Origin of the sequence: Rossellomorea arthrocnemi (assembly GCF_904424705.1) — a bacterium.
In the GTDB taxonomy this organism is placed as follows: Bacteria; Bacillota; Bacilli; order Bacillales; family Bacillaceae_B; genus Rossellomorea; species Rossellomorea arthrocnemi.
In genome coordinates this window covers 229,614-285,718 of record NZ_CAJGBF010000005.1, presented here as the reverse complement: position 1 = coordinate 285,718, position 56,105 = coordinate 229,614, and the positions used below count along the sequence as shown (strand labels likewise).

The window sequence follows — 56,105 nt, the reverse complement described above, 5'->3', positions numbered from 1 at the left end:
AGGCATATCTGGGCTCAAATTCATAAAGGAACCCTCCGAAGATCGTAAACACCGCCGTGCTCCAGCTAAGTGCAAAGGCTGAATACATGCCTTGAGCTTTTGGTATGTGTGTAGGTGGAATGTTCATTGTTAAGTATTTCATAAACGCATAGTGCCCCATGGCAAACGAAAATGCATGTAGGGTCTGTGCAATGCAAAACACAATAACGTTTGGGAAAGTAAACACTAACACCCACCTCAGAGAAGATCCAGCTGCAGCTAATGCCAATAAGGTTCCTGGTGAAAATTGATTAAAGCGTTTATCAGCAATCGAGAAAAAGATAATTTCTGCAATGACGGCAATGTTAATGATTACACCGATGAGATAAATGGGTGCATTAATCTCTTGTAAAAAGATATAGCCATAATTGTAATAAGTAGCGTGGGCAGCTTGAAGCAGCACAACAATAATAAGTACAACCAGAAAATGTTTAGTGCGGAATAAATCTAATAGATTCACCTTCATCTTTTGATTTACTTGCGGTTTCTTCAATAAAATGTCTGGGGCATTGGTGAAGCTAAGAACAACAAAGCAGCTAATGCCAAGCAACAATGCCCAAAAAATAACATGATCTCCAAACATTCCTGTGAATATCGTTAACAAAATACCAACGGAAACAAATCCGATGGAACCCCACTGACGACTTTTTCCATAATGCTTCAATTGTTTACTTTGTACAAGAACACCGGCAACGCTATCTAAAGCTGGCATTAAGGTTGGGTAAAAGATGTGTAAAATGACGGTTACGATTAGTAAGGTGGTAAACGAATCAGCCGGGATATAGCAAAGGATCGCGATAAATGTTCCCATTCCAGCTACGTTTAAAAGTGTTTTATTACTAACTTTTTCTAATAAATATGGAAAAGCAAAAAGTGTAGAGAGGCCCCTTGCAACTAAACCGATACTCATAATTAAACTGGCTTCTGAAACCGTAATACCTTTTGTATGAATCATCCAGCCTGACCAATATGGTAGAAAGATTCCCCATGTCAGAAAAAAACTAAAAAAGTGTGTGCTCATCCAACGTTGTGTATTCATTCGTATCCTCCTTATCAATCGCATGATATCATGAGGATAGAAAAGATTAATATGAGATTTCTCATATTTTTGAGGTGGAAGATGGAAATTTATAAAGGTGAGAAAAAACGTTTATATTTAGAGAGTCACTCAATCGCTCATCAATTTTCTTTTCAAATGGAAGAATATCTAGAAGTAAGAGAATATAAGCGTGATGAGTGGATCATTCAAGAAGGAAAAAGGCCTGATTTTTTATTTTATGTGACAGAAGGAAAAGCGAAAATATATGTAACGCATCAAAATGGGAAAGTATCGCTTATTAACTTTATTAACGCGCATGATTATATTGGTGAAATGGAATTATTAAACGATGTGTACTATACAAAAGGAATTCAAGCATCCACAAAAACAGTCTGTTTTGCAATGCCTTTTTCCAAATATCGTAACAAACTACTTGAAGATGCAAGATTCCTTCGAGAATTAACAAAATTTTTGAGTGTGAAAGCAACTTTAATGGCAGCTAAGTACTCACAAAGCCTTGCTTTTCCCTTAGAAAATAGGCTGGCAGACTTTATTTTACAAACGGCTGATAAAGGAGTTTACCTAGAAAAGCACGTTATTGTTTGTGATTATTTAGGAGTCTCTTACCGCCACCTATTATATGTTCTGACACAGTTTTGTGATAAAGGGTATTTGGAAAAAGAAGGAAGGAACTATCGGATTAATCAGCAGAATGCTTTGTTTAAGCTTGCCGAAGCGATTAAGAATAAGTAAATTGGTATTTCATGAGGAAGCAAGGCAGTAAAAAAAGGTCAGACGTGGGTCTGACCCTTTTTCACAAAGGAGCTTTACTTAGTTACAGAAAAGCCTTCCTCATCTCTCACTCTATCAGCATACTCATCAAGCAACGCGCGAACTTCGTCAGTGGATTCTGATTCCATGAGTCGATTTCTCAGCTCACTTGCTCCCCTGAACCCCCGGACGTAAATCTTAAAGAAGCGGCGAAGTGGTTTGAATTGCCGCGGCTCGAGCTCTTCGGAGTACTTATCATGAAGATCGAGCTGTAGTCGCAGAAGATCGAGCAGTTCTTGGCTGGTATGCTCTTTCTTCTCGGTCTCGAAAGCGAATGGGTTGTGGAAAATCCCCCTTCCGATCATAATGCCGTCCACTCCGTATTTCTCAGCGAGTTCAAGTCCCTTTTCACGATCAGGAATATCTCCGTTGATCGTCAGCAATGTATTAGGAGCGACCTCGTCACGCAGTTTCATGATCTCAGGAATCAGTTCCCAGTGAGCATCGACGTCACTCATTTCCTTTTTCGTGCGGAGATGGATGGAAAGATTGACAATGTCCTGTTCCAACAGATGCTTCAGCCAGTCGTGCCATTCTTCCACTTTCGTATAGCCTAGACGGGTCTTCACACTGACGGGAAGTCCTCCTGCTTTCGCTGCCTGGATGATTTCCGCCGCGGTATCCGGTCTGCGGATCAGGCCGGATCCTTTCCCGTTGGCCGCCACATTGTGCACAGGGCACCCCATGTTGATATCAATTCCGCGAAAGCCCATTTTAGCCACACCGATACTCATTTCACGGAAGTATTCGGGTTTATCCCCCCAAATATGGGCGACGATCGGCTGTTCATCTTCCGTGAACGTCAGACGCCCGCGTACGCTGTCTTTTCCTTTCGGATGACAGTAACTTTCCGTATTCGTGAACTCTGTGAAAAACACGTCAGGTCTTGCCGCTTCACTCACGACATGACGAAAAACGACATCGGTCACGGCTTCCATCGGTGCCAGAACAAAGAACGGCCGAGGCAACTCATGCCAAAAATTATTCTTCATAGTATATTTAAACCCTTTCCTTAAGGAAAACATGTTCCCAAAATTAAAAAGTAAATTGATTTAGTCTTATCCATTCCCAGTTAGAATAGATTTCAACCAGTATATACTTTAATCGTAATAAACAAAAAGTGCAAGGGAACGATTCGTTTTGTTTCATCCTTAAGTAAAGGAGAAACCGTATAAGGTAAGGAAATAGGGGGAATTCCACAAGGATTCTAACCCTTTGCAAGTAGCCTTCAATAAAAAATTTCACTCATTAATTGTAAACAAAATATGTAAAAAATTGCTATAATGATTCTTAGGGTAACAGGATTATTTCTGCAAATTGAATGACAATAAAGGGGAGCGGCTGATGTCTGATTTCAATGAAAATCCGTTAGTGAAGAACGATGACAAGAAACCTAAGATTAAGGTGGAGAGAAAAGAAGGGGAACCGACAGCTGCTTTTAAAGGAGCAAGTTGGGCAGCATTGGTGATAGGTGTGTCCGCATATTTGATAGGCCTGTTCAATGCCGGTATGGAACTGAATGAGAAAGGGTATTACTTTGCTGTATTGGTCTTCGGGCTTTATGCAGCTGTATCGTTGCAAAAAGCGGTAAGGGACAAGGAAGAGGATATCCCGGTTTCGGGCATCTATTACGGGCTCAGCTGGTTTGCCGTGATTGTGGCTATATCCTTGATGACAATCGGGCTTTATAATGCCGGAAGTATCACCTTAAGCGAAAAAGGATTCTATGGTATGTCATTTGTCCTTAGTCTATTCGCGGCAATCACGATTCAGAAAAATATTCGGGATTCGCAGGTAGCAAGAGATAGGAACTGATAATCTAGGGGGGGGGTGCTTGCAGTACCTCCCTTTATCGTTCATGCGATTCGGAAAAGAATTCCGTATCCCCAGGCTTCCATCTTTAGCGTACACCAACCGTAATACCTTTCAGAAATCTTCACCTCTATGGATGTTAATTAATCGTTTTAATACTGGAGTATCCATGTGAGGAAGGACTGGATTGCTGCTGAATATAGAAAATTCGACATCCCGGCACAAATATTCGAAAAGTCGCATGATTTTATGAAATCTCGCATGAATAAACCATCACTCGCACGAAAATCCTAAATCCGGCACGATCCATATCATTTCTCGCATGATTCTTTATCTTGAAAATCCAACTAGAATCCCAAAAAGTTTTCACAGGAAACCCCGATAATAATAAAAAAGTATCCAATAACAACATTGTGTTCTGGATACTTTTTCTTTTGTCATGTCTTTATGATTGTGTCTCGTGCTTTTGATCTAAACGATAGCTTAAGAAGGTCAGTAAACTTGCACAGATCGCAACTACTCCGCCAACAAGTGTCACATTCAGCAACGGCCCTGAATGGTAAACAAGGCCTCCGAGCGCTGATCCCATGGCGATACCGACATTGCTTGCAACGGGCATCAGGGAAGCGGCAAGACCTGTCGCTTTTGGTTGATACACACCGGCAAGGTCGATTAAGTAAAGCTGGGTTGATGTAGTCAGGAGGATGGCCATCAAGGACATCAATCCGATGTTAATCAATCCAATGATAAAATGCCCGGTCGTAAAGTACAAGGCAAACAGCACAAATGCCTGGATAAAGAAAACGAATCGGAGGCGTCCGATGGCATTGTGACTGGCAATCTTTCCGGCCAGGATGTTGCTGAATATCGAGATGAATCCATAGGCAAACAGGATCAAGCTGATGGAATTGCTTGGTGCTTCCATCATGTTCAGGATGGGAACAAGATACGTAAATACCGCATAGGTGGCACCGAATCCAAGGGATGGAATGAAGAAAGCCATCAGGATTCTTGGGTGAGTCAATAAAGAAAACTGATCACGCATGGAACTGCGGTATTGGCTGAGTTTACTTGGCAAATTCATGAAAGATGCCAAAAAGGCTATCGCACCAAGTAATGTCGTTAATAGGAACGTAGCATGCCAGTCGTACCATTCGGCTATCACTGTGCCGATGGGAACTCCAATCACGTTTGCAAGGGTGAATCCACCGAAAACGAATGAGATGGCCACGCCGCGTTTTGTAACCGGAATCGCTTCGCTGGCGATCGTCATGGCAAGGGATATTAATACTCCTGTGACAATGGCTGTCAGCATTCGAAGTACCAGAAGCATGATGTAGCTTGTAGAAATGACACACAAAGCATTCAAAACGATGAAGGACCCTATCAAAAACAACATCCATCTTCGTTTAGGAAAATGACTTGTTGCAGACATCACAATGGGGGTGGCGATGGCAAATGTGATGGCAAACGCTGAAACGAGCGTACCTGCCTTTGCATTCGATATATGGAGACTGGAAGAAATCTCCGTTAAGATCCCGACGATGACAAACTCGCTTGTCCCGAGAACAAATGTAAGTAACGTAAGGGTTAAAATGAGAAACCAATGTTTTTTAGATAATACAGTCTCTTGCATAAGTACCTCTTTTCTAAGATGAATATCCATTAGGATAAAATGGGCAAACAATTTAATCATCATACCATAAAATATTTTTTTACAATAACCCTTTAAGGAAATTAGGATAAACAAACAGGACAGGACCAAATTCACGTACTGTCCTGCTTTACCTTATTAAGTTCTTCTATGAAAAAAAGAAATCCGCCTAACCAGAGACGGATTTCTTTTGGTACCACTCATAAAACATACCCGCTTCTTCACTCGATACCCCGAACAACAAACTCTCGTGGGTCGGATTTGCCCGATTTGAGAAGGTGATGGTCGCCACATTAAACTTCCGCTCGAGCCAGGAATGCTGAACTGTCACCTGCTGGATCCTGTCACGGTGGGTGACGAAAGTTTCGTTCAACCACCCTCCTTTACGAATTTGGACGATTTGGCCGTGACGGGTATAACTTGTAAAGGAATGATCAAGGATTCGCAGGAGGACGGATATCACGAAAACAATCACTGCCATCCATAGCCATTCCACCTTAAAGAACCATAGTCCAGCTACAGAAGTAATCGTCAGATAGTACGGTTGGATTAGCTTCAGCCAAAGGACTTTAAGGGGGAAACGTTCCATCTCTTCCTTGACTGGGTAGTGGGGAAGGATGGTGTGCAGCACGGCATATGCTTTACGTTTTGGCATAAATGGATAGAAAGAACTGATTTCCTCTGCTTGCCCTTCTGAGGAGCCTGCACTGATCAGCTTGATCGATACGAGACCAAGTATCCTTTTTATAATGGATTGTTCTACTCTGACGGCTTGTACTTTATTCTTTGGAATCGAGAAACTGACTTCATTCCCGATCCCCTTTTCTATATAAATCCATTCATGGTCATCGCTTATGACATAGTTTCCATATTTGATGGACGTCTTGAGGAAGCCGATCAAGAAGGACAGGACCATGGCAACAAGGAAAAGGACGGCAAGGATCCATATATGGTTGAGTAAGTAGTGCCACGCACTTTCAGCTGATTCTTCAATGGCAAAGAAATCGGCCAAATTGAAATAGATGGCACTTAATAACGGAAATATCGCCAGGAAACTGAGTGATGTGAAAGATGCTTTGAACATGTCATTCCTGGTCGTTTGAAAGTGTACCGTACGTTCCGTCGTTTTACCTTCCTCAATTTCCCCCATTCCTTGCTTTTGTTCAAGGTGAGACAGGATCCGCTCCTTCTCTTCCTTGGTAATCACGGGAAATTCAAATTGGGCGTTTTCTCCACTTGTCCCTGTCTCCATGGTTACAGAAGTTAATCCGAACCATCGATGAATGAAGGTGGTGTGGGTTCTATGGCTGTGGATTCTGTCCCAGTCGACCGTTTTTTGCTTTTTTACGAATAACCCTTCTGTGAAAATGATGGATTTTGTTTCTAGTTTATACCGGTTAAAGCTCCACTTGGCAACAATGGAAAGGACCGAACCAATTGTTGCTATCAATAATGCGTAGCGGCCCCACAGCACCCAGCCTGCTGTTGAATTCGCCTTCAGAAGGAAGAGGAGGATATAAAATCCTAAAAGGTTCTTCGCAGATGAAACCAACTCCACAATGATGATTGCCGGGTGATATCGTTTGGAAGAAAGCATCATGCTCCTTTTTCTCCTTCCTCAGAATCGTTGTCTCTTAGCTTTGCGAAGACGGCAATTTCTCCTTTTAATGTCTTCGCCACATTTCCCGGGATGGCCGGTATTTTATGATTGGAGGTCGTGGTACCGATTTCAAGGTCATAAAGGTCATACCGACGCATAATGGGTCCCTGTTCTGTTCTGACGAATTCCACTTTCTCCATGGGAATCAATACGTGGTGCTGCTGCCAGTTCCCGAATTTTAATTGAACGAATTCCTGATCGACCTGATAGCGCCATGTTCTTTGCAGATAAATCGGTTCAATGAGGATGGAGAAAATGGAGGAGACAATGAAAAGTCCTCCAAGAATGTAAAGAACGATCCCAATCCAGTCGTACCATTCGAATCGGTCACTGCATATTATCAGGACCCCGATGATGAATAGTGCTGTTGTATGTCCGATCGTGTTGGATATCCGCCAGACTATGATGGCTTTTTTGGATATGGTTTTCGTTGGTTCAGGTATGTGTATGTACATTTCATTCACCTCTGACTTAACATACGGTTTATGAAATGAAAGGTTTCGTCATTCTGCTTATTTTTGGAAAAAAGGTATGCGATAGGTACATAGATGAAGAGAATAATTTTCTTTAAAAAGGGTATACTATCCCTTGTTGCAGGGAGGTGTAAACATGCCTAATCAAAACGATAACAAATTCAAAAAAATCCAGTCTGAAAGCTTCAAACAAGGGAAATCCCAGGAAGAATACGCTGCCGAACTTGAAATGAATAAAATTAAAAGCCAGAAAAGAAAGTAATTTCGCACTACATAAAAGAACCCTCCCGATCAAGGGGAGGGTTCTTTCTGTTATAGAGATGTTTTAATCACTTTTTTATAATACAGGACCGATAATACACCGAAAATGGAATATAACACCGTATATAATCCCATCACAATGATCATTGGTGTCCAAACCTCGGCACCGAACAGGAACCATCCGGATTGGACAGCGAAGTAACTGTGCAGGAGACCGATGAGAAGTGGGATTCCGAAGCTGAAGAGTTGTTTACCTTGAATGCCTCTCAGTAAGTCCCCTTGAGTAAATCCTAATTTACGTAAAATCGTATAGTTCGGTTTCTCATCTTCACTTTCATCCATTTGTTTAAAGTACAGGATACAGCCCGATGTGATCAGGAAGGTGAGGCCGAGGAATCCGACGATGAACATGATAAGTCCGATGTTTTGTTTCTGTTCGGCTTTCATGTCGAACTGGGAGTCATTTGCCCACCCTTCATCAAGGTTTAATTCATGGAAAAGGTCGTTTGCGTTCATAAGGTCTTTTTCTTCTTCGATGGTCACGCCGATATAGAGTGAAGATTCCTTCTGAATCGAAGGATCCAGATCCCTTTTTAACTGTTGGAAGACATGGTCATCCACAACCACGACCGGTGATCCACCTGCTGTAAAATACCATGAAATTGGATATTCATCCCGCATTCCCAAATACTTAAGCTTGGTGACCTCCCTTTCTCCTTTCAGTTCTGTCATCCCTGAATCGTGTAACGGAATGACCTTTTGGAGTAAGTCGCTATAGCCTGTAAAGACTGTTTCGTCTTCTTTTACATCGACACCCCTAACGCTTTTCTCGCTGATGACTGAATTGGGCATGGCATCGAGCGAACCGTTCAGTTCACCAAATTCAGACTCTGTGATCCCTTTCAGGTTGACCATGACTTCGATGACTTCGATCTCTTCTTTCTTGTATTCAATCCCTTTTTCAAGGAGGGCATCTTTGAATTGCTGGAAGTCTTGTACATTTGTAAAAGAAAAATCAGTCGGTACATTATTTTCAGCTGTTTTTTCAGCTGAGTAATAGCCGATATAGCTTAACGACAATAATGCGATTGCCAAGGCTGATACCGTCGTGATGATTGTCAATAGTAACGCGTTCGATTTCATCCTGAACATGATGGACGAAAGAGAGAGTACCTCGTTTATATTCAAGTAGCCATCTTTCTTCTTGCGGATAACGTTGAATAGGAAACTTACAGAACCTTTATAAAACAGATAGGTACCGAGAATGACCGATCCCAGAATGAAGAGCATGGCCCCATAAAGCTGGGGCATGGTTGATAAGTCCCCGCCGAATAATTTGGAAGAAACGTAGTATCCTGAGGCAATCAGGATCATTCCGAAGACCCCTATGATGATTTCAAACCTGGTCATTTTTTTAACTTTCGTTTCCGTTGATGAACGGACCCTGAACAGAGATAGTATACTTTGCCTTTTAATGAATACAACATTCATTAACATGATCAACAGATAAATCGCACAGAAAACCAGGATGGTCTGAATGAGTGCTTGTGTGGAGAAGTGGAGTGTGGCGATCGCCTCGACTCCGGTTATGTTGAATAAAATCATGATGATCAATTTTGAGAAGGAGAATCCGATTAAGATGCCGAGTATTAATGACCCGAAATATAGGATAAAGTTCTCCACACTTAAAATGCGAAAGATTTTATTCTTTGTCATGCCGATTAACTGAAATAATCCGATTTCTTTACTTCTTCTCTTAATGAAGAGGGTGTTGGCATACAAAAGAAAAATAGAGACGATGGCGACAAGCAAGACGGAAGCGGCTCGAACGGCTGCTCCCCCCTTGATGGTTCCCTTTGCTGCATCCATGGATGGATCGTACTGCAGGGTCACAAAGGCGAAATAAAGGGCGACGCTAAAAACCAGGGCAAATACATAAAGATAATAATTCTTGAGGTTCTTCTTCAAATTCCTGAAGATAAGGGTATTAATGTTCATTTTGTACACCGCCCAGCACACCTTGGGTTTTCATGATGTCCTTGAAGAAATGCTGCCTTTCCTGCTCGCCTTTCGTTAACTGGGTATAAATCTGTCCATCCTTAATAAAGATGACACGACTGCAGTAGCTCGCCGCAACGGGATCATGTGTGACCATGACGATCGTCGCCTTCAGCTTTTGATTCAGCTCACTCAGCTTATTCAAGAGGTCAGAGGCCGATTTAGAGTCCAGGGCACCCGTCGGTTCATCCGCGAATATGATACTTGGTTCATGGATGAAGGCCCGTGCGGCGGATGTCCGCTGTTTCTGCCCGCCTGATATTTCGTTCGGATATTTATCTTTCAGTTCAAGAATCCCGAGCTCTGTAGCAAGGGCATTAAATTTATGATCGGCTTCCTTCTTAGGGGTTTTCGTGATGGATAAAGGCAGAAGGATATTTTCTTTCACCGTCAGGGTGTCGAGAAGATTGTAATCCTGAAAGATAAAGCCGAGGTGATTCTTTCGGAACTGTGCGAGTTGTTTTTCCTTCATCATCGTCATTTCATTGCTCTCAATCTTAATCGAGCCCTCACTCACTTTGTCGATAGAGGAAAGGACATTTAAGAGAGTGGTCTTTCCGGAACCAGATGCCCCCATGATACTGACGAATTCTCCTTTTTGAATCGACAGGTCGATACCCTTTAAGACTTCCTGCTTATTGAATTTATTGCCGTAGCTTTTATAAAGTTTTGTTGCTTCTAATATCGTCATCGTGAAAAACTCCTTTGATTTGATACCCTTATTATAAAAAGCAGGAAGCTTCTTTTCCTTTTATTGTTCGAACAAAACAGAAAAGCATGTGACATTTTTGTCACACGCCGGTAAGTTGGACGAAATCATTTTTCTCTGGAAAGGTGAGGGTAACCGTGGTCCCTTCTCCTCTTTTGGACTCGATCCCCACAGAAATAAGCAAGGGTTCTGAAACCCGCTTGGTTAGATATAGCCCCATTCCGGTTGAGGCGTGATCATGGTGGTCGAGGGTGGAGGTGTAGCCTTTTTCAAAGATTCTTGGCATATCCCTCGGCGCGATCCCCCTACCGAAATCTTGGATGGTTAGAGTCACTTTTCCATCCCGTATATCACTTACTATCACTATGTCCGATGTGGTGCTATATTTGACGGCATTGGTCAAAAGCTGCCTGATCATAAACGCCAGCCATTTCGCATCACTCAGCACGTTCGTTACATTCAATTGAAGGTCAAATCCGATTCCTTTTTGAATGCACCAGGATTGCAGTGTTTTTATTTCCTGAAAAATAACGCTCTCAAGATCCGTGTCTTCAATGTACAAATCATTCTCCATAAACGTCATCCGCTTCTGATGAAGCTGTTGATCCAATAAAAGGTGAATACGAAGCCATTCGTATTTTAATGGTGCCCTCAAAGGTTCGTTTTCCAGACGCTCAATCATCAAATGCATGGCTGTCAGCGGGGTTTTCACTTCATGAATCCAGGACAGAAGGTCATCCTTTTCCTGTTCGAGCATCACTCGATTCTCAGATGAAGTCTTTCTCAGCAGGGTTGCCTGCTCAGACAAACTCTCAGATACGATTTCTTCAAATGGTGAATCCGGGGCATCCACACCTGTAACTTGGAGATTATGATCCCATTCTTTCAGTCTTTTGAAGAAACGGATTTCCTTCTGGTATCGAATGAAAACAAAAACGATGAAAAAGAGCATGGATAGAAAAACCATATAAAAGATCGGTTGCAAGGGAATGGCCGAATCAATATAGGCAATAAAGATCCAAAACAGATGAAGAACAATCACAAATGATATCCAGCTTTTTCTCTCCCATATATAGGTACTGATCATAACGGATCCTCTTCAATGGCCATATACCCCTGGCCGACTTTCGTTTCAATGAAGCGGCCCAGTTCAATTTCTTCAAGGCGCTTCCTGAGGCGGTTCACATTGACGGTCAACGTATTATCACTGATGAATCGTTTGTCATCCCAGAGGCTGTTAATAAGGTCGTCCCTGCTTACAATTTTATTCTTCTGCTCAATGAGGAGCTTCAAAATGTACATTTCATTCTTCGTCAGTTCAACGGACCCCTGTTCATTAGCTACCGTGTTCCGTTCAAAATCAACGGTCGCCCCGCACCACGTCTTGATGCTGACCTGCTCCGTGTTATAGTTATACACCCTCCTGAGGGTCGCCTGGACCTTTGCTATCAGTACATCGAAATGAAAGGGCTTCTGGATGAAATCATCTGCCCCAAGCTGCATCGACATGACCATATCCGTCGGGTGATCACGGGAAGACAGAAATAAGATCGGCACATTGGAGTGCGTGCGGATCATCCGGCACCAGTGAAAGCCGTCGAATTTAGGTAGTTGGATGTCAATGATGACGAGATCGGGCTTTACTTCTGCAAAATCCTGCATCACCTGATTGAAATCAGTGATTCCGTATACCTCATAGGACCATTGGGAAAGCCTCTCTTTGATTTCATTGAATAAGGTTGCGTCATCTTCGATTAGTAATAGTTTGAACAAATAAATCACCCCCACGGTCTTACTGATTACATAAATTGTATAGTAAATTGAATGTATTTTCCATAAGACGAACAAGGGCTAATGCTAAATGGCTGCGGAACTTGAAGTCGTGATCTTTAAATCTTCGGTATAGGGTGTAATTATACGAAAGACCTACGCAAATTCGTTGACGGGAGCAGATCATTTACTCATAATACGTTTATGTGATTAAACATTTAAACTTTATGTGAAGGATGATCAGTTTGAAAGCTATGGCCATAAGAAATTACGGAAAGAATAGCCCATTAGAGCTCACGGAGCTTCCGACCCCGGCAGTAGGAGAACGGGACGTGTTAGTGGAGGTTCACGCAGCGAGCATCAATCCCATTGATTTTAAAATACGGGATGGAAAGGTGAAGATGCTATTAAACTATAAGATGCCCCTCGTGTTGGGGAACGACTTCTCCGGGAAAGTGATTGAAACAGGATCCAAAGTGAGTATGTTTCAGGTTGGCGATGAAGTATATGGAAGGCCCCGTAAAAACCGGATCGGTACGTTCGCTGAGTATCTGTCTGTCCACGAGGATGACATTTCCTTGAAACCGGACAACCTGACATATGTGGAAGCGGCCTCCCTTCCGCTGGTAGGTCTGACCACATGGCAGGCATTCCATGAGCTTCTCGAACTGAAACCAAATCAGAAAATCCTTATTCATGCAGGGGCGGGGGGAGTAGGGACATTTGCCATACAGCTTGCGAAGGAAATGGGGGCATATGTTGCCACAACGGCAAGTGAAAAGGGATATGACCTGGTTTCCTCACTAGGTGCTGATCGGGTGATTAATTACAAGGAAGACCAATTTGAGGAAATCCTAAACGGGTATGATGCGGTATTTGATACGTTAGGCGGGGATTCACTAAACCGTTCATTTCGCATTCTGAAGCCTCATGGAAAAATCGTCTCCGTTTCCGCAGTGCCAAATGGGAGATTTGCTGTAGAAAACGATTTGGGATTAGTGAAACGATTCCTATTTTCAATCGTAAGTAGAAATATATCTACCCTGGAGAAGCGGTTTAATGTAGACTATCACTTCTTATTCATGAAACCGAGCGGCGAACAGCTGACAAAGATCAAGCATCTGGTGGAACAAGGAAGCATCCGCCCTGTGGTGGATAGAGTATACCCCCTTGAGGAGACTCAGGAGGCCGTAGAGTACGTTGAAACAGGTAGAGCCAAGGGGAAGGTGGTTGTACAGGTGAAGAAGCCATAATAAAGGAATCTAACGAAAGGAGGGTTAACACGTGATCTTATTGTTCGTCTTTAGAATGTATAGATTTAGTTATGTCCCAGCCTCCTTTCATCTATTGATCAGTTAGATCGAGGCGCATATTCCCTTTTCCAACAACTTTTTCTTCAATCGGCCATTTTCTCCAACATTCGTTCCTGATTTCATTCGCATGTTTTTTCACTAGTTCTTCCTGTATAGCTGCTCTTCATCCGCCACATTACAGTTGTAATAAAAAGGTATTTTTCTAGTTTCATAGAGTAGTAGAATGAGCACCATTTGAAGTAAGAATATGTAAAAAAATGAAAGTGTACTTATTTGTATACATGTAAACAAATAAGTACACAAATGTAAACTAAAATGTATACATGTATACAAAGCGGTACACATATTGGTTTATAAGGATGTGTACAAAATATGTATACAAGAATACGAAAATGTACACAACTCCACTATCGCTAACCGTCTATATTCGATAGAAAAGTAGGATTGACCGGAGGAGAGAAATTGTATACTCTGAGAGTAAGAGTTGAAATTTTTTGATAAATTCATACTCATGAATGAAAGGATGATTTTAATGACGAACTCTCGAATTGCAGCCATTGATGTTGGTAATGATTCTTTAAAAGGTATTTTTGGAAAGATGGACGCTGAGGTAAATATTCCGAACGTCATCGCAAGAGATATTGAAGATCGTCCAATAATCGGAATTGAAGAACTGGATACACAGGACCCACTAGACGGCATACATATCCGTGTCCACTCCCCTGCTCTGAAAGACAATAATGCGATTTATCGTGTTGGTAATCTTGCAACGAAGAGCAATAACTCAACTGAACTTGATCCGGGAAGCAGTAAATCAGAAGAAGATCAAACATTGATCATGCTGTTTGCTTCTATTGCTCTTGATGCAGCACGGAACGATTCTAATTTTAAAAAGAATAATAACGTAATAGAAGCAAACTATACGCTCGGAACAGGTCTTCCCCTCCGTGAAGTGAAGGAAGGAAAAGATGTTGGATACCGTTCAAGATTATTAGGTTCTGTACACCAGATCGAGTTCCTTGTCACTCCCCGCTATCAAGGCATCAAGGTAAATGTTAAATTTGATGAAGTAAAGGTATATCCTGAAGGATTTGCTGCTTTTATCAACCTTGTGATGGATAATAATTCAAATATCATCAATAAGGATTTGGTTGATAAGCGCATTTTGATTCAGGATATTGGTGGATTATCAACGGATATCGCGGTCATCAAAGATCGAAAAGTAGACGATGATAAGGCGCAGGGATTTAACCTGGGAGTGTCTGAATCCCTTGAATTGATTCGTGAGGAAATCCGCTCAAGACACGGCATTGAGCTTGACAGTCGACGCGATGTGGTAGAAATTATCACGAAGAAAAATGATCGTAATCATATCATGGTCAAAGGAAGTCGGACAAGCGTCCATGATATTGTGGACCGAATCATGCTCGAACTGGCTAAAAAGCAATACCGTCACCTTCGCAATATGTGGCAAAAGAACTCCCAAACGGAAATCTGCTACTTCATCGGTGGTGGATCAAGCGTCCTGAAGGAGTATATCAAAACCCTTAATAACAATTTAGATGGGTACAATATTGACTTTTTCGAAGATGAAAAGGAAAGTATTTGGATGATGGCCAATGCTTACTACAAGTTGATCGCCGATTTCTCAAGAAAAACCCAAAAACAAGAACCCCAAAAAGAAGAACAAAAATTAGCGAAAACCAAATAGGGTGATGGTATGAAAGAAAAAGGGATGTCGAGGGGACAGCCGATCACGTTTCGGCTCCCTTCAGATACACCTGATCATGTTTTAAAACATTTACAAAAACTTAAGGAAACGGAGAAGCGAAATTTCTCCAGTAAGATTGCAGAACTTGTCCTGAATGGGGTAAATGATTCGATTTCCAAGCGGCGGGAAGCGATAACCATCCCCCTTCCGAAAGGGTTGGACAAGTCTCAAAGGGATTGGTTAAAGCATGAACACTCAGAAGCACTGCTCGGGAGTATCGTGTATCAACTGCTTTCAAACCCGGTTCGAACTGCTTCCCTTCTCGCTTCCTTAAGCAGTAACTCACTGGATATCGATGAAGCGCTCTATCTGCAGGAAGAATCGGCAGCAAGTCACGATACTTCACGGGAATGGTCCCTTGATCAAGTGATAGATGATTCACCTGAAGAAGTAGTGGATGAGCGTTCATACTCTTCAGATGAAGAATTGGACAACTTCGATTGGGATAGTGCCATGAAACCCCAGGAATCCGCTGGTGAAGAGCCTAAAGAAGAATCGATGGATGACCTCTTAGGTGATTTCCTCGCCCAAATGAATAAATAAATAAAGAACCTGAAGCGATAGGCTAATGCCTTAAGAGCTTCAGGTTCTTTTTGATTTAAAAATCGATCAATTTAGGACGTTGTAGTCCTCTTCTCCCCTCAAGCATACTTCCATCTTGAATACAACCACCTAGTATAGTTGGAAAATGTAATCAATTTGTCTTATTTGAATTATATTTTGCACTTAAATCTCACCAATCCACACTACTCCAAGGAAAGAATGTTACAGGACATTACAAGGAATTTTAAACATGTATAAAAAATGGCAGTTTACTTCAAATCATTTCCAACGTGTGGTTTAGACAAGGCAGAAATCGAGGTAAACACCGATTAAACAGAATAGAAAGATGGCACTAGGATTTTGGCTATACCAATAAAGAGGAGAGATTCGATGAGTATTCAAAAAAGTAATGATAGCTCAAGTCTCGCAGAAGTAATTGATAGAATCCTGGATAAGGGAATCGTCATTGATGCATTTGCCAGAGTTTCCTTGGTAGGGATCGAGATTCTGACAGTAGAAGCACGGGTCGTCATTGCCAGTGTGGATACATGGTTACGATATGCAGAAGCAGTTGGACTCTTAAGAGACGAGGTTCAGGAAGAAGGGCTCGCCAAGCAGGAGAATGAAAGAGGGACAGCATTCAGCATTTAAACAAGTAAATGAAATATAATTTTACTATTTTAATAGAAAAGAGGATGAATATGGCAGAAGTGAAAAGCGGTCAAAAGGTAGATGAGACAAATAATGAGCCAAAAGAAGAGCAGACAAGTGAAAGCAGGCAGATGAATTATGCGATTATCGGTGGAGTGGTTGGAGCAGGAATCGGGTTATTGTCCAATCCCGGTACAGGAAAAAAAGTAGTGGACAGCCTGGGGAAATCAGACGTGATGAGAGCCGCCAGTAAAGAACTTCGAAGATCAGCACAGGAATTCCTGACAGAGCAGGCCATCATCACTCTAAGGCAATCAGCTACAGGATATATGAGCAAACTCGAAGGTGGATTGCTATCACCTAAGAAGAAAAAGGAAGAGGGAGCGGAAGCAAATGAACCTAAAAGTGGTCAAAGCGGAGAATCCACCACTAAGTCAGGGGAAATAGAGGAAATCAAGGAAGAAAATAAACAACTGAACGATCGATTGGAACGAATCGAAGAGATGTTGAACAGCCTGGTGGAATCAAAGAAATAACAGTCATCCTGCTAAAAGGAGAGATTTAATGGGGAAGCCGGTAAAGAAAGCAGTTGGCAAAATGGCAAAAAAAGCCCTGGATCACGCTCCTGAACCAGTAAAGGAAAAAGTGAAGGATACTATTAAGGATAAGGCCAAAGAGAAATTTGTAGAAAATGTGGAAGACGGTATTCAATCAAAGGTAAAGGAAGCATCCGAGAAACTTGAGAATGCGAAGGAAAATAATGCTGCGAATGTTCATAACAAAGCGGAAGAGGCGAAGGAAAAAGTACAGGACGTCCTGCTTTCCGTACGCGAAAAATTAGGAAATGCAAAAGAAGCAGGAGAGGAATTTCAAAAGAAAATCTCCTCATCGGATCAAAATCAGACCAAAACAAAAGGTGTGAGCAGTCTTAAAGGGGCAAGTGACATCAAGAGCTCCTTTAATATTAAAAGCTCCACTGACATAAAAAGTTCAGAAAATATAAAATCATCTAAAGATATTAAGACGATCAGTTCTTAAGAGCCGAAAGGAGAAATAAAGGATGGCTATTCAGAAAAGTAATAACAGTTCAAGTTTAGCAGAGGTCATCGACCGAATATTGGATAAAGGAATTGTCATAGATGCTTTTGCACGGGTATCTGTCGTAGGGATTGAAATATTGACTGTAGAGGCGAGGGTAGTCATTGCCAGCGTAGACACATGGTTACGATATGCAGAAGCAGTAGGGCTGCTTCGCGATGATGTCGAGGAAAATGGTCTTGCCACTCAACAAAATGAAAGAAACTCCCAGTTTAGTATTTAAATAATATGGATAGTAACTGAAAGGAATGAGAAAGTGTTTTGAAGGGGGAATCCGTAGAGGTCCTCCCTTCCAAAACAGTAGGAGGCGACTATGGTAATCAAGGAGATTATGAATAGTGTGACAGATTTTTTCAATGAACATGTAGCGCCAGTCCATAAGATCACATCAGTGGAATTGACAGAAGATGAGGGTTGGAAGCTTCAGGTCGAGGTCATTGAAGAAAAGGAATATATGAAGAAATATGCGAAAGACGAAATGCTGGGAACCTATGATGTAATTCTCAATAAAGAAAAGGAAGTCATATCATTTAAACGACGGGACATTCGTTACAGAAGTGCCATCGGACAGGAAATGTAGTGGATGAGCGAGTAGGAGGGAAATGCACGTGACGGTCTTAACGAAACGGATCAAAAAGGATAGCAGGGCATTAATACAAGACGATGAAACGAAAGAATTGCTTTCGCGCTCATTGCAATACCTTAAAGCTGGATACCCTGTACACTTCACAGGTCCTTCCGGAGCCGGGAAAACGTCTCTTGCAATCGCTTTGGCAAAGAAGAGAAAAAGACCGGTGATGCTCATGCACGGAAATCACGAACTGAATAATAAAGACCTAATCGGTGATTTCACCGGTTATACAAGTAAAAAGGTCGTGGATCAATATGTACGATCCGTATATAAAAAGGATGAGAGCGTCACGGAGACATGGAGGGACGGACGTTTACTGGAAGCCGTCAAGAATGGCTATACACTAGTATACGATGAATTCACTCGATCCCAGCCGACCACGAATAATATCTTTCTATCGATATTGGAAGAAGGAATCATTCCCTTATACGGATCAAAGCTTACAGAGCCTTTTATTAGAGTACATCCGGAATTTGCCATTATATTTACGAGTAATCCTGCGGAATATGCAGGTGTCTATCAGACACAGGATGCCCTCTTAGATCGATTGATAACCATAAACGTAGATTACAAGGGTGCAGAAAAAGAGGCGATGATTGTATCGGAAAAAGCAAACCTCGTTATGGGTGAAGCCAAAGCGATTACAATGCTTGTCTCGACATTACGGGATCAATGTACCAATGAAATGAACGGACCAAGCTTGCGGGCTTCCATAATGATCGCAAGGCTTGCCATTGAATCTGACATTCCCATAGACGGTAAGGATCCAGATTTTCAACGTCTATGTATTGATATAGCAGCACACAGTGTCAGTCGATGTATCGACGGCAAAGACTCACAACAAAAAGCAGAAAAGTTAATTATAGATGCATGCAAACAAATGAAGGTATCTGAGGAATAAAGGAGAGTTTTAAAATGAGTCAGGAAGAAACGGGAATCTATATATTTTGTGCCATTCAGACAGAAGAAGACGATCAATTTGGTTCCATTGAATTGGAAGGTGAGGAACGCGAAACGTTCACGATTCGATATAAGGATGCCGCCATGGTAGCAGCAGAAGTACCAATGAAAATCTATCATCCCAAGAAGCAAAATTTACTCATGCACCAAGGTACCGTATCACGGGTAATGGATCAAAAAGATACGGTCATCCCGATCAGCTTTGGGAATGTCTTTAAATCAAGGGACGACGTAGCAGCCTTACTGGAAAACCTTTATCCTCAATTCGAAACTCTATTCCCGGCAATTAAAGGGAAAATCGAGTTGGGCCTGAAGGTGGTTGGTAAAAAGGAATGGCTGGAAGCGATGGTCAAGGACAACCCTCAGGTAGAGAAAATGGCATCAGCCGTTAAAGGGAAATCGGAATCTGCAGCGTATTATGATCGCATTCAGCTTGGCGGTATGGCACAGAAACTATTTGCAGGCCTACAACATGAGGTGAAGCAGGAAGTCTTTGCGCCCCTTGAAGAAACAGCTGTATCAGCAAAGTCGAATGACCCTTCCAGTGAGAAGATGTTGCTTAATGCCTCATTTCTCATTGATCGTGATCAAGAGGAACAATTCGATCAAAAGGTCAATGAAGCCCATGAAACATGGAAGGATAAGGTCGAATTTCACTACAGCGGCCCGTGGCCGGCTTACAATTTCGTCAATATACGATTAAAGGTCGAGGAAGGCTGATGATTCATAAATTGGTGAGTGCACCAATTAATTTAGTCATAAAAGTCGGCGAAAAGATTAAAGAAGAAGCAGACAAAGAATTATACGACCTTCCTACCATTCAACAAAAATTGATTCAGCTTCAGATGATGTATGAGCTGGGTGAAATTCCTGAAGAAGCATTCCAGGAAAAAGAAGACGAACTCTTAACACGATATGAAATAGCGAAACAGATGGAAATGGAACAGTGGGAAGAATTAACGAAAAAGAAATAAGGGTGATCAGATGAGCGATTTACTTTATTTATACGGCTTAATCCCGACAAAAGAAGCAAAAGAAAAACCCCTACCCTCCATGAACGGATTTGATGGAGAAGGTGAACTATATACGATTGAAATCGGCGAGGTGACAGCAATTGTCTGTAATCTCCCACGGAATGAATACTCAGAAGAAACCATAAAGGACAGAGTTGAGAACGACATGGACTGGCTTCAGGAAAAGGCGTTTCATCATCACGAAACAGTATTGATGGTTTCAAAGCTTTATACCATCATTCCCCTGAAGTTCTGTACATTGTACAAGAACGAGGATAGCCTTAAGTCCACGATAGAAGGCAATCGAAACAAACTGAAAATGACCTTTGAACAGTTGGATGGCAACGAAGAGTGGAACGTCAAGATCTACTGTGACGATAAGCTGCTGAAAGAACAAGTAAGTGAAAGCAATCCATCCATCGAAGCCAAAAGGAAAGAAATCAGCGAATTACCAAAGGGCAGGCAATTCTTTGAAAAGAAAAAAATCGATCAGCTGATTGATCGTGAACTTGAAAACGAGAAAAACCGCCTTTGTGAAGAGGTTCATGAAAAGTTGAAAGAACATTCCCTGCATGGAAACATCAAAAAAAATTGGAGTAAGGATGTAACTGGCCGACAGGAACATATGGCTTGGAATAGTGTATTTCTCCTTCCTGCATCCAAAGTAGATGAATTTGTAGAAGAAATTAAGCAGTACGAAGAAGAACTGGGACACGCCGGTTGGAAAGTCGAAGCATCCGGACCTTGGCCACCCTATCATTTTTCAAGTTTTTCTTAATCACAAAAGAAGGAATGAGAAATATGACAGTCAGAGAATCGATTGAGAATAAAGATATAGCCCTTATAGATATATTAGATGTCATTCTCGACAAAGGTGTGGCGATAAAGGGAGATTTGATTATATCCATTGCAGGGGTCGACCTCGTGTATCTGGATTTGCGAGTGCTGATTTCCTCAGTAGAAACATTGGTTCAACATAAGCAGGGAACACGTAAAACGGTAACATCCGATCAATTTGATCAAGAAAGGGAGGGATTGATTCATGCAACCGGCCAGCGGGACAAATGGGCGAATTAATTTCGACCCGGAAAAAGCAGAGCAAGGGTTGGCGCAGCTTGTATTGACCGTCGTAGAACTACTAAGGCAAATCGTCGAAAGGCATGCCATGCGGCGGGTTGAAGGCGGTACTTTGACGGATGAACAAGTGGAGAATCTGGGCATAGCCCTTATGAACCTTGAGGAAAAAATGGAAGAGTTAAAAGAGGTATTCGGTCTTGATGCAGAAGACTTGAATATAGATCTTGGCCCCTTAGGGAGCTTAATGTAATGCCGATTAGGGAGGTTACATGATGGGAATGGAGCATCCGGTACAATCCAACACAATAGTGGATGTATTAGAAAAGATCTTAGATAAGGGCGTGGTCGTAGCAGGAGATATTACGGTGGGAATCGCCGATGTCGAGTTGCTTACGATCAAGATCCGCTTAATTGTTGCTTCCGTAGATAAAGCAAAAGAAATAGGCATGGACTGGTGGGAAAATGACCCTTATTTAAGTTCCAAAGCCGCGGATAACAACACGAAAGCACTTGAAGAGGAAAATAAGAAATTACAGGAACGACTGGAATCACTTGAAAAGAAACTGGATACGAACCGTCTTAACACGGCGGAAACCACAAACTAAATGGAGGTTTTACTGATGGCAGAAAAAAATAATACCCAAAACACAACAGTTGAGAATCAAGGACAGGAAAAGAATTCAACAAATGAGAACAAAACAAGAAGAAGCGGCCCTATTAAGAGAACCGTGGCAGGAAGTCTTCTCGGAGCAACAGTGGGGTATTTAGCGACACCTGAAAATGGAAAGAAACTATTGGATCGCATCGATCAAGAAAAAATCAAAAACAAAAGCCTGGATTTTGGGAAAGCCGCAAAAGAAAAATCGAGAAAAGCTGCAGTTTCACTAAAATCATCAACTGCAAACCTGTTTAAGGGTGATAAAGATGAGGAAGCTTCTGAAGACACGGAAACGGCTGTAAATTCAACAGAAACGAACAGCTCTGATGAAGAGTCGAATAAAGATTATGAAGCTCTTAAACAAGAAAATGATGAACTTCAGGATCGCCTGCAGCAATTAGAAGAGAAAATGAATCAAATCGCGGCAGCCCGTGAAGAAGATAGTGATGAAGAGGAAGGCGAAGTTGAGAAAGAAACCTCTTCGAAACAGCAAACCTCAAAGAAATCCAAGGAAACAGCGACAGGTGAAGAAGATGATGACGAAGACGAAGATGAAGAAGATGATGAAGATGAGACAAGCGATGATGGGGACGGTGATGAAGATAGCGACGAAGAGGCTTCAAGCAAGAAGAAATCAAACAGTAAGTCAAGCTCTTCAAAGGGTAAAAAGCGTACTACCCGTAAGTCTGCTGCTAAAAATAAGAAAGCTAAAAAAGAGGATGACAAAGACGGAGATCAAGAAGACACGACACTTGCTACTGAAGACGACACTGTAGCTTAATGCGAAAGGAGATATGAAAATGAGTTCAGGATCCGGTACAGGAAAGGACAGCATCTTAGAATTTTTTGTACAAGCCTCAAATAAGCATGACTTTTCATTAGATATCACATTAAACGTCTGTGGAGCCGTCATAACGGGTACTCTTGTTTCTGCCAAGGAATACTTTGACTCATTAAGTGAAACCTTTGAGGACGGCAGTGATGTGGCCCAGAAGCTGAGTGAGGAGCTGGCCAGGGCCGGTGAGTCAGTAGATGAAAATCAGAGCGCTGAAGCCCATTTCATTCATTTGAAGAATACCAAGGTGTACTGTGGCGACAGCAAGCCAACCCCTTCCAAAGGGAAAATCATGTGGCGTGGGAAAATAAGTGAAGTTGACGGTTTTTTCTTGGGGAAGATTGCAGAATCGAAGAGTAGTAAATAATTGAAGTCTAAAAAGCAACTGAGCTGTAGTTCAGTTGCTTTTTTCGATTTGTAAGAATAAAAATAATTATTTCCCGGGGAGGAAATGACTTTTTTCGACAAAATCCTCATCCTATTTATCGGATAGGGGGAGATGTGATTAACCTGGTTACACAAAGTTGACCCATAGCAGTAAAGTGAATACAGGAGCCGTTAAATACTGAACCAACGAAGCTGCAGTTTGCCTCTTATAAGCATCCGCGACTTTCATTCCGCTGAATTGGGTTCAATATAGAGATAAGCTAAATCTTCCTTGATATGCTTGCGAAACATCCCGTCATTCGTCTTACCTTCACTCTGGCATATGTTTTCCTTTCCGGATATTCGGGTATAGAGTACTATACAAAGGAGGTTACCTTCATGAAACGTTTAATTGGAAGACTGATCAAATGGGGACCTATCATTTACCCGATCTATAAGAAATATCGTAATAAAAGAAGACATAAGAAATCCATGACGTACTAAGAGGGCAGCCTGCATTGGCTGTTTTTTTTGCGTCTTTAAGCACAAATGAACCCCCCTGGATTCCACTCCAGGAGGGTTCATTTGTATTTTTAATGATTCGTTCTTCTCATCCCTCTTAGAAGTAAACTCAGCAGGAATACGAATATGATTGCTCCCAGTAATGCCGGGATGATGGCGATTCCTGCAAGGGACGGGCCGAAGCTTCCAAGAAGTTCCCCTCCGATCCAGGCACCGATGATTCCGGCGATGATGTTTCCGATAATGCCACCAGGAACATTTTTACCTAATATAAGACCAGCTAACCAACCGATAATTCCTCCAACAATTAAGTACAGGATAATACCCATTTTTCTTACCTCCAGTTAATGTTTTTTAATGCTGTTACAAGTTAAATTCCCCTTTTTCTAAATGTCAAAACCTAATATGTTGTCACTTGAAAAATTTTCTGCAGGATGTACATGACATACTTAATTGCCGGAAGCTTATCTTGGTACTTCTCATATTTAAGGGAGAAAGTCCCATCTTCATTATTCCAAATGCGTTGGAAATATTGATGGATATGTTTGATGGTTTTGTTGTCGGAAGGGGCGACAATCTTAATGTTTTCTTCCAAATTATAATCATCCAGGTTCCTTGAAGTGTAGTTACTTGAACCACCTATGACCGTACTTTCATTCGCTCCTTTTATTAAAATGAATTTGGAATGGTATTGCTCTTTGTTGGTGTTGTACCAACGGATGGTAATATGTTCGTTACCCAGGTTATGCAATTCGGAAGCGATTGGCAGGTTAGGTAGTCCAATCTTTTCTTGACCGAAGGCATTTTGGTTCGGGTCCAGTACCATCCGTACTTCGACTTCACGGTCTGCAGCGCTTTCAATCGCATCGATAATATCCCTGTCCGCCAAATAGAACATCCCTATCCAGACTTCGTCTCCTTTTTTGGCATTTTTCAATGCTTGGACCACACTGGTTTGAACTTTTTTTTCAGTTAGAATTTGTGCTTTGACTGAGTTACTGTTCGATGGAAGCTCTTTAATAGACTGTTCTAACTCCGCATTGGAAGGAAATGAATCCTCATTACCTCCAGAGAAAGCAGCGACTGCCTTTTCTGCTTTTACCATGTCTTTAAGGATTTCTCCTTTTACCTTGAATCCGATGTTCGAGTGGAATCCGCTTGCATCATGAGGGTTGGCGGAAAGGATCAGTCCTGCGTCTTCCGTAATGACAATTTTCCGGTGGTTAGCTTTGACATTTAACAGTTTTAAGTACGATCTCATTGTGACCTTGGGTGCACTCGGGGACATCGGATTAGGGAGCCAGCCTTCCCCGCCTTGTCCAAACCACCCTAACGTAGTTCTCCAAATGCCGGAATAAATTAAGTTAGGGTCCCTGAGTCGATTTAAATCGGTGAATATGACCTCTGCACCCGCCTTTTCCAACGGTTCGATTTGTTTGGCTTTATGTGAACCGTAAGTTGTGTTGACGACATCACTGATAAAGACCACTTTCAGGTCAGGCTTCTTTTTCATTTGTTCCTGTATCTTATTAAATAATGTCTCACTGATTTTTGGATAATCACGCTCACCCTTTGTATAGCCGTTTACTAAGAATAAGTCCAAAATAAGAAAATCATCTGCCTCTTCAATGGTTTGGTAGACTTCATCGAAGATCGAATGGTCATAATGCTCTTTCCCATCCTTCTGATAGGTCAGGTCGTATAAGAACTCTACGTCCTCCTCCGGTATGGTATAAGTTTCTCCGGCGTAAGAAATACCCGGTGGTAAGGGCTTAATGCGGTTGTAAACCATCACTGTTGCCAGGATCAGTACGATGGCTCCCCCCATCCACCAGCTTTTCTTCTTATACCACTTTTTCTTTGTCTTCAAATGAATTCCCCTGTTCTACAGTTTTTTTCTTACTATACCCTTAATAGCAGGGGGAGAATCCACATGGGCATGAGAAAGTTCCTATCAAAAAAACACGCGGGTAATTCTTTTCAATGACAAGTTTGGGATATAAACAGGTGCGCAGGGGAGAAAGGGTCAAAATGGGTATACTGAACGTTTACATGTTGGGAATTGGTCTATTATATAAGGAGAATCTGTGAGGGGGATATGAATGTCAAATCTTGATATAAAGGCTTTTGTATTCGATGCGTATGGAACGTTATTCGATGTTCATTCGGTCATTGATAAATGTAATGAACTTTTTCCGGAAAAAGGGGAAGAGATCAGTCAATTGTGGCGTCAGAAGCAATTGGAATACAGCTTCCTCCGTCAGCTGATGGGAACGTATAAGACCTTTTACTCCATTACGAAGGATGCCCTTTATTACGCGTGTGTACAAATTGGAGTGGATCTTTCTGATGAAAAGGAGAAGAAATTATTGGATTCCTATCTGGAATTGGCTCATTATGAAGAAGTAGAGGGTGTACTCGGAGAATTGAAATCTTATCAAACAGCGATATTCTCAAACGGCTCCCTGGATATGCTAATACCACTAGTGGAGCAGTCCTCGTTTGGGCATTTACTGGATGAAGTGTTGACAGTGGATGAGGTGAAACAGTATAAACCGACCCCGATGTCTTATCAGCTCGTTCTTCAAAAGCTTGGGGTCAAACGGGAAGAAGTCTTGTTTATGTCCTCCAACCCTTGGGATATTGCAGGAGCTAGTAACTTTGGTTTCAATACGGCATGGATCAATCGTCAGGATAGGGTGATGGACGAGCTGGGGGTGAAACCACATTTTGTCTATAAGGATCTAAACGGAATAGTGGAGCATAAGAGCTAAGGGAAAGGGACTTCTTATGGTGTGAATGACGGAAGGTTAGATCAGTCCTTCCCATACTCTTCCTATTCATTGTATAGTACAGGTAGACCAATGGACTAAACGATGTTTCAGAACTTGGTAGAGCGATGAAGCATGAATAGCGAAGACTACTACATACTGATTAGGGAGGAACATCATGACTGAAAAGTTGATTCCGGTGTCTGGCGTAGAAGTGGATTCTAAAACTAAGTGTAAGCATTATAGAACGTCAAAGGATATAATTGCCATTAAATTCAAGTGTTGTGATACCTATTATCCTTGTCATACGTGTCATGAAGAAATGGCAGATCATAAGCCCATTCTCTGGTCACCGGATGAGTGGAATATGAAAGCGGTACTTTGCGGAGAATGTAAGAACGAGTTAACCATTTTACAATATATGAATTGTCAATCAGTCTGTCCTCATTGTCAGTCTTCCTTTAACCCCGGGTGTCAGAACCATTATCATTTGTATTTTCAAGGGTGAGTTTTGCAGGGAAGGCTGGGATGAAGAAATGTTTCACGTGAAACGAAAGGGGTGCTGAAATGGAGAAAGCGACGTTTGCAGGTGGTTGTTTCTGGTGTATGGTAGAACCCTTTGAGAATCAAGATGGAATTGAAGGGGTCGTCTCTGGCTATACTGGAGGGCAATTGGCCGATCCAACCTATAAAGATGTTACTGCAGGCGGAACCGGACATGTTGAAGCCGTGCAGGTTACCTTTGATCCTTCCTTGTTTCCGTATGAGGACCTCCTGGATCTTTACTGGAAACAAATTGACCCCACGGATTCTGAAGGGCAGTTTAAAGATCGCGGGAACTCATATCGGACAGCAATTTTTTATCACAATGATACTCAAAAAAGGCTGGCGGAAACCTCTAAGATAGAATTGGAAAAGAGTGGACGATTTCAAGACCCCATAGTGACAGAAATATTACCTGCTGGGGAATTTTATCTTGCAGAAGAATACCATCAGGATTTTCATAAGAAAAACGCATTCCGGTATGCACTTTACAAGCGCAGCAGAGCAGACTTTTTGAAGAAGTATTGGCCTAAGGACCGATCGTATTTGAAAGGACAGTTGACGGACATGCAATATTTCGTGACACAGGAAAATGGGACAGAGTCACCTTATGAAAACGAATATTGGGACAACACAAGAGACGGATTGTATGTTGATATCATTTCAGGTGAGCCTTTATTCACTTCGAAAGATCAGTATGACAGTGGCTGTGGCTGGCCAAGCTTTACAAAGCCGGTGATGGATGCAAGCGTATACGAACAATACGATCTATCACTTCGTTCAACGAGGCTGGAAGTCAGAAGCAGGGAAGCTGATTCCCATCTTGGCCATGTTTTCACAGATGGACCGGGCCCTAAAGGTCTTCGCTATTGTATTAATTCTGCCTCTTTACGCTTTATCCCTAAGGAAAAGCTTGAAGAAGAAGGGTATGGCGATTTTTTATTGTTGTTTCCCGGTAAATAGAGAGGCTGAGACATAATGTATTAGTCAAATAAAAATCCGGACGATCATTCGAATCGTCCGGATTTTTATTATTTTTAATGAAGCATACTTAGTGTATATAGCTGATTCCGGCTGCTGATTGGAGTGCAAGACAAAGACTTTCGCCCAAAGAAAGCGAAGTCTTGCCCAGAATCGGGCATCGGTGTAACAAACCTTATAAAAAAAGAATAACCGAAAGCAATGCTGTCCCTCTGTTTCCGGTAATTCTTTAATCCTTCTGACAGTTTCTAATCTTGTGGTCGGTTTTTCTTGGTATTTGCCTGTCCGGTTGTAAACTCGACTAATTCAGAACTGGTGCGATTTCCTTTTTTAGCATTCGTATTACTTTGAGCATTTCGGTTCCCTTTTTTTGTACGTCCCATTAAGAATCCCTCCTAAATAGTCAATCCCTTATAGTGTAAGGAGTAACACAGGAAATATTCTTCTGTACCATGCGACAAAATATGTCAAATATCTTGGTATTTCAGTTTATTTCCCAGGCTATAATCGACAAAAACTTCGAAATGAAGAGGTCCGTCCCTCAATCGTTTACTTCGAACCTGGTGAGGGGTTTCTTGGCAGGGCCTTCGATGACGTCCCCTTCTATGGAGAAGCGTGAGCCGTGACAAGGGCAGTCCCAGGTGTGGTCTCCATGATTCCATTCGGTTTCACAGCCAAGGTGGGTACAGGTTGTATCGACGATGTGCAGTTTTCCTGATTCATCCCGGAACCCCCCGCATCGGCGTCCATTCAAGTTTACGATATCCCCTTCCCCTTTTTGCAGCTCCTGAGGTTTTTTAGATGGAATTTGAAGTTTCCCTTTAATTAGATGTCCGGCTACATTTAGATTCTCCTTGAAAAAATGTTTGATGCTTGGGTCGGCAACAAACCGAGAAGGAGTGTATATATCAGCATAAATGTGATGGTTCCCTAAAATCTGATCAGAAAGAATCTGTCCGGCAAGAGTCCCTGATGTCATTCCCCATTTTTTAAACCCGGTAGCTACAAAGATGGAGGGGTGCTTTTCTGTCAACTTACCGATATAGGGCACTTTATCCATTGTGATCAGGTCCTGGGCAGACCATCTGTATCGGACTTCTTCTATTCCAAGCACTTCTTCACCAAAAGCTTGGAGTGCTTTATAATGATCTAATGTATCCTTTCCTTGTCCTGTTTTATGGTTATCCCCACCTATCAGAATGAGGTTCTCTCCATTTTCATCCTCTTCAAAACGAAGAGAGCGAGTAGGTTCTTCTGCACTTAAATACATTCCGCCTGGATAGTCCTTTTTCGCTTTCACCCCAAGTATGTACGAACGCTCTGCATACATTTTCGTGAAGTAAAATCCCATTCCATCATAAAAAGGAAAATGGGAGCAGATGACGACATACTCGCTATCCAAATGATATCCGTCATCTGTTACAACTTGTGTGCTATCCCCTTCATTGATGGTTTTGGCGGTGGTTCCTTCAAAGATTTGACCGCCAAGGTCTGTAAAAGAATCAATCAGGGTTTTAAGATATTTTAATGGGTGAAATTGAGCTTGGTTTTTCATTACGACGGCATTTTTGATAGTCAGATCGAGGGGGATAGTCTCGATAAGCTCTCCTGTGATTTCCAACTTCTGATATGCCTCATATTCTTTCTGGACTTTCTCTGCATATTGTTCCGTAGTCGAGTAAACATACGAATCTTCCTCTGAAAAATGACACTCGATGTTTTCGTTGGAAATGGTGTCCTTGATAAACTCAAGAGCCTTAATGTGTGATAGGTAATATTTTTTTGCGAACTCTTCTCCGAAATGCTGGATAAGCTCATCATAAATTAACCCATGTTGAGCGGTAATTTTAGCGGTTGTATGCCCCGTTGTTCCGTTCAATAAGTGGTCAGCCTCAATGAGAGCCACCTTTTTACCGCCTTTTGCCAAAAGGTAGGCGGTGGTGATCCCTGCAATCCCGCCTCCGACCACGGTCACGTCTACCTTTATATTTTGATCTAGCTTTTTAAATAGGGGAAGTTTAGTCGTTTCCCTCCAATAGGGTTCCGGTGTGTTGGAAAAAGCATTGTGTTGGTGTGTATCCATTTGAACGCTCCTTTAGCTTTCTATTCCTTACCATTCTCTCCCGAAATGAAGAAAAAATAAGTCGGGAAATAAAAAAAGAGAACGACTCGGCAATGGAGTCGTTCTCTTGAAGCTTCGACTTACTAATTTTGAAGAACAGAACCGGATTTCTCAGCAGAATGAACAGTCTGTTTTAAAAGCATGGAGATCGTCACAGGACCGACTCCACCCGGAACAGGTGTGATGGCACTGGCTTTTTCATAGCATGCCTCGTAATCAATGTCACCGACGTTCCCTTTGTTGTATCCGGCATCAAGAACGACGGCACCTTCTTTTAACCAGGCTCCCTGAATGAAATTCGGTTTACCGACTGCAGCCACGACAATATCAGCAGCGGCCAGAATTTCAGGCAGGTTTTCTGTATAGGAATGGCATGTCGTCACCGTTGCATTGCGGTTCAATAACATCATGGAAACGGGTTTACCAAGGATTGGACTTCTTCCAACCACCACAGCGTGTTTCCCTTCAAGGGTAACGCCGTAGTAATCGATGATACTCATGATAGCGGCAGGGGTGCAGGATGGATATTCGCCGAATCCCAATGAATTTTGGCCGAATCCGAGACTCGTGACTCCATCTACATCCTTTTCAATGGAAATCGCTTCAAAGGCGGCGCGTTCATCGATGTGATGGGGAACCGGGTGCTGTAAGAGGATCCCATGAACAGTAGAGTCAACATTCAGCTCTTGGATCACTTCCAGTAATTCCTCCGTAGTCGTTTCCTTTGGAAGGTGGATTCGTCTTGATTCCATTCCAATTTTTGCACAGGCATTCCCCTTCATCTTAACGTACGTAGCAGAAGATGGATCATCTCCAACGAGCACAGTTGCAAGACATGGAGTAATCCCATCTTCCTTTAATACAGCTACTCTCGATTTCAGGCTTTCCTTGACCTCAGATGCAACAAGTTTCCCGTCTAACACTAATGGTTCCACTGCTATCCCTCCTGATTATAGTAAAAAAAGACAAGGGTATCCCCCTGCCTTCTGCCCAGGCGAACGGCTAATGGCTCATGTTTTATAAGATTCGCAGCTCCCTTGTGGTTGATTCCACATTCTCGCCAGTCACTGCTCTATATATTTTCAAACTTATTATAACACGAATATAAAACAAAAATCCAGTATTAATGTTCGTGTTTTTGGTGACCTACACCATAAGGCTGAGAGAGTGCTACATCTAATTTTCTAGATGGTTCGCCCCCGAAAAGACGATTTGTTGCCTGAGAATATTGCATAAACTGTGAGTAATAAGAGAAACGAAAGGGGTATGGAATATGTTTGCAAATAAAGTAATCATGATAACGGGTGCTTCTAAAGGATTGGGGAGGGCCTTGGCAGTGAAGTTTGCTGAAGAAGGAGCAAAGGTGGCCATTTGCGCTCGAAAACCGGGACCACTAAAGGAAGTTGAGAATGAACTGAAATCGTTGGGAGCTGAAGTGGTGGCATTAGAGGCGGATGTTTCGGTTGCCCGGGATGTGGATCGTTTCGTGTCAGTAACGGAAGAAACGTGGGGAAGCGTTGATGTTTTGTTTAATAATGCCTCTGTGTTTGGCCCGGGTCCACGTCTGTTAGCAGATTATCCGGAGAAAGAGTTTCTTGAGGTGCTAAGGATCAATACGTTAAATCCATTTTTAGTAACAAAACGGGTTCTTCCCGGTATGATCAGCAGGGGGATGGGGTCCATCATTAATTTAACGTCTGAAGCGGGCCAAACAGGCTTTAGCGAATGGGGAGCGTACGGTATTTCAAAATTTGCGGTGGAAGGAATGACTCAAACGTGGGCTGACGAGCTAGATGGGACGGGTGTCCGGATGAACATGGTCGACCCAGGTGAGATGGATACTGAAATGCATGGCAAGGCGGTTCCAGAGTGTGAGTACCCTCTTGCAAATCCACAAGATCACCTTGAAGTCTTTCTCTACCTTGCATCCGATGATTCTTCTGATGAAAACGGAAAGAGATTTGAAGCACAGGAGTACCAGGACAAAGGGAGGGGAAAGGCATGAAGGAACGTTTGAATTCGTTTCATATCCCTTCCCATTTGAACGCGACGACCCCCATCGAGCTTCAAGGGTTTGAAAGAGATGATGTGAAGATGATAGTCCTGAACCGTGAGGACGGAAGCTGTGAACATACTCGATTTAAACAGTTGCCTGATTTTTTACAGAAGGGAGATGTCCTTGTTTTTAATAACAGCCGAACCCTTCCTGCTTCACTAAAAGGAAAGCAGGGGAACAGGAAGGTAGAGGTTCGTCTCTCACGGAAAACAGATGAAAACACTTGGGATGCCCTCATTCTTGGAGACTTCTATCAAACAGGGGAACCCATTGATTTTCCAGAAGGTGTATCGGGTCGTATGAAGGGTCAAGGAAGCGAAACCCCTCTTGTACAGGTGGAGTTCAGCAGAGGTGGAGTTGAGTTGATGGATTTCATTTTCAAGTGGGGGGAGCCAATTCGTTATGAATACATTGAGGCTCCATGGCCACTTGATTATTACCAAAATGTCTATGGATCGGTTCCCGGCTCCGTTGAGATGGCTTCTGCCGGAAGGGCATTTACATGGAAGCTGATACGAGCTTTAAAGGAAAAAGGGATTGGCATTGTGTTTATACAGCTCCACGCAGGCTTGAGCTACTATGGAAATGATCGCTGGCCGATGCCTCAAAACCATCCTGAAGACTTCCATGTCAGTTCAGAAGCGGTGAAAGAGATACTCTATGCAAAGGATCGAGGGAGTAGAATCATCGCGGTGGGTACAACAGTTGTTCGCGCTCTGGAAACGGTGATGACTTATTACGGGCAGCTTCAGCCTGCAGATGGCACCACGAATGTATATATATCAGGTGATACGCCTCTTCAAATCGTAGACGGACTCATTACAGGGCTGCACGAACCTGAAGCAAGTCATTTAGATCTTTTAAAGGCATTCATTTCAGAGAGTAAATTGGAGAATGCCTATCAAATTGCTCTGGCAAAAAACTATAAATGGCATGAATTTGGGGATATGAATATCATTTTGTAAGGAGAAATGGATATGAGACTTCATCATATAGGGATGAATGTGAAGAGCCTGGAGAAGTCGAAGGAATTCTATCAGACTCATTTTGGGTTCATGGAAGAAATGTCTTTTAAATGGGGCAGTGAGAAGATCCTGTTCTTGAAAAAGGGGGATCATCGCTTGGAGCTCATAGAGGAACCTGGAGCGAGTAACGGCTCAAGGGGTGCATTCCTTCATATAGCATTTGACGTAAGTGACCTTGAAAAGGAAGTTGGATCAGTAAAGAAGAAGGGGTTAATGCCTGTCGAAGGTCCCCTGCTTCTTGAAAATGGCTGGAAAGTGGCTTTTTTCTTTGGTCCCGATGGGGAAATTGTTGAAATGGTTGAAGGGTAAAGGAATTTCTTTGACTAAAGCATGAGGGATTTCCGTCTTGTTCGGTGTTTGTTGAGGGGATACCTTCGTGAATCCGGCAGATTTGTCAGGTAATACAGCGGGAACTCTTAGACAACCAGCTAGTTGATAATATGTGTAAACACACGCATGCGCAATAACTCCATCAATCGACTTATTCCCACCAACCCCATAGGTTTTATGAAATTTTTTTGTCCGTGATTCTGTGATACAGTTATCCGGGTAATAAATGAACTGATTATGGTGTAGGAAGGGATTTTCATGAATAAAGAAAAAGGTTTACGCTGGTCATTTTTCTTTGTTGGTCTCCTTGTGCTTTCGTTTGGCATTAGCTTGACGATCAAAGGAAAAGACCTTGGAATCGGACCTTGGGATGTGTTTCATTACGGATTGTTCAAACAGCTTGGTCTGACGATCGGGACGTGGTCCATCATTGTGGGCTTTATCATCCTGTTTGTGACAGGTGTTGGAACCAGGTCATTTCCTAAAGCCGGTGCTTTCATTAATATGTTATTAATTGGGATTTTTATAGATGTATTTAATTTTGTACTGCCTGACCCACAATCTTTCATGGCTCAAGCAATCGTGTTTGCCATTGGGATCGTGGTAATTGGGTATGGAATCGGTCTGTATGTTTCAGCCGATCTTGGAGCTGGGCCAAGAGACAGTCTCATGCTGCTGGTCGTTGAGAAAACAGGTTGGAAAGTTCAATGGGTACGGAATGGAATGGAAATCATCGTGTTCTTTTTTGGCTGGTTATTAGGCGGTCCGGTCGGTATCGGAACCGTGATCATCGCATTAGGACTTGGTTCCATCGTTGGATCTTCATTACCTCAAAGCAAAAAGCTGCTTCACTCTCTCATTGAAAGACAGATGACGAAACGAGACAATCCTTTAGCAAGCTAAGGGTTGTCTTTTTTTCTTTAGGAAAAGGTTTTTCAACCGATCATCCAGAAGTATGAATAGAGTTTTGGTAAGCGGAATCTATTATGTGAAAGGCTCTCTTCGGAACGATTGTTGTTTTTGAACAATTTGTTGCTCGAGCTCTGTCAACCGGTGAATTGGCACGCCAGATCCCAGCCGGTGTCTATCGTATCTACAGAACTCACTAGTGACAAGAGGCAATCGAAAGAGCAGGACGTTGATTGCTCACCACTTAAAAAGCAACAAAGTTTTAGAAAACAGCCTTGTGAAAAGGAATGATGGGAGTATGAAAGAGCTTGTAGACTATTGTTATCTCTGTCAAAAGCCCCTCTACTGTTTAGACGGTTTCTTTAACGGTGTTCAAATAGAGGATGGGAAAAGCTGTTGCTTTGATTGTGAGGAAAAAAGCCAAAAGGAGGAGATCATTAATGAATCATGAGTATGCGGATAAACTGATAACCCTACTGAAACAACATCAAAATAGTAAGAATCAGGAAGCCATGGAAGCCTATATGAGAAATCAATTTAGGTTCTTTGGGATCAGGACCCCGGAACGAACCACTTTGCTCCGGGATTTTCTGAAGGAGAACGGTAAACCATCCATTGAAGAATTGCCTGCTATTGTTCATTCTCTTTGGTCTGAGCCTCAGCGGGAATGTCAGTACGTCGCTCTAGGTCTTATCGATAAACAATCAAAGTATTTAACAAAAGAGCATCTTCCCCTCTTGGAAGAAATGATCGTAACGAAATCCTGGTGGGATACGATCGATCATATTGCGCCCAATCAAGTAGGAAAAATTTTTCAAAAAGAGGAAGATGACACATACATAGAGAAATGGATTCATTCCGATAATATGTGGTTGAACCGAATCGCCATACTCTATCAGTTAAAGTATAAGGCAAAAACCGATGAGGAACGCCTATTCAGATATATCGTAATGCATCATCAATCCAAAGAATTTTTTATTCAAAAGGCCATCGGCTGGGCCCTGAGGGAGTATTCTAAAACGAATCCAGAAGCGGTAAAGAGTTTCATCCAATCTGAGGAGCTTGCTCCATTGAGTAAAAGAGAAGGCTTGAAGCATGTTAATAGAAAAGCAAAGGCGGAGAAGACTGTAAAACAGTAAGTGGGTCACAGAAAGAGGTAAGGGAAAATTCCTATTTATTATTCAGGTATTCACCCGTCCCTCAATCTGGTATAAAGTAGAGAAAGATAGATTCGAGAGGGGCATTTGGATATGAATTGGAATGATTGCATCGAGAGAACAAATACACACTCTGTGAAATGGTCGTTTCCCGACGGGGACGTCATCCCTATGTGTATTGCTGACATGGACTTTAAAGTTTCTTCTGCGATTGTGGAAGCACTGAACAAGAAGGCTCAGCACGGCATTTACGGCTATACCACGTTTAGCGATCGATACTTTGAGTCGATTATTTCATGGTGGAAAAGACGTTTCCAGATGAATATTGAAAAAGAGTGGATCAGCTTCAGCCCCGGGATCATTCCCGGCATCAATGTATTGCTGTCTGTATTGACGGAGCCTGGAGACGGCGTCATCATTCAAGATCCGGTTTATTATCCTTTTTATAGTACGATTGAGAATCATGGCTGTTCGGTTATAAAAAATACGTTGCTTTATAAGGATGGTGTCTATTCCATAGATTTCGACGATTTGGAATCTAAAGCGAGGGAGTCTTCGACTAAGGTCCTTATTCTTTGCAGTCCCCATAATCCTGTAGGACGGGTATGGACGAGAGAAGAGTTAACCCAAATCGGTGATATCGCCAAACGCCATGATTTATGGATTATCTCTGACGAAATGCACGGAGACTTAGTGTACGAAGGGTATGAACATATTCCACTCTTTAAAGGTGATGAGAGGCTGTTGGAGAGAAGCATACTTTGTGCAGCTCCAAGTAAAACGTTTAACATAGCGGGGCTTCAAACCTCCATTCTGCTCATCCCGAATGAGAACATAAGGGAAAGGTATCACGACAAGCTGACCGGCTATGGACTTATGAGGCCCAACGTATTTGGGATCGAAGGCACCATTGCAGCCTATGAGGAAGGGGAACCCTGGCTGGGGGAGCTTCTTATGGTTCTTGAAGAGAATAAACAGTACGTTCAGAACTATCTGGATCATCATCTTCCAGAACTCAAAGCCATCCAGCCCCAGGCCACTCATCTGATCTGGATTGACTGCACAGAACTGGAAATGAAAGGGGAAGAGCTTTGCAGGTTTTTCTTAGAAAAAGCCAGAGTCAAGTTTGACGAAGGCTTCAAATTCGGAGATAGCGGCCAACCTTTTGTTCGAATGAACATCGCCTGTCCCAAAGAGCGGGTCGATTTGGCATTAAGAAGAATGCACGAAGCGATTCTTGAACACCGTGTTGCACGCAAGATGGTAAAATAACGAGCAAAGATGAACAGAAGTAACGGCTTTTGTTCATTTTTTTTGGCTTTTTTGTAAGAATGGTTGTTTTGAACAATTTTTGTCTCAGGGTAAAGTCAGATGTTCAATTCAGAACGATGAAAGCAACTGGCAAAAAAGTCTGCAGTTTTTCAAACATAAAGGGAACACTAACATATAGACAGAATCTGAAGATAATTTTTGTCCATCACCAAAAAACATGTTAAACTAAAAAGTAGAATAATCCTTAGCAAACACAAAGAATCAACGGATAGATATTGTATTTTTGGAGTGGACATCTGTTTATAAAGCGCTTACATAACGGGAGGACGAGTATATGACAAGCAAGACACTAGATCACTTTTTACAAGAAAACCTTGAAGATTTAAAATCACGCGGTTTGTATAATGAAATCGATCCATTGCAAGGTGCGAATGGCCCGGTTATTACCATTAACGGGAAAAAGCTTGTAAACTTATCTTCAAACAACTATCTTGGATTGGCAACAGATGAACGCCTGAAAAAGGTAGCGATTGAAGCTGTTAAAGAATATGGAGTTGGGTCTGGGGCTGTTCGTACCATCAACGGTACGTTAGATCTCCATGTGAAACTTGAGGAAAAGCTTGCGGAATTTAAAGGAACAGAAGCTGCGATTGCGTATCAGTCTGGTTTCAATTGTAATATGGCAGCCATTTCAGCGGTTATGGATAAAAATGATGCCATCCTTTCAGATGAACTGAACCATGCATCCATCATTGACGGCTGCCGTCTATCAAAAGCCAAGATCATCCGTTTTGGTCATTCCGATATGGAAGATCTTCGTGCAAAGGCGAAAGAAGCGAAGGAATCCGGTCAATATAACAAACTTATGATCATCACAGACGGAGTATTTTCAATGGACGGGGATGTGTGTAAGCTTCCTGAAATTGTTGAAATCGCAGAGGAATTCGATATCATGACCTATGTAGATGATGCTCACGGTTCAGGTGTTCTTGGAAAAGGTGCCGGTACGGTCAAGCACTTTGGTCTCTCGGACAAAGTTGACTTTCAAATGGGTACGTTATCGAAAGCCATCGGGGTAGTCGGTGGATATGTGGCGGGAACTCAAAACCTGATTGATTGGTTAAAGGTCCGCTCCCGTCCGTTCCTATTTTCAACCTCTTTGACTCCGGCAGATGTAACGGCTTGTACGGAAGCCCTTGATCTTATCATGAACTCTACAGAGCTACAAGATAACATGTGGGCAAACAGCCGCTATCTGAAAGAAGAGCTGACGAAGCTTGGGTTCGACATCGGCAACAGTGAAACACCTATCACGCCTGTCATCATCGGAGAAGAGCAAGCGACACAGGATTTCAGTAAACGCCTGTATGAAGAAGGTGTTTATGCAAAATCCATCGTATTCCCGACCGTACCAAGAGGAACAGGACGAGTGAGAAACATGCCGTCAGCAGCACATACGAAAGAAATGCTGGATCAAGCGATCAATGCGTATGAAAAAGTCGGAAAAGAAATGGGAATCATCTAATTAATCGATACACACAAATGGCATAGGGCATGACTTAAACAGTCAGCCCTATCTGTATGATTCAGAAATATCACCAAAGGTAAATGCAGGAGGAAAGACGATGAAAAAGATTTTAGTAACGGGTGCCCTTGGACAAATCGGATCTGAGCTCACCAATAAACTACGTGAAGTATACGGTTCGGATAACGTAATCGCAACAGATATCCGTGAAACAGATAGCCCTGTCGTAAAGAATGGCCCTTTTGAACAACTCGATGTAACCAATGCCGAGAAGATGTTTGATATTGCCAAAACCAATAATGTAGATACGATTATCCACTTAGCTGCTCTATTATCGGCTACGGCAGAAGCGAAACCCCTGCTTGCATGGAATCTTAACATGGGCGGACTGGTCAATGCTCTTGAAACGGCAAGAGAATTAGAATGCCAGTTCTTCACGCCAAGTTCGATCGGGGCATTTGGTCCATCGACGCCTAAGGATTCAACTCCACAGGATACCATCATGCGCCCTACGACCATGTACGGTGTCAATAAAGTATCAGGAGAGCTTCTTTCAGATTACTATTTCACGAAATTTGGTGTAGATACAAGGGGGCTTCGTTTCCCTGGACTGATTTCATATGAAACTCTGCCAGGCGGTGGTACAACGGATTATGCTGTGGAGATCTACTATGAGGCAGTGAAGAATAATCATTATACTTCCTATATCGGGGAAGGAACCTCGATGGATATGATGTACATGCCAGACGCCCTTAATGCAATCATCGACCTGATGGAAGCGGATGGTTCAAAGCTTGAGCACCGCAATTCCTTTAATGTGTCAGCCATGAGCGTAGCGCCTGAAGATATTGCCAAGGCAATCCGGGTCCATTATCCGGAATTTAAGCTTGATTATAATGTAGATCCGGTTCGACAAAGCATTGCCGAAAGCTGGCCAAACGCCATCGATTCCAGTGCAGCCGCAAACGAATGGGGCTTTAAAGCAGAATATGATTTAGCCAAAATGACGGCGGATATGCTGGACAAATTAAAAACAAAATAAGCGAAAGGCTCCCCATGAAAAAAATTTATGGGGAGCCTTTTTTATTTACGAGGGTAACTTTTAGAATACGACAAAAAATGACAATTTTTGATATGAACATGATATAATGAAGAGAGAATATAAGACAGAGAGCCCTCTTGTGGAAAAAAATGGTGAAAGAGATCCTGAATTATGCTAAAATTCAGAAGTCTAACGCATTTACTAAAGGGGGGATTCAGATGAGAGAGAAAGTAAAAGTTTTCGGTATACCTTTAGGAGTCATGGTCCTATTTGTTGCTGCCCTGTTCATTCACCAGCTATTTCTTGTGAAAGAACTACCTCAGCAGAATTGGAGCCGTTCACTCCCGATGGACTATACTTCGAAAGAGAAACCTCAAATGTTTCAAAAGAATGGCGAATTATACTTATCAAGTAAAGGACAGGTTCGTGCCTTTTCCATCAATGATGAAATGAAGATTTCAAAAGAGAAAGTCATCGATACGAAAATAACAAGGGGTTACCCATTTTGGACAGATGGAAATCAAGTTATCTATTATAAAAATGGGAACTTAGTCCTCACAAACAACCAAAAGGATAGGATTCTGTCTGAGGGGATCACGGGGTTGGGGACAGGGACGGATCAGGTCTATTATTGGAGCAATGAAAAATTATTCCAGTATGGGATCAAAGAAGGTTCTTCAAAAGAAGTTCACACTTTTTCATCTGAAATCTCAGATATTCATGTGGGGGCGGATGGCCGCTCCGTCATACGAGTGAAGAAAGATGATACGCATGATTTTATTTACTATATGAACGAAAACGGTAGCGTAACGGAAAAACCGTTTCTAATGGTTAATACAGCACCAAATAAAAAGATGGATGGATTGACGTTTAAAGTAGAGGATGGGCAGTTCACCCTGCTTTATAATGAAAAATCACGTACACAGGGGACGCTTTCTTATAAAGTCTATAAGATTCAGACTCCGTTACAAGAGGTGGGAACTTCCATCCTGACGGGAACGAACATGGAGTTCGTGAATAAAAAAAACGGAGAAAAACTAGTAAGTCCAGGTGGAGTGCAGTTTGTGAACTTAGGAGGAAAAGAGTCTGTTATGTTCACTTCAGAAGGACAGCAAGTTGGGGATAACAGCTCTATCCGCATGTACCTGGCTCCGTTTGAAAGTGCAGATACGGTGCTAACTGGAACCTCAATCAGCACGACAAAGCATGTAACCTATTCTCCCCTGCAATTAACGGACGAATCACTGGTTTGGTTTAATTATGATGGTGGTACATATGAACTATATGGCGCATCTCAGAATGGGCAAGTGGTGTCAAAAAGTACAAAATGGTCCCAAAGATCAGTGGCCGAAGCGCTCAATAACGGGGTCCTTATGATGTTCAGCAGTATCGTTACCATTTTAACCTCTTTTTATTGGGTTTTACCTTCTCTGTTTTTGTTAATATTACTCTATATATTCAGACCGAATGTATTTGAAAAAGACGGGGTCAGCTGGGCGGAATATGCTTCAATCATCATCTTTCTGCTTATGCCGATCTCCTACACAAGCAAAGCGATGAACCCATACTTTTACCAGGTGGCGCCGGAGTACTTTGTGTTCCCTGGCAGCAGCTATGCATTGTTGGTGCTATTAAGCGTCATCACCTGGGTCATCTGGAAAAAAGGAAGAGATCCCGAGTGGGGGTCATTCGCAGGTGCCTTCTACTTTATGGGAATCTATGTATTGTTCTATATCTCATCGATTGGACCATATATATTTAACTTATTTTAAAAGAACAAAAGTATGAGTGAGACGGGTGACTAAGATGATAGAGAAAATGAATCGTACGAAGACACATACATTTCATAATATAATCATGATCCTGATGGCTCTATCTGTATTGCAGGTCATCGCTATACTCATGCTTGAAAAACCATGGAACTTAATTGCTGTTCTTCTCCTGGTGAGTGCTGTTGTAGCAGTGCTCCTCCTCCTTCTAAAAGAGGGAGATATGTTTATGGCAAAGCATAAAAAACTGTTGGAAGAAGAAAATCAGTTATCCACCCTCCTCCATTCCCTCCCTGATTTTGTTTGTTTCAAGGATGGGGAAGGACGGTGGTTGAAGGTCAATCAATTTGGCCGGAAGCTGTATAATCTTGAGGAAATTGATTATGTTGGGAAGACGGACCGGGATCTGGGAAAGTTGGTGCCTTTTTTTTAAAGACGCATTTGACTATTGTGTTGATTCCGATGAAGAGTCATGGAAAGCAGAACAGGTGACACGGTGTGAAGAAGGATTTTATCTTCCAAACGGGGAGTTCAAGACATTTGATGTGATTAAAGTCCCATTATTCCATTCGAATCACGAAAGAAAGGGACTCGTCATCATCGGAAGGGACATTTCCCAGCAGAAGATCGCAGAAGAAATGCTGTTAAGAAAAGAGAAGCTTTCCGTGGTAGGGGAACTGGCGGCAGGGATCGCTCATGAAATCCGCAACCCTCTCACAAGCATCAAAGGCTTCATTCAGCTGTTGGAGGAAAATGAGCATGTGTCAGGACAATACCTAACTGTCATGTCCTCAGAGATGGACAGGATCAATCAGATCGTCGGGGAATTGCTTATTTTATCAAAGCCTCAGATGAGGGAATACGAGTCCTTTGATATGAGTGAGGTGCTACGCTATGTGGTCAAGGTCATGGGGCATGAAGCACTGCTGAAAGGCATCACATTAAATATTCAGCTCCCTTCATCCCCGATTCACGTGTTCGGTGATAAGAATCAATGTATTCAAGTGTTCATCAATATCATTAAAAACGCCATCGAATCCATGAATGAAGGAGAAATCGACGTCGACTGGAAACTTCGGAACGAGTCTGTCCACATCACCATCCTTGACCAGGGAACGGGGATCCCCCCTGACCGATTGAAAAGACTGGGAGAACCGTTTTTTACCTTGAAAGAAAAAGGCATGGGGCTAGGTCTCACCATCAGTCAAAAAATCATTGAAGACCATAAAGGCTCCCTTCACATTGATTCAGAAGTAAACAAGGGAACGAAAGTGGAAGTCACCTTTCCGGTAACAAATTGAACTTGATACCTAAAAAGCCCCGTTTCCGAATTCCGGAGACGGGGCTTTTTGTAGTTTAAAAGATTATATGAGCGATGGCCACAATCACAAGTAACGTCAAGAATGTACGCTGCAGGAAGATGATGACCAGATCCTTGAAATCGACCGGGATCTTGGAGCCCAGCAGCAGTCCGCCAACTTCAGACATGTAGATTAATTGTGTAACAGATAAGCATGCAATGACAAACCGCGTAAGCTCACTCTCGATTCCAGACCCGAAGATGGCTGGAAGGAACATATCGGCAAAGCCGACAAGGATGGAGCGTGATGCTTCCGTCGCTTCCGGGATCTGCAGAAGCTCCAGGATCGGAATAAGCGGCATACCGATGTATTCGAAGAACTTCGTATTCTCCGCAACAATCAATGCTGTCGTACCGATTGCCATGACGATGGGAGCAACACCCATCCACATATCCAGCACATTTTTTATTCCGTCAGTGAAGAATTTGGATGCACTGTTATTGTTTTTTGCCTGAACAAGAGCCTGCTCGTACCCATATCCAACACGGCTGTAACCTTCAGGGATCACTTCCATCGTGTCCTTACCTTCCTGACCATTGAAATACGTGTCAGGTTTGCGGGATAAAGGCGGGATCCGCGGCAGTATAATTGCTGCAAGGAGTCCAGATGCAGCTACCGTGAGATAGAATGGGATGAAATATTCGCCTAGATTCACCTGAGAAATGACAACAAGACAGAAGGTGATGGATACAACAGAGAAGGTTGTCCCAATGACCGCTGCTTCCTTCTTTGTATAATACCCATCTTCGTATTGCTTGCTTGTCAATAATACGCCGATCGTACCGTCACCGAGCCATGAAGCTAAGCAGTCAATGGAAGAACGACCAGGAAGACCGAATACAGGACGCATGATCTTTGTTAAGAGCGCTCCGAATAATTCCAATAATCCGAAATTCAACAATAGGGGAAGGAAAAGCCCGGCAAATAAAAACACAGAAAAAAGAATGGTAAGAAGTCCATCCGGGTTTAATAGAAGACCGCCCGTTGCATCTGACCAGACCCATTCAGGACCTAGTTTGAATAACGTCATAACGGCAAAAATAGCTCCTGCTACTCTTACGATGGCCCATACAGGTCTAACGTCAAATAAACTGGAGAAAAACGGTGATTTTTCAATGAAATCCGGATGCATGATCTTTGTGATGAACGTTCCGATGACCGTAAGGATGATCAATCCTGTCATAATCGCGGGTACAAAGCTTCCGATCCAATCCTGAAGAAGCCCCGATAAGACCGCAATGGGTATCGTGATTCCGTCTTTTCCCGGAATTGGTATCATAAATAGAAAAACTCCCAATAAGGAAGGGATGATAAATCGTAAATGACTTGTTAGTGTAAAGCGATGTTGCTGATTCATAAATTCACCTCAGAAGTAGTTGTAACGGAAAATGAAACATTATTCATTCTAATGCATACATATAAAATTGTCCATAGGAAGTTCCGGAATGGCAGTGTATGTATTCCTCAGATGGTTTTCCCGAAGGAAGGATTGGTGAAACATAAAGTTTAAATAAAATCCTGAAAATCAAAACTACAAAAAGAAAGCGCTATCCTTTAGTATATTCTCTATTTTACTAAAATTTTAAAAAATTTCAATAATAACCTTGGTACTTTGGTTAATTTGATCTAAAAAAATAGATTATAAAAATAATAGAAAGGTTTATCCTGTGTTAGAGAGGGTATTAAGAATTCATACCTTAGATAGTCAGGAGATGTAATCGATGACGTCTTTAACAAAACTTACGGAGGAGCAATTGACCAATGTGTATCATCTTGCACAGGAAGAAGGATTGGAAGAAGAATTTATTGAGATGTTAGAAGGGGAGCTTGAGAGAAGGGACAGTATACGGTAGGCTCCAATTGAAAAAAAGGTAATGAATGACCCATACATACGGCTGATCTCATCACAGATCAGCCTTTTTATTGGCTGCAAAAAGCGCCGCCCTAAGTGGGGGCGCTTTTAACTATTCTTTTACAAGAATAATAGTCCCAATGAAATCACAATTCCGCTAATGACCAAGATAATGACACAATACCCCATAATATCCTTTGCTTTCAGTCCTGCAATAGCGAGAGCCGGTAATGCCCAGAAAGGTTGGATCAGGTTGGTCCAGGCATCTCCCCATGCAACTGCCATAGCCGTCTTTGCGACAGACGCATCGAGGGTTTGAGCGGCATCGAGCATAATCGGTGCCTGAACAGCCCATTGTCCACCACCGGAAGGAACGAAGAAATTGACAATTCCTGCGCTAAGGAAGGCAAAGAAGTAAAATGTCATATCATTTGAAATGGATACGAAAGCCTCGCTCATGACAACAGCAAGTCCTGATGCCGTCATCATCCCCATGATCCCGGCGTAGAAAGGGAATTGGATGACAATCCCGCTTGCCCCCTTGATGGCCTCCTGAACAGCCGTAAGGAAGCGCTTCGGCGTACCATGAAAAAGGATGCCGAGAAATAAGAATAGAAAGTTTACGATATCTAAATTTAGGGCGAAACCATTCTTCGCAAAGTATGAGAATAAGAACGCAATTCCGAGAACTGCCACTACGATGGATAGAATCATGCTGTTTTCAAGTCGGTCGGCAGGAGTCATCGCTTCTTGTTCAAGTGAGGCAGCTGTCTCATTGAAGAGCTCCGGGTCAACGGTTATCGTCTCATCTTTAGCTGGCATTAACATTCGGTTGGTGATCGGCAGGATAATAAATAATGCTGCCACTATGATAAGAGTGGACGTTGCAAAGATGGTCTCATTTGTAGAAATGACCCCGATCAAATCCTGGAACGGGTGACCGTCTGTTGCGATAGACAGTGGGATCGAACCGGAGAATCCTGCATGCCAGACAACAAAGCCTGAGTAGGCGCTTGCAATCAGTAGTCGGTAATCGACACCTTTCACCCTCTTGGCCAACTCCTTCGCAAACAGAGCTCCGATCACAAGCCCGAATCCCCAGTTGATCCAGCTCGCAATCATGGAAACAACGGTTACGATTACAATGGCAGAACCCGGAGATTTCGCAAATGAAGCGAGAAAACCGAGGAACCGTTTAAATAATGGACTGCTCGCTAGAACATATCCTGTCACTAGGACAAGCACCATCTGCATGGAAAAGGCAAGCAGGCTCCAGAAGCCGTTCCCCCAATACTGAACCATTTCAAGACTGGTGCTTTCAGTAAAAATGAGACCAAGACCGAAAACGGCCAATGTTAAAATGACCACAAATAAAAATGGGTCAGGCAAATATCGCTGCATGATTCTGTTTGATAATGATATAAGTCCCTTCATTTTAATCCCCCTTCTAAATATATATTCCCTTATTATTCTTCTATGGTTATGAGTGAAAACCCTTTCAATTTGTATAAAACAAAAAAAGCGCCCGACTCTTTCACAAGAGCTCAGACGCCAAGGGCTATTTTTTCACCGGACGGGGCTTTTCTTTCTTTTCTCTGCGAAGAAGTCTAAATAACGTCACGCACATCAAGACCAGGATCACCGTGAATGGCAATGCCGAGACAAGTGAAGCGGTCTGTAACCCCTCCAGACCACTGGAAACAAGCAATACGGCAGCAATGGCAGCAATCAGCACGCCCCAAACAATCTTCACGATCATCGGAGGGTTCAAGCTCCCTTCTGTCGTCATACTGCTTAAAATATAGGTCGCCGAGTCAGCCGACGTAATGAGAAAAGTGAAGATCAACAGAATGGATAAAACAGACAGGACCATTGTAAAGGGAAGTTCACCATATGTTGAAAATAAGGCACTCGTCACATCTTTATTGACTCCTTCCGCAATCGAGGTACCGCTGAATAAGTCCAAGTGAAGGGCTGTCCCTCCAAATACGGCAATCCACATAAGGGCAATGAGTGGAGGAACGACCAACACTCCTACAATAAATTCCCTTATCGTTCTTCCCCTTGAGACTCTGGCGATAAAAGCACCGACAAATGGAGACCAGGCGATGGCCCATGCCCAGTAGAAAATCGTCCAGTCCTGTACCCATGTCCCTCCCTGATAAGGGGTCAGACGCAAACTGTAACGGATGAAATTGGATATATAGTCGCCGATTCCAAGAGTGAATGTATTTAAGATGAATACTGTCGGACCGACGATAAACACAAAGAGCATCAGGATGAGGGCAAGTGATAAATTGAGGTTACTGAGCCATTTAATCCCCTTGTCAAGACCTGTGGTGGAGGAAGCTAAATACAGGATGAGAAGGATGAAAACGATCACGAGTTGAGTCAGCGTTCCGTTTTCTATTCCGAATACGGAACTCAGCCCTCCATTAATCTGCAGGATCCCGAGGCCGAGAGAAGTAGCTACCCCCATGACGGTTGCGATGACCGCGAGAATATCAATCGTATTTTTAATTCCCTGTGAGCCTTTGCGTTGACCGATCATGGGAGTGAGGGAAGTGGAAACAAGTCCATTCTCTCCTTTCCTGAATTGAAAGTAAGCAATGATCAATCCGACAATTGTAAAGACCGACCATTGGCTGACACCCCAGTGGAAAAAGGCGTATCCCATGGCAAGGCGGGCGGCTTCTTCCGTCTGCGCCTTCACACCCGGGATCGGGGTTTCGAAGAAATGACTCATTGGTTCTGCGATCCCCCAGAATACAAGTCCGATCCCGAACCCGGCGGAGAATAACATCCCGATCCAGGTGAAGAAAGGGTATTGGGGGCGTTCATCATCCTTTCCCAGACGTATTTTTCCGTATTTGCTCCCCATAAGGAAAAGAAGGAATAGTACGAAGAAAAATACGGCAGCGAGATAGAACCATCCAAACGAATAGGTGGTGAAGCCAAAGGCTGCATTCGCTCCTTTTGCAAAAAGTTTCGGAAAAGAAGCACCAAAAATAACTAAGATGGACACAATAATAGCTGAAATCCAAAACACTTTATTCAAATATGTACGTTTATTCAAATATGTACGTTTATTCATGTGTTACCCTCCTGACGTAGTTGACGAAAGTACTCTTTATTCTCATACCCTATTTCTCCCGGGGTATTCATCCTCAGGAGGTTGTTCAGTACAAAACGATAAATGTTTCATGATACAATGACTAAATTACGAATATTCAACAACAGGAAGGTGCTTACAAATGATTACATTGATTGCTACAGATATGGACGGAACGCTACTAAATGAAAATCAGGAAATCAGTGAAGCGAATAAACAGGCTATCCTGGATGCACAGCAGCAGGGAATCGAAGTCGTTGTTGCGACAGGCAGGTCTTATGAGGAAGCCCGTTATGTTATACAAGAGGCAGGCATCTCATGTGATATCGTCTGTGCAAATGGAGCAGAAGTGCGGAATAAACAAGGTGAAATCATCTATCAGGCGGGAATTGAATCAGCTCGTGCAAAAGAGATTGCCTCTGTTTTGAAAGAAACAGGCATATACTTTGAAATTTACACAGACCAGGGCACGTATACGGAAAACTATGAAATGGGAGTCGAGTTGATCGTAGACATCTTTACAACCGCCAACCCCGGCATATCAGAAGAACAGGTGAGACAATCTGCAAGAGAACGATTTGAAAAAGGTCACATTAAACTGGTGGACGATTACGGGGTTTTATTTGAAGATGCATCCAAGCTTGTATACAAATTTCTTGTTTTCTCTTTTGACGATAAACAATTGGCTTTGGCCAATGAGAAATTAAATGAACTGTCGGGCATTGCCATCAGTTCATCCGGTAAAGAAAATATTGAAGTGAATAGCCTAGAAGCCCAAAAAGGAGTCGCTCTGGAGAAGCTCCTGAAGGACAGGGGGCTGTCAGGGGAGAATGCCATGGCCATGGGGGATAATCTTAACGATATGTCCATGATGAAAGTAGTCGGAAGACCTGTTGCCATGGGGAATGCCTTGGATCAGGTGAAAGAATTCTGTCCATTCATCACGTCAACGAACAAAGAGGATGGTGTGGCAAAAGCGATCCAGGAAGTGATCCAACAACCGGCAAAGTAATGAGAACATCTTCCGTTGTCCATACTGGTTAAAAAAGCGATTATGGGGAGCTGGTAAAATGAAAATCAAAATGAGTTGGCTCGTGTTGATCATTGGTCAAAGCTTACTACTTAGTGCGTGCTCGTTTGGACAGCCGGAAGTACAGCAGAAAGAAAGTGAATCCGTCAACAAGCCGAGTGTGGAGAGTAAAGTGGTGGCACAGGATCTCTCCATTCCCTGGTCCATCCAGAAGAAAGGTGATGTATTCTATATCACACAACGGACCGGTGGGATCGTTGAAATAAAGGATGGAAAGAAATCTGTTGTCAATACCAGTCTGTCCAAGCCATTATCGGACCGGCCTGAAGCAGGCTTGTTGGGCTTTGTGCTTCACCCGGACTTTAAGGACAATCAGCGGGCCTTTGCTTATTATACGTACGATGATTCCGGTGACCATTACAACCGGGTTGTTACTCTGAAGCGGACCTTAAACGAATGGACTGAGGAAGAAGTGTTGTTAGACCGGATTCCAAGCGGTCAATATCATCAGGGTGGAAGGCTTGAAATCGGTCCCGATCACAGGCTCTATATTACCGCCGGAGATGCCACCAGGCAGGATAACGCTCAAGACCTCTCTTTCCTTGGAGGGAAAATTCTTCGTATGGATTTGGATGGTGGAATACCGGCGGATAATCCATTTGAACATTCATATGTTTACAGCTACGGTCACCGGAACCCTCAAGGTCTCTCCTGGAATCAGGACGGAGAGCTTTATGAAACCGAACATGGCCCGAATGGATATGATGAAGTCAATCTGATAAAGGCCGGGAACAATTACGGATGGCCGAAGATCACAGGTGATGAGGAGGGGAATTCGTTGACTACCCCTCTGGCACACTCTGGAGAACCGTCCTGGGCCCCGTCTGGAGCGGACTTCTGGAATGGAGATTTTTTGTTCGCATCCCTCGCTGGTCAAAGCGTGAAGCGGTTTGATACAGAAACTCAAACGGTATCCGATTTGCTCAGCGGTTTTGGCCGTGTCAGGGATGTGTTGGTGGAAGGGGATATCCTTTATTTTGTGTCCAACAATACAGATGGACGCGGGATCCCCCGTGAAAATGATGATAAGTTGTATGAGGTGGACCTGAATTCAATCATGAATAAAGAATAGAATGTAAGACACCTCCCTTTGCGATTGGAAATGTTTTTTCACAAAAAAATAACACGCTATAAGAGCGTGTTTATGAATGTTTATTTTCATCATTATCTTTATATTTCAGAATCGCAATTACAAACATCCCAAAGCTGAGCATCAGAGATAATACTTCGAATGTATCCATGTATACATCGCCTCCTTACTCTAAGGCTTCCCGGATCCAAGATTGTCCTATACACTTCAAAAAATAAAAAAACATGAAACCTTTGTGCAGCCCGGTTTCATGTTTTTTTCATTATTGGGTTAATACATCCAACACATTTGACAGAAAGACATCCTCATCGATCGAAACCGCTATTCGTGAACAGCCTGTCCCAAAACAGTTTGTGGTCCCCGGTCTGAAGTCAGCGATGCTCAAGCCGTTGGAATAGCTTTCTTCATGCTGGACACGGATCCCCCGTTTCTCGTAGGTGAACAGCCCACTGATTGCTGCGGCTGCCATGACAGCAGAGAGATCGTGTTGGGGAGTCCCTGCAATTCCCGGCTCCAGCTGCTGATAAGCTTCGTAGTAAAAGTCCAGGATGGGCTTGATGATTTGATCCAACGGCGTCTTGGCCCTGGAATGGATGAAATCCACTTGTGCTGGTGTGAGGAGAGCTTTTCTTGTGACATTCAACGGGATCACAGTCAGGTTCGGAGCAAACCTGCACACAATGTCCGCTGCCACTGCATCACCGTAAAAGTTCGCTTCGGCTACTGCTGTGACATTCCCTGGAACGAGAAAGGCCCCTCCCATAATATACGTTTCCTTCACCAGAGTCATGACTTCGGGACTTAAGAGCCAGGCGATAGCAAGAGACGTACACCTTCCCACGTTCACAATCGTTATTTCACCAGGATGCTTCTTGATCAACTGAAACAACTTACTGAAATTGGTTTTGTTCCCATATCGTTCTTCGGGATCTGGTGGGAGTAGCGGTCCAAGTCCTTCCACTCCGTGAATATCAGGGAAAAACTCAGGTTCCTCACCATTTAATGGCCGTGTGCTTCCGGCAATGACCGGTATTTCTTCATGACCTGATAAACTTAATAGATAGGTTGCATTTCGATAACTTTTGTTCCGGTCTGTGTTACCAAATCCACTGACAACGGCCAGTACATCTATGTCAGGATTCTTTAAGGCATAGATCAAGGCAATCGCATCATCTATGCCGGTATCTGAAAATAGAATAATTTTTTTAATAGAAAACACCTCCTACTATGGTGTATGTAGGAGGCGGAGATGTTGCTTGTTCGAAATCACTAGATTAACCGATTCTCAGGTTATTTTCCATTTTTATTTAACGATTTTGATAGAGCATGAATGGCAAGCTCGAGCTGTTCCAATTTCTTCTCAAGCTTCACTAATAGAAAGAGTGTGACGGCAATGGGAAATCCGAAATTACCAAGTAATTGTACAAATACGGAATAATCCATTTGTGCTTCTCCTTTCCAAATCAGCCTATCCAGCTAGAGATTCAATGCCTTTCCGATGCCTGACGCAATTGAGGTTGAAAGCCCGGTGATGAAGGTAGGGTCTTTTAAGAGATTCGTATCATTCACACTGTCGATAAAGAGGTTTTCAAGTAAGATAGCAGGCATGGACGTTTCTCTTAATACGGAGAAGTTGGCTTCTTTTTGACCGCGGTTCCGTAAACTGTAGCCTGAGAGGAAATTCATGATCTCTTCATGTATAACGTCCTGTCGTCTTCCCGTTTCCGAAGAGCTTGTACCAGGATAAATGTAGCTTTCGAAGCCGGTGCCTCCACCTGCATTGTGGTGGAGGGATACGAAGTAAGCGGCCCCAAGGTTATTGGCGAAATCTGCCCTCTCCGCCAGTTCAACAAAGACGTCCGCTTCCCTGGTTAAACGAACATCAACGATATAGTTTGCTTCCAGTAATTGCTTCACCTTCAGACCGATCGTTAACGTAAGGTCCTTTTCCTGCAGCCCGTTTCCAACAGCTCCGGGGTCGGTTCCCCCGTGGCCTGGATCAAGTACGATGATTGGCATATGTTTTCCCCCTTTTCTACTTAAGCCCAGTAATACGATCCCGCACCATACGGGTACTCAATGCGACTGTCATTATGAACGAATGTCGAGTATTTGATGATCCCGCTGAAACCGCATGTTTTAGCGACTTCCGCCACTTGAGCCGGTGTCTTTCCTGAAGGATCCACATCCGCTGCGATTCCATACGTATGCATACTGTTAGAGGCACCGCCGACATTTCGATTATGGGTGATGCTTCTAAATCCGGAATTGATGACCATGGGTGGGTTCCCCAGTTTTTTTCGAAGGGCTTCGAGCTTGTACATGAGTCGTCTCACATTCTCTTTTACCTGAGTTGACCCGACGTTCCCTCCAGAAAAGCCGCTTCCGTCCTTGGAATAGAATTCACTGAATGCAAAGTGGACCGTCGATCCGTCGCTGTCTTCAAGTGCATTCAGCTGACTATGTGTTTGCTCTCCGGCAATTCCGTCAGCTGAAAGTCCATATGCACTCTGGAACCGTTTAACGGCTGCTTCTGTTCCCGGACCGAATGCCCCGTCCACAGATACATACGTTTTCGAAGGGGAACTTGCTGCCCAGCCCGCAACGCGGATTTGAAGCTCCTTCACGTCACTGCCCGAATCACCTTGTCGTAATGTTCGTGTCCAATTCATTCATCATCGCTCCCTTGATATGGTTTAGGCAAAGGGGATGAAGAGGAAGAAAGACCATCCCAATCCTTCTCACTCTTTGTTCTTGCCTTACACTGTATAAAGAAGATCTGCAGGGGAAAAAGACAACCTTTATTCAAAAAAACATCTAAAAGATCAGTACAAGGAAAAAGGACAAGCACCCGCAATTGGGCGCTTGTCCTCTCCTTATTGTTCATTCACATCAAATAATCCCGGTACATTCTCCAGTGAATAGTCCCGGACATACCGGATCAATTTGATCTTTAACTCCTGTTCGAGATCTTCTCTATTCTCGACACGGGTCAGGTACAATGATTTCTTGATCTTCGGTTCGAACGTCCGGATGACCTTCGTTTCATATTCCGTGTTGCCCTGCGCTTCTTTTACTAGATCGTATAGAATTCCCATGGTTTATGATTCTCCTTTTTCTATAATGGATTTTAATATGCGTAAAGCTTTTCTATGGGTCTTGGACACGGCCTGTTGTGATATACGAAGCATTCTTGCGATTTCCGTATCGGATAATTCCTGCACATAGGCTAAGTCCAGGATATGCTTCTGTTTATCGGTCAACGTTTTATAAGCCTGTAAGAGTTCTTCATTTTCCAAGCATTCCGTTAAGGTCGAATAATTGGTGAAAGGCGCAAAATCCGATGCCGGATCTGGTACAAGATCGATATACGATCCACCTTCTTCATCTCCCTTTTTATCCAGGGTCAGAGGGTGTCGCTCGCTATATTTTCTTGTATGTTTGTCGAAGTTCACACTGTGAAAATAAAGAGATGAACTGACGTAAGAGGTAAACCGGATATCAAAATAATGGGCTTTAAAAGCTTCGTTTAAACGTTCTTCCTTACATGCACTGGGGTGACGTAAAAAATCTTCAACTAACTGCTGGTTCTCCGATTGACTGATAAAGGACTCAACGGCTTTATTGTGTTTGAGATGAGGATAATGACGATAAAATTCACTCAATAATGAATCCATTTTTTCACCACCAATAGAACATATGTTCGATTTTGAAGTAAAAAAAAGAGGAGAAAAAATCTCTCAGCTTTTACTTTATAAAGAAGCAGAAGGGGACCCTTTCCACAACCTTCTTCTTTAATATCGTCCCATAGTACTATCTATTAAACCATATATTACATAATGAAGTAAGTGATGAATGCACTAAATTTCCCTGATTAACCACTTATTAGAATGAATGGAGGTCTGTTGCAGCATCTTTATTTAAGTAGTTTGTGGCTTTTGAGGAAGCAAGAAGTTGGTTGATTTCCGCTGGGATAGCGGTGAGCTCCCGGCGTCTTAATAAACATTCATTAGAATACATAGAAGAAATAATAAGTGCATTCTATAATTACGATAGAGTTCATAAAGAGGTTTTACTCTGTAATGATGGTTGGAATGATTATTTTATTGCTTTAGAAGGCGAAAAAGTAGTTGGAGCAATAGGGGATGGTTAATTGATAACGATAAGGGCGGGGTATACGTGCTTTTACTAAACATCAAAATTAAAGATTACAGAACAAAAAAGAATAATATATATAAATCTGTCCCTTAATTTCATATTATTGGTGAGGAATTAAGTAAACTTGAGCAAAGAAAAGTACTATCATGGTCCAAGCCGGATAGGAACTACCCAAATTGTCATGAAGTTTTTTGGTTATTCGTCATAAGGCTGTCAGAGTATAGAATCACTGAGTGGATTGAAGCGGAAGGCACCTTACTCCTGCGGGAAATAGAGGAAAGGTCGAGACCCCGCAAGGCTTAAGCCTGAGGAGGCTCGACTTCCTCCCCACGGAAAGAAGGTGCCTGCAGCGAAAAGGAACGGTCTTTTTTTTACACTACTCTCATCTAAAGATAAATTAACTACAATGTAAAGCAATGAATAGACTCGGAAAGTGAGTGAATTCAACCGTTTTTTTAATTCTAATAAAGGGGATTGCTGCCATTTTATATAATATAGTATACAAGGTTCATTCTCTATGAAAGGGAAGTGATGGGATGAGTGGTAAATGGATGTTCGTCTTTCTACTGGTAAGCTTATTATTGAGTGGATGTGCCGTCGATGAAGGGAAGAACGATCAGGATTCTACTGAAGTCCATTCAGATGTTCCTGAAGACGAAACAGATCAGCCTGCGAACAAGATAGATGTTCTGGCCAACGATGAAAAGATCATAGAGATGTTAAAGAAGACCGGAGTCATATCGGAAGACGCTTCACATGAAGAGATTGAAAAGGCTCTTCAAAAATACCTCCAGGATAAAAATAGTGACCAATTAACAAATGAAAAAGAAAAGAAAAAATATATTGATGAGATCAAAAAGAAAATTCAAGAGGGCAGCTAGAATCTGGAATTGGGCAGGGGGGGGAAATCCTTGCCCGTTTTTGCATCAGGTTAACGCATGACGCTGCCCCCGGAAATTTTAACCGATTCCCCGACAATGTTTTCTGCAGCATCGGTCAACAGATAGATGATAGTGTTCGCGACTTCAACAGGTGAGGTTAATCTCCCTGAAGGAATGCTATCCTTTGCAATCTCCAATTGTTCCTCATAGCTTCTACCTTCCCGTCCCCCTTTTGATTGGATGGCATGTCGTCCCATCTCTGTGTCGACGTATCCCGGGCAGATGGCGTTCACTCTGATATTATGTTCGATTGCTTCATGAGCAAAGGCCTGGGTAAATCCTGTCACCGCAAACTTAGATGCGCTGTACGCACTGTTTCCGCGGGTCCCCCTCAGACCGGAAAGGGAAGAAATGTTGACGATTGCTCCGCTTCCTGCCCCTCTCATTTGGTTATAAACAGCTTGGGTGAGACCGACCAGTGAGAAATAGTTTAGCTCCATGATGTTTCGCAAATCTTCTTCTGATAATGTTTCCACCATATCACCGCCGCCTATTCCGGCTGAATTCACAAGACCTGTGATGGTACCATGCTGTTGTCTTGCAGCAGATATAAGCTGTTCACGTTCTTCGTTTCTCGTAAGATCTGCTTTATACAGGAATACCCTGGCAGGATCCAGACAATCTGCTTTCAGTTGATTCAGTACTTCTTCATTACGCCCTGTGATCGTCACATTGGCACCCGCCTGAACGGCCACTTTTGCCGTTTTATATCCAATACCGCCAGTGGCTCCAGTGATGAGTATATGCTGATCTTTCAACGTGCTTTCATGGAAAAGGAAACTCATTTTTTTACCTCCTTGTGATGTATAGTTGGTTTTACCCGATGGGGGGAGGTGGGAAACGGATGATTACCGTTTTGAAAATAAATGCTTCCACTATTCCACTTTCTCTCAAAAAAAAGACCCCAAATCAACATTTGGAGGCCTTTCTATACGTTTTATCCCTTCCCAATCCCATTCATAATCATCTGAACCGTCATCTCAATCTCTTTCTCATCATTCCAATCGACTTCAGGAAGGAAGAGGTATCGGACAAGCAGCAAACCGGCGATGCTTGTAGCTGAAAATCGCACGACAGCATGTGATGGCAGGTCGATAATCTGATTCTTTTCTTTATAATGATCAACGAGCCTTACGAATTTCTCGAATACCTTTTCAGCGATATGTTCTTTGAACTGTTCCTTTAACTCAGGGTGAAAAGGGATTTCCTGTATCAATATTTTAAAAGCGGTCATGTTCTCTTTCAAAAACTCCTG

The 56,105-nt window shown here is 42.7% G+C and carries 64 protein-coding genes and 1 riboswitch (2 of these 65 cut by a window edge); of the genes, 38 read left to right on the top strand and 26 right to left on the bottom strand.

The genetic code is table 11. The annotated features are described in order from the left end of the window. Positions 1-1,078, bottom strand: the 5' portion of a protein-coding gene (locus tag BAA9072_RS10250) for an MFS transporter (RefSeq protein ID WP_201714577.1). It extends 95 nt beyond the left edge of the window; only the first 1,078 of its 1,173 coding nucleotides appear in the window; it begins with the start codon at positions 1,076-1,078; its stop codon lies beyond the left edge, outside the window. 81 nt (positions 1,079-1,159) lie between these two features. On the opposite strand from BAA9072_RS10250, the gene yeiL reads away from it, so the two are divergent. After that, the gene (gene yeiL / locus BAA9072_RS10245) at positions 1,160-1,831 is read left to right on the top strand and encodes a transcriptional regulator YeiL (protein WP_201714576.1); all 672 of its coding nucleotides are present in this window, start codon (positions 1,160-1,162) and stop codon (positions 1,829-1,831) included. Between the two features lie 74 nt (positions 1,832-1,905). Here the strand turns inward: yeiL and BAA9072_RS10240 are convergent, their stop codons facing one another. Next, entirely contained in the window at positions 1,906-2,901 is a 996-nt protein-coding gene (locus tag BAA9072_RS10240) for a tRNA dihydrouridine synthase (protein WP_201714575.1), read from the bottom strand. A 352-nt stretch (positions 2,902-3,253) separates the two neighbouring features. Between BAA9072_RS10240 and yiaA the strand changes: the two genes are divergently transcribed. After that, positions 3,254-3,724: an inner membrane protein YiaA gene (gene yiaA / locus BAA9072_RS10235; RefSeq protein ID WP_201714574.1), complete on the top strand. Its 471-nt coding sequence runs from the start codon at positions 3,254-3,256 to the stop codon at positions 3,722-3,724. Between the two features lie 442 nt (positions 3,725-4,166). Here yiaA and BAA9072_RS10230 read toward each other — a convergent pair whose 3' ends face one another. The 3 genes from BAA9072_RS10230 to BAA9072_RS10220 all read right to left on the bottom strand — a co-directional run bounded on the left by BAA9072_RS10230 (position 4,167) and on the right by BAA9072_RS10220 (position 7,490). Beyond that, the gene (locus BAA9072_RS10230) at positions 4,167-5,357 is read right to left on the bottom strand and encodes an MFS transporter (RefSeq protein ID WP_201714573.1); all 1,191 of its coding nucleotides are present in this window, start codon (positions 5,355-5,357) and stop codon (positions 4,167-4,169) included. 187 nt (positions 5,358-5,544) lie between these two features. Then, positions 5,545-6,975, bottom strand: a complete 1,431-nt coding sequence (locus tag BAA9072_RS10225; protein ID WP_201714572.1) for a PH domain-containing protein — start codon at positions 6,973-6,975, stop codon at positions 5,545-5,547. Further along, positions 6,972-7,490 (bottom strand): PH domain-containing protein, encoded by a 519-nt coding sequence (locus BAA9072_RS10220; RefSeq protein WP_201714571.1) that lies wholly within the window; start codon positions 7,488-7,490, stop codon positions 6,972-6,974. The genes BAA9072_RS10225 and BAA9072_RS10220 overlap by 4 nt, the downstream gene beginning before the upstream one ends. 154 nt (positions 7,491-7,644) lie before the next feature. On the opposite strand from BAA9072_RS10220, the gene BAA9072_RS24495 reads away from it, so the two are divergent. Next, on the top strand, positions 7,645-7,770 hold the full coding sequence (locus BAA9072_RS24495; protein WP_269139944.1) for a hypothetical protein: 126 nt from the start codon (positions 7,645-7,647) through the stop codon (positions 7,768-7,770). 50 nt (positions 7,771-7,820) lie between these two features. Here the strand turns inward: BAA9072_RS24495 and BAA9072_RS10215 are convergent, their stop codons facing one another. The 4 genes from BAA9072_RS10215 to BAA9072_RS10200 form a co-directional block, all read right to left on the bottom strand. Beyond that, positions 7,821-9,767: an FtsX-like permease family protein gene (locus BAA9072_RS10215; protein WP_201714570.1), complete on the bottom strand. Its 1,947-nt coding sequence runs from the start codon at positions 9,765-9,767 to the stop codon at positions 7,821-7,823. After that, a complete protein-coding gene (locus BAA9072_RS10210) occupies positions 9,757-10,518 on the bottom strand; it encodes an ABC transporter ATP-binding protein (protein ID WP_201714569.1) in 762 nt (253 codons plus the stop codon). Before BAA9072_RS10210 ends, BAA9072_RS10215 begins: the two co-directional genes overlap by 11 nt. 100 nt (positions 10,519-10,618) lie before the next feature. Continuing rightward, positions 10,619-11,623, bottom strand: a complete 1,005-nt coding sequence (locus BAA9072_RS10205; protein WP_201714568.1) for a sensor histidine kinase — start codon at positions 11,621-11,623, stop codon at positions 10,619-10,621. Further along, a complete protein-coding gene (locus BAA9072_RS10200; RefSeq protein WP_201714567.1) occupies positions 11,620-12,309 on the bottom strand; it encodes a response regulator transcription factor in 690 nt (229 codons plus the stop codon). The genes BAA9072_RS10205 and BAA9072_RS10200 overlap by 4 nt, the downstream gene beginning before the upstream one ends. Positions 12,310-12,551: 242 nt before the next feature. Between BAA9072_RS10200 and BAA9072_RS10195 the strand changes: the two genes are divergently transcribed. The 17 genes from BAA9072_RS10195 (at position 12,552) to gvpU (ending at position 23,223) form a co-directional block, all read left to right on the top strand. Then, positions 12,552-13,559, top strand: coding sequence for an NADP-dependent oxidoreductase (locus tag BAA9072_RS10195; protein ID WP_201714566.1), 1,008 nt, complete (start codon positions 12,552-12,554; stop codon positions 13,557-13,559). Between the two features lie 592 nt (positions 13,560-14,151). Beyond that, positions 14,152-15,330: a ParM/StbA family protein gene (locus BAA9072_RS10190; RefSeq protein ID WP_201714565.1), complete on the top strand. Its 1,179-nt coding sequence runs from the start codon at positions 14,152-14,154 to the stop codon at positions 15,328-15,330. A gap of 9 nt (positions 15,331-15,339) precedes the next feature. Continuing rightward, on the top strand, positions 15,340-15,933 hold the full coding sequence (locus tag BAA9072_RS10185; RefSeq protein WP_201714564.1) for an uL1 family ribosomal protein: 594 nt from the start codon (positions 15,340-15,342) through the stop codon (positions 15,931-15,933). A gap of 390 nt (positions 15,934-16,323) precedes the next feature. Then, positions 16,324-16,584, top strand: a complete 261-nt coding sequence (gene gvpA, locus BAA9072_RS10180; RefSeq protein ID WP_201714563.1) for a gas vesicle structural protein GvpA — start codon at positions 16,324-16,326, stop codon at positions 16,582-16,584. Positions 16,585-16,634: 50 nt separating this feature from the next. Next, positions 16,635-17,120 (top strand): GvpT/GvpP family gas vesicle accessory protein, encoded by a 486-nt coding sequence (gene gvpT, locus BAA9072_RS10175; protein WP_201714562.1) that lies wholly within the window; start codon positions 16,635-16,637, stop codon positions 17,118-17,120. Between the two features lie 28 nt (positions 17,121-17,148). After that, entirely contained in the window at positions 17,149-17,622 is a 474-nt protein-coding gene (gvpQ, locus tag BAA9072_RS10170) for a gas vesicle protein GvpQ (protein WP_201714561.1), read from the top strand. 22 nt (positions 17,623-17,644) lie between these two features. Beyond that, a complete protein-coding gene (gvpJ, locus tag BAA9072_RS10165) occupies positions 17,645-17,905 on the top strand; it encodes a gas vesicle protein GvpJ (RefSeq protein ID WP_201714560.1) in 261 nt (86 codons plus the stop codon). Positions 17,906-17,995: 90 nt separating this feature from the next. Beyond that, positions 17,996-18,262, top strand: a complete 267-nt coding sequence (gvpO, locus tag BAA9072_RS10160) for a gas vesicle protein GvpO (protein ID WP_201714559.1) — start codon at positions 17,996-17,998, stop codon at positions 18,260-18,262. A 28-nt stretch (positions 18,263-18,290) separates the two neighbouring features. After that, positions 18,291-19,214, top strand: coding sequence for a gas vesicle protein GvpN (gvpN, locus tag BAA9072_RS10155; protein WP_201714558.1), 924 nt, complete (start codon positions 18,291-18,293; stop codon positions 19,212-19,214). 14 nt (positions 19,215-19,228) lie between these two features. After that, positions 19,229-19,993: a GvpL/GvpF family gas vesicle protein gene (locus BAA9072_RS10150; protein WP_201714557.1), complete on the top strand. Its 765-nt coding sequence runs from the start codon at positions 19,229-19,231 to the stop codon at positions 19,991-19,993. Continuing rightward, the gene (locus BAA9072_RS10145; protein ID WP_044340210.1) at positions 19,993-20,247 is read left to right on the top strand and encodes a gas vesicle protein GvpG; all 255 of its coding nucleotides are present in this window, start codon (positions 19,993-19,995) and stop codon (positions 20,245-20,247) included. Before BAA9072_RS10150 ends, BAA9072_RS10145 begins: the two co-directional genes overlap by 1 nt. Positions 20,248-20,257: 10 nt before the next feature. Next, positions 20,258-21,064: a GvpL/GvpF family gas vesicle protein gene (locus tag BAA9072_RS10140; protein ID WP_201714556.1), complete on the top strand. Its 807-nt coding sequence runs from the start codon at positions 20,258-20,260 to the stop codon at positions 21,062-21,064. Positions 21,065-21,087: 23 nt separating this feature from the next. Beyond that, positions 21,088-21,363, top strand: coding sequence for a gas vesicle protein (locus BAA9072_RS10135; protein ID WP_034764922.1), 276 nt, complete (start codon positions 21,088-21,090; stop codon positions 21,361-21,363). Next, the gene (locus BAA9072_RS10130) at positions 21,329-21,613 is read left to right on the top strand and encodes a gas vesicle protein K (RefSeq protein WP_201714555.1); all 285 of its coding nucleotides are present in this window, start codon (positions 21,329-21,331) and stop codon (positions 21,611-21,613) included. The genes BAA9072_RS10135 and BAA9072_RS10130 overlap by 35 nt, the downstream gene beginning before the upstream one ends. Positions 21,614-21,635: 22 nt before the next feature. Then, positions 21,636-21,968: a gas vesicle protein gene (gene gvpJ / locus BAA9072_RS10125; protein ID WP_061810579.1), complete on the top strand. Its 333-nt coding sequence runs from the start codon at positions 21,636-21,638 to the stop codon at positions 21,966-21,968. A 15-nt stretch (positions 21,969-21,983) separates the two neighbouring features. Beyond that, positions 21,984-22,802 carry a YtxH domain-containing protein gene (gene gvpT, locus BAA9072_RS10120; protein WP_201714554.1) on the top strand — a complete coding sequence of 273 codons (819 nt, stop codon included), beginning with the start codon at positions 21,984-21,986 and terminating at the stop codon, positions 22,800-22,802. 19 nt (positions 22,803-22,821) lie between these two features. Continuing rightward, the gene (gene gvpU / locus BAA9072_RS10115) at positions 22,822-23,223 is read left to right on the top strand and encodes a gas vesicle accessory protein GvpU (protein WP_201714553.1); all 402 of its coding nucleotides are present in this window, start codon (positions 22,822-22,824) and stop codon (positions 23,221-23,223) included. Positions 23,224-23,815: 592 nt separating this feature from the next. Here the strand turns inward: gvpU and BAA9072_RS10110 are convergent. Continuing rightward, the gene (locus tag BAA9072_RS10110; RefSeq protein WP_201714552.1) at positions 23,816-24,073 is read right to left on the bottom strand and encodes a GlsB/YeaQ/YmgE family stress response membrane protein; all 258 of its coding nucleotides are present in this window, start codon (positions 24,071-24,073) and stop codon (positions 23,816-23,818) included. A gap of 71 nt (positions 24,074-24,144) precedes the next feature. Further along, positions 24,145-25,614, bottom strand: a complete 1,470-nt coding sequence (locus BAA9072_RS10105) for a phospholipase D family protein (protein ID WP_230980818.1) — start codon at positions 25,612-25,614, stop codon at positions 24,145-24,147. Positions 25,615-25,846: 232 nt separating this feature from the next. Here BAA9072_RS10105 and BAA9072_RS10100 point away from each other — a divergent pair, with 232 nt between their 5' ends. From BAA9072_RS10100 to msrA, 3 genes are all read left to right on the top strand, one after another. Further along, on the top strand, positions 25,847-26,518 hold the full coding sequence (locus BAA9072_RS10100) for a haloacid dehalogenase type II (protein ID WP_201714551.1): 672 nt from the start codon (positions 25,847-25,849) through the stop codon (positions 26,516-26,518). Between the two features lie 175 nt (positions 26,519-26,693). Further along, positions 26,694-27,023, top strand: coding sequence for a CHY zinc finger protein (locus BAA9072_RS10095; RefSeq protein ID WP_201714550.1), 330 nt, complete (start codon positions 26,694-26,696; stop codon positions 27,021-27,023). Positions 27,024-27,082: 59 nt separating this feature from the next. Continuing rightward, the gene (gene msrA, locus BAA9072_RS10090) at positions 27,083-28,021 is read left to right on the top strand and encodes a peptide-methionine (S)-S-oxide reductase MsrA (RefSeq protein ID WP_201714549.1); all 939 of its coding nucleotides are present in this window, start codon (positions 27,083-27,085) and stop codon (positions 28,019-28,021) included. A 266-nt stretch (positions 28,022-28,287) separates the two neighbouring features. Here the strand turns inward: msrA and BAA9072_RS24490 are convergent, their stop codons facing one another. From BAA9072_RS24490 to BAA9072_RS10080, 3 genes are all read right to left on the bottom strand, one after another. Beyond that, complete coding sequence (locus tag BAA9072_RS24490) at positions 28,288-28,422, bottom strand: hypothetical protein (RefSeq protein ID WP_257141073.1); 135 nt, start codon at positions 28,420-28,422, stop codon at positions 28,288-28,290. 158 nt (positions 28,423-28,580) lie between these two features. After that, positions 28,581-30,122, bottom strand: coding sequence for an FAD-dependent oxidoreductase (locus BAA9072_RS10085; protein WP_201714548.1), 1,542 nt, complete (start codon positions 30,120-30,122; stop codon positions 28,581-28,583). Positions 30,123-30,244: 122 nt separating this feature from the next. Next, entirely contained in the window at positions 30,245-31,096 is an 852-nt protein-coding gene (locus tag BAA9072_RS10080; RefSeq protein WP_408015224.1) for a bifunctional 5,10-methylenetetrahydrofolate dehydrogenase/5,10-methenyltetrahydrofolate cyclohydrolase, read from the bottom strand. 46 nt (positions 31,097-31,142) lie between these two features. After that, a riboswitch (ZMP/ZTP riboswitch) is annotated at positions 31,143-31,239 on the bottom strand. Between the two features lie 195 nt (positions 31,240-31,434). Between BAA9072_RS10080 and BAA9072_RS10075 the strand changes: the two genes are divergently transcribed. The 11 genes from BAA9072_RS10075 to BAA9072_RS10025 all read left to right on the top strand — a co-directional run bounded on the left by BAA9072_RS10075 (position 31,435) and on the right by BAA9072_RS10025 (position 42,547). Next, positions 31,435-32,166, top strand: a complete 732-nt coding sequence (locus BAA9072_RS10075; protein ID WP_201714547.1) for an SDR family NAD(P)-dependent oxidoreductase — start codon at positions 31,435-31,437, stop codon at positions 32,164-32,166. Then, positions 32,163-33,182, top strand: a complete 1,020-nt coding sequence (locus BAA9072_RS10070; RefSeq protein ID WP_201714546.1) for an S-adenosylmethionine:tRNA ribosyltransferase-isomerase — start codon at positions 32,163-32,165, stop codon at positions 33,180-33,182. The genes BAA9072_RS10075 and BAA9072_RS10070 overlap by 4 nt, the downstream gene beginning before the upstream one ends. A gap of 12 nt (positions 33,183-33,194) precedes the next feature. Next, on the top strand, positions 33,195-33,551 hold the full coding sequence (locus BAA9072_RS10065; RefSeq protein WP_201714545.1) for a VOC family protein: 357 nt from the start codon (positions 33,195-33,197) through the stop codon (positions 33,549-33,551). 279 nt (positions 33,552-33,830) lie between these two features. Beyond that, positions 33,831-34,475 carry a YczE/YyaS/YitT family protein gene (locus BAA9072_RS10060; protein ID WP_201714544.1) on the top strand — a complete coding sequence of 215 codons (645 nt, stop codon included), beginning with the start codon at positions 33,831-33,833 and terminating at the stop codon, positions 34,473-34,475. A gap of 446 nt (positions 34,476-34,921) precedes the next feature. Further along, positions 34,922-35,620, top strand: coding sequence for a DNA alkylation repair protein (locus BAA9072_RS10055; RefSeq protein WP_201714543.1), 699 nt, complete (start codon positions 34,922-34,924; stop codon positions 35,618-35,620). A 111-nt stretch (positions 35,621-35,731) separates the two neighbouring features. Next, a complete protein-coding gene (locus tag BAA9072_RS10050) occupies positions 35,732-36,910 on the top strand; it encodes a MalY/PatB family protein (protein WP_201714542.1) in 1,179 nt (392 codons plus the stop codon). 334 nt (positions 36,911-37,244) lie between these two features. After that, the gene (locus BAA9072_RS10045) at positions 37,245-38,435 is read left to right on the top strand and encodes a glycine C-acetyltransferase (protein ID WP_201714541.1); all 1,191 of its coding nucleotides are present in this window, start codon (positions 37,245-37,247) and stop codon (positions 38,433-38,435) included. Positions 38,436-38,535: 100 nt separating this feature from the next. Continuing rightward, entirely contained in the window at positions 38,536-39,477 is a 942-nt protein-coding gene (locus BAA9072_RS10040; RefSeq protein WP_201714540.1) for an L-threonine 3-dehydrogenase, read from the top strand. Between the two features lie 218 nt (positions 39,478-39,695). Continuing rightward, positions 39,696-41,249, top strand: a complete 1,554-nt coding sequence (locus BAA9072_RS10035) for a hypothetical protein (RefSeq protein WP_201714539.1) — start codon at positions 39,696-39,698, stop codon at positions 41,247-41,249. A 34-nt stretch (positions 41,250-41,283) separates the two neighbouring features. Then, positions 41,284-41,679 carry a PAS domain-containing protein gene (locus BAA9072_RS10030; protein WP_230980820.1) on the top strand — a complete coding sequence of 132 codons (396 nt, stop codon included), beginning with the start codon at positions 41,284-41,286 and terminating at the stop codon, positions 41,677-41,679. Beyond that, positions 41,630-42,547, top strand: a complete 918-nt coding sequence (locus BAA9072_RS10025) for an ATP-binding protein (RefSeq protein ID WP_201714537.1) — start codon at positions 41,630-41,632, stop codon at positions 42,545-42,547. Before BAA9072_RS10030 ends, BAA9072_RS10025 begins: the two co-directional genes overlap by 50 nt. Positions 42,548-42,602: 55 nt before the next feature. On the opposite strand, the gene BAA9072_RS10020 is transcribed toward BAA9072_RS10025, so the two are convergent. Then, complete coding sequence (locus tag BAA9072_RS10020) at positions 42,603-43,964, bottom strand: YjiH family protein (protein WP_201714536.1); 1,362 nt, start codon at positions 43,962-43,964, stop codon at positions 42,603-42,605. A 364-nt stretch (positions 43,965-44,328) separates the two neighbouring features. On the opposite strand from BAA9072_RS10020, the gene sda reads away from it, so the two are divergent. Continuing rightward, positions 44,329-44,460 carry a sporulation histidine kinase inhibitor Sda gene (gene sda, locus BAA9072_RS10015; RefSeq protein WP_201714535.1) on the top strand — a complete coding sequence of 44 codons (132 nt, stop codon included), beginning with the start codon at positions 44,329-44,331 and terminating at the stop codon, positions 44,458-44,460. A gap of 119 nt (positions 44,461-44,579) precedes the next feature. On the opposite strand, the gene BAA9072_RS10010 is transcribed toward sda, so the two are convergent. Then, positions 44,580-45,893, bottom strand: coding sequence for a short-chain fatty acid transporter (locus BAA9072_RS10010; RefSeq protein ID WP_201714534.1), 1,314 nt, complete (start codon positions 45,891-45,893; stop codon positions 44,580-44,582). Positions 45,894-46,017: 124 nt separating this feature from the next. Continuing rightward, positions 46,018-47,553 (bottom strand): BCCT family transporter, encoded by a 1,536-nt coding sequence (locus BAA9072_RS10005; RefSeq protein WP_201714533.1) that lies wholly within the window; start codon positions 47,551-47,553, stop codon positions 46,018-46,020. Between the two features lie 160 nt (positions 47,554-47,713). On the opposite strand from BAA9072_RS10005, the gene BAA9072_RS10000 reads away from it, so the two are divergent. Further along, a complete protein-coding gene (locus BAA9072_RS10000) occupies positions 47,714-48,583 on the top strand; it encodes a Cof-type HAD-IIB family hydrolase (protein ID WP_201714532.1) in 870 nt (289 codons plus the stop codon). A gap of 58 nt (positions 48,584-48,641) precedes the next feature. Then, entirely contained in the window at positions 48,642-49,733 is a 1,092-nt protein-coding gene (locus BAA9072_RS09995; RefSeq protein ID WP_230980817.1) for a PQQ-dependent sugar dehydrogenase, read from the top strand. A 70-nt stretch (positions 49,734-49,803) separates the two neighbouring features. On the opposite strand, the gene BAA9072_RS24200 is transcribed toward BAA9072_RS09995, so the two are convergent. From BAA9072_RS24200 to BAA9072_RS09965, 7 genes are all read right to left on the bottom strand, one after another. Further along, positions 49,804-49,902 carry a putative holin-like toxin gene (locus tag BAA9072_RS24200; RefSeq protein WP_224944134.1) on the bottom strand — a complete coding sequence of 33 codons (99 nt, stop codon included), beginning with the start codon at positions 49,900-49,902 and terminating at the stop codon, positions 49,804-49,806. 111 nt (positions 49,903-50,013) lie between these two features. Further along, on the bottom strand, positions 50,014-50,970 hold the full coding sequence (locus tag BAA9072_RS09990) for a nucleoside hydrolase (protein ID WP_230980816.1): 957 nt from the start codon (positions 50,968-50,970) through the stop codon (positions 50,014-50,016). Between the two features lie 71 nt (positions 50,971-51,041). Continuing rightward, positions 51,042-51,194: a YvrJ family protein gene (locus tag BAA9072_RS09985; RefSeq protein ID WP_201714531.1), complete on the bottom strand. Its 153-nt coding sequence runs from the start codon at positions 51,192-51,194 to the stop codon at positions 51,042-51,044. 33 nt (positions 51,195-51,227) lie between these two features. After that, positions 51,228-51,770: an N-acetylmuramoyl-L-alanine amidase family protein gene (locus BAA9072_RS09980; protein WP_201714530.1), complete on the bottom strand. Its 543-nt coding sequence runs from the start codon at positions 51,768-51,770 to the stop codon at positions 51,228-51,230. Between the two features lie 20 nt (positions 51,771-51,790). After that, positions 51,791-52,423 (bottom strand): D-Ala-D-Ala carboxypeptidase family metallohydrolase, encoded by a 633-nt coding sequence (locus tag BAA9072_RS09975; protein WP_201714529.1) that lies wholly within the window; start codon positions 52,421-52,423, stop codon positions 51,791-51,793. A gap of 204 nt (positions 52,424-52,627) precedes the next feature. Continuing rightward, positions 52,628-52,849: a helix-turn-helix domain-containing protein gene (locus BAA9072_RS09970; protein WP_201714528.1), complete on the bottom strand. Its 222-nt coding sequence runs from the start codon at positions 52,847-52,849 to the stop codon at positions 52,628-52,630. A gap of 3 nt (positions 52,850-52,852) precedes the next feature. Continuing rightward, positions 52,853-53,428, bottom strand: a complete 576-nt coding sequence (locus tag BAA9072_RS09965) for a sigma-70 family RNA polymerase sigma factor (protein WP_201714527.1) — start codon at positions 53,426-53,428, stop codon at positions 52,853-52,855. 1,017 nt (positions 53,429-54,445) lie between these two features. Here BAA9072_RS09965 and BAA9072_RS09960 point away from each other — a divergent pair. Further along, the gene (locus BAA9072_RS09960; RefSeq protein WP_201714526.1) at positions 54,446-54,790 is read left to right on the top strand and encodes a hypothetical protein; all 345 of its coding nucleotides are present in this window, start codon (positions 54,446-54,448) and stop codon (positions 54,788-54,790) included. A 50-nt stretch (positions 54,791-54,840) separates the two neighbouring features. Here the strand turns inward: BAA9072_RS09960 and BAA9072_RS09955 are convergent, their stop codons facing one another. Beyond that, positions 54,841-55,635 carry an SDR family NAD(P)-dependent oxidoreductase gene (locus BAA9072_RS09955; RefSeq protein ID WP_201714525.1) on the bottom strand — a complete coding sequence of 265 codons (795 nt, stop codon included), beginning with the start codon at positions 55,633-55,635 and terminating at the stop codon, positions 54,841-54,843. Positions 55,636-55,787: 152 nt separating this feature from the next. Beyond that, positions 55,788-56,105, bottom strand: partial view of a TetR/AcrR family transcriptional regulator gene (locus BAA9072_RS09950; RefSeq protein WP_201714524.1) — the final stretch only. Its footprint extends 330 nt past the window's final position; 318 of the gene's 648 nt are visible here — the last part of the coding sequence; its start codon lies off the right edge, out of view — the gene reads right to left on this strand; its stop codon occupies positions 55,788-55,790.

What these genes read in the sequence shown, in the direction of transcription:
- BAA9072_RS10095 (WP_201714550.1), top strand. Translation starts at nt 26,694, where the DNA reads ATGACTGAAAAGTTGATTCCGGTGTCTGGCGTAGAAGTGGATTCTAAA.
- BAA9072_RS10025 (WP_201714537.1), top strand. Translation starts at nt 41,630, where the DNA reads ATGTTGGGAAGACGGACCGGGATCTGGGAAAGTTGGTGCCTTTTTTTT.
- BAA9072_RS10020 (WP_201714536.1), bottom strand. Translation starts at nt 43,964, where the DNA reads ATGAATCAGCAACATCGCTTTACACTAACAAGTCATTTACGATTTATC.
- BAA9072_RS09965 (WP_201714527.1), bottom strand. Translation starts at nt 53,428, where the DNA reads ATGGATTCATTATTGAGTGAATTTTATCGTCATTATCCTCATCTCAAA.
- BAA9072_RS10075 (WP_201714547.1), top strand. Translation starts at nt 31,435, where the DNA reads ATGTTTGCAAATAAAGTAATCATGATAACGGGTGCTTCTAAAGGATTG.
- BAA9072_RS10000 (WP_201714532.1), top strand. Translation starts at nt 47,714, where the DNA reads ATGATTACATTGATTGCTACAGATATGGACGGAACGCTACTAAATGAA.
- gvpT (WP_201714562.1), top strand. Translation starts at nt 16,635, where the DNA reads ATGGCAGAAGTGAAAAGCGGTCAAAAGGTAGATGAGACAAATAATGAG.
- BAA9072_RS09985 (WP_201714531.1), bottom strand. Translation starts at nt 51,194, where the DNA reads ATGGATTATTCCGTATTTGTACAATTACTTGGTAATTTCGGATTTCCC.
- BAA9072_RS10230 (WP_201714573.1), bottom strand. Translation starts at nt 5,357, where the DNA reads ATGCAAGAGACTGTATTATCTAAAAAACATTGGTTTCTCATTTTAACC.
- gvpQ (WP_201714561.1), top strand. Translation starts at nt 17,149, where the DNA reads ATGGGGAAGCCGGTAAAGAAAGCAGTTGGCAAAATGGCAAAAAAAGCC.
- gvpO (WP_201714559.1), top strand. Translation starts at nt 17,996, where the DNA reads ATGGTAATCAAGGAGATTATGAATAGTGTGACAGATTTTTTCAATGAA.
- BAA9072_RS10110 (WP_201714552.1), bottom strand. Translation starts at nt 24,073, where the DNA reads ATGGGTATTATCCTGTACTTAATTGTTGGAGGAATTATCGGTTGGTTA.
- BAA9072_RS10035 (WP_201714539.1), top strand. Translation starts at nt 39,696, where the DNA reads ATGAGAGAGAAAGTAAAAGTTTTCGGTATACCTTTAGGAGTCATGGTC.
- BAA9072_RS10130 (WP_201714555.1), top strand. Translation starts at nt 21,329, where the DNA reads ATGCAACCGGCCAGCGGGACAAATGGGCGAATTAATTTCGACCCGGAA.
- BAA9072_RS10210 (WP_201714569.1), bottom strand. Translation starts at nt 10,518, where the DNA reads ATGACGATATTAGAAGCAACAAAACTTTATAAAAGCTACGGCAATAAA.
- yiaA (WP_201714574.1), top strand. Translation starts at nt 3,254, where the DNA reads ATGTCTGATTTCAATGAAAATCCGTTAGTGAAGAACGATGACAAGAAA.
- BAA9072_RS10070 (WP_201714546.1), top strand. Translation starts at nt 32,163, where the DNA reads ATGAAGGAACGTTTGAATTCGTTTCATATCCCTTCCCATTTGAACGCG.
- BAA9072_RS10060 (WP_201714544.1), top strand. Translation starts at nt 33,831, where the DNA reads ATGAATAAAGAAAAAGGTTTACGCTGGTCATTTTTCTTTGTTGGTCTC.
- BAA9072_RS10145 (WP_044340210.1), top strand. Translation starts at nt 19,993, where the DNA reads ATGATTCATAAATTGGTGAGTGCACCAATTAATTTAGTCATAAAAGTC.
- BAA9072_RS10045 (WP_201714541.1), top strand. Translation starts at nt 37,245, where the DNA reads ATGACAAGCAAGACACTAGATCACTTTTTACAAGAAAACCTTGAAGAT.
- BAA9072_RS09980 (WP_201714530.1), bottom strand. Translation starts at nt 51,770, where the DNA reads ATGCCAATCATCGTACTTGATCCAGGCCACGGGGGAACCGACCCCGGA.
- gvpT (WP_201714554.1), top strand. Translation starts at nt 21,984, where the DNA reads ATGGCAGAAAAAAATAATACCCAAAACACAACAGTTGAGAATCAAGGA.
- BAA9072_RS10190 (WP_201714565.1), top strand. Translation starts at nt 14,152, where the DNA reads ATGACGAACTCTCGAATTGCAGCCATTGATGTTGGTAATGATTCTTTA.
- BAA9072_RS10010 (WP_201714534.1), bottom strand. Translation starts at nt 45,893, where the DNA reads ATGAAGGGACTTATATCATTATCAAACAGAATCATGCAGCGATATTTG.
- BAA9072_RS10185 (WP_201714564.1), top strand. Translation starts at nt 15,340, where the DNA reads ATGAAAGAAAAAGGGATGTCGAGGGGACAGCCGATCACGTTTCGGCTC.
- BAA9072_RS10100 (WP_201714551.1), top strand. Translation starts at nt 25,847, where the DNA reads ATGTCAAATCTTGATATAAAGGCTTTTGTATTCGATGCGTATGGAACG.
- BAA9072_RS10050 (WP_201714542.1), top strand. Translation starts at nt 35,732, where the DNA reads ATGAATTGGAATGATTGCATCGAGAGAACAAATACACACTCTGTGAAA.
- BAA9072_RS10150 (WP_201714557.1), top strand. Translation starts at nt 19,229, where the DNA reads ATGAGTCAGGAAGAAACGGGAATCTATATATTTTGTGCCATTCAGACA.
- BAA9072_RS10005 (WP_201714533.1), bottom strand. Translation starts at nt 47,553, where the DNA reads ATGAATAAACGTACATATTTGAATAAACGTACATATTTGAATAAAGTG.
- BAA9072_RS24495 (WP_269139944.1), top strand. Translation starts at nt 7,645, where the DNA reads ATGCCTAATCAAAACGATAACAAATTCAAAAAAATCCAGTCTGAAAGC.
- gvpA (WP_201714563.1), top strand. Translation starts at nt 16,324, where the DNA reads ATGAGTATTCAAAAAAGTAATGATAGCTCAAGTCTCGCAGAAGTAATT.
- BAA9072_RS10225 (WP_201714572.1), bottom strand. Translation starts at nt 6,975, where the DNA reads ATGATGCTTTCTTCCAAACGATATCACCCGGCAATCATCATTGTGGAG.
- BAA9072_RS10085 (WP_201714548.1), bottom strand. Translation starts at nt 30,122, where the DNA reads ATGGATACACACCAACACAATGCTTTTTCCAACACACCGGAACCCTAT.
- gvpJ (WP_201714560.1), top strand. Translation starts at nt 17,645, where the DNA reads ATGGCTATTCAGAAAAGTAATAACAGTTCAAGTTTAGCAGAGGTCATC.
- BAA9072_RS10140 (WP_201714556.1), top strand. Translation starts at nt 20,258, where the DNA reads ATGAGCGATTTACTTTATTTATACGGCTTAATCCCGACAAAAGAAGCA.
- BAA9072_RS10040 (WP_201714540.1), top strand. Translation starts at nt 38,536, where the DNA reads ATGAAAAAGATTTTAGTAACGGGTGCCCTTGGACAAATCGGATCTGAG.
- BAA9072_RS10220 (WP_201714571.1), bottom strand. Translation starts at nt 7,490, where the DNA reads ATGTACATACACATACCTGAACCAACGAAAACCATATCCAAAAAAGCC.
- BAA9072_RS10205 (WP_201714568.1), bottom strand. Translation starts at nt 11,623, where the DNA reads ATGATCAGTACCTATATATGGGAGAGAAAAAGCTGGATATCATTTGTG.
- BAA9072_RS10240 (WP_201714575.1), bottom strand. Translation starts at nt 2,901, where the DNA reads ATGAAGAATAATTTTTGGCATGAGTTGCCTCGGCCGTTCTTTGTTCTG.
- BAA9072_RS10030 (WP_230980820.1), top strand. Translation starts at nt 41,284, where the DNA reads ATGATAGAGAAAATGAATCGTACGAAGACACATACATTTCATAATATA.
- gvpJ (WP_061810579.1), top strand. Translation starts at nt 21,636, where the DNA reads ATGGGAATGGAGCATCCGGTACAATCCAACACAATAGTGGATGTATTA.
- BAA9072_RS10215 (WP_201714570.1), bottom strand. Translation starts at nt 9,767, where the DNA reads ATGAACATTAATACCCTTATCTTCAGGAATTTGAAGAAGAACCTCAAG.
- BAA9072_RS10135 (WP_034764922.1), top strand. Translation starts at nt 21,088, where the DNA reads ATGACAGTCAGAGAATCGATTGAGAATAAAGATATAGCCCTTATAGAT.
- gvpU (WP_201714553.1), top strand. Translation starts at nt 22,822, where the DNA reads ATGAGTTCAGGATCCGGTACAGGAAAGGACAGCATCTTAGAATTTTTT.
- sda (WP_201714535.1), top strand. Translation starts at nt 44,329, where the DNA reads ATGACGTCTTTAACAAAACTTACGGAGGAGCAATTGACCAATGTGTAT.
- BAA9072_RS09995 (WP_230980817.1), top strand. Translation starts at nt 48,642, where the DNA reads ATGAAAATCAAAATGAGTTGGCTCGTGTTGATCATTGGTCAAAGCTTA.
- BAA9072_RS24200 (WP_224944134.1), bottom strand. Translation starts at nt 49,902, where the DNA reads ATGGATACATTCGAAGTATTATCTCTGATGCTCAGCTTTGGGATGTTT.
- BAA9072_RS09970 (WP_201714528.1), bottom strand. Translation starts at nt 52,849, where the DNA reads ATGGGAATTCTATACGATCTAGTAAAAGAAGCGCAGGGCAACACGGAA.
- BAA9072_RS09955 (WP_201714525.1), bottom strand. Translation starts at nt 55,635, where the DNA reads ATGAGTTTCCTTTTCCATGAAAGCACGTTGAAAGATCAGCATATACTC.
- BAA9072_RS09975 (WP_201714529.1), bottom strand. Translation starts at nt 52,423, where the DNA reads ATGAATTGGACACGAACATTACGACAAGGTGATTCGGGCAGTGACGTG.
- yeiL (WP_201714576.1), top strand. Translation starts at nt 1,160, where the DNA reads ATGGAAATTTATAAAGGTGAGAAAAAACGTTTATATTTAGAGAGTCAC.
- BAA9072_RS10055 (WP_201714543.1), top strand. Translation starts at nt 34,922, where the DNA reads ATGAATCATGAGTATGCGGATAAACTGATAACCCTACTGAAACAACAT.
- msrA (WP_201714549.1), top strand. Translation starts at nt 27,083, where the DNA reads ATGGAGAAAGCGACGTTTGCAGGTGGTTGTTTCTGGTGTATGGTAGAA.
- BAA9072_RS10065 (WP_201714545.1), top strand. Translation starts at nt 33,195, where the DNA reads ATGAGACTTCATCATATAGGGATGAATGTGAAGAGCCTGGAGAAGTCG.
- BAA9072_RS09960 (WP_201714526.1), top strand. Translation starts at nt 54,446, where the DNA reads ATGAGTGGTAAATGGATGTTCGTCTTTCTACTGGTAAGCTTATTATTG.
- BAA9072_RS24490 (WP_257141073.1), bottom strand. Translation starts at nt 28,422, where the DNA reads ATGGGACGTACAAAAAAAGGGAACCGAAATGCTCAAAGTAATACGAAT.